The organism is Paraburkholderia sp. (genome assembly GCF_026225065.1).
Lineage (GTDB): Bacteria > Pseudomonadota > Gammaproteobacteria > Burkholderiales > Burkholderiaceae > Paraburkholderia.
In genome coordinates this window covers 1-41,171 of sequence record NZ_JAMFSB010000320.1, presented here as the reverse complement: position 1 = coordinate 41,171, position 41,171 = coordinate 1, and the positions used below count along the sequence as shown (strand labels likewise).

Below are 41,171 nucleotides of genomic sequence, written 5' to 3'. Positions count from 1 at the left end.
GTATAAGGAGTGGTAGTTCAGTCGGTTAGAATACCGGCCTGTCACGCCGGGGGTCGCGGGTTCGAGTCCCGTCCACTCCGCCAGTATCCTTGAAAGGCGAACTCCGGTTCGCCTTTTTTATTGCCCGCTGTTGTAATATCGGGCGTTCTGTTTTTGGCATCCTTAACGCATGCTCGATTTTTTCCGCAATCACAAACGCCTGATGATGTTCATGCTCATCCTCGTCATCGTGCCGGGGCTGGGTTTTGTGGGTATTCAAGGCTTCCGTGGCTTCTTTGACGAGAGCGCCAACGTCGCGAGCGTCAACGGGCACAAGATCACCCGTGCCGAGTATGACGACGCGATGCGTCAACAACTCGACCGCGCACGTCAGATGCTCGGCGCCAACTTCGACATGAAGGTGTTCGACACGCCCGAGCGTCGCAAGCAACTGCTCGACGGCTTGATCGAACAGCGCGTGCTGAACGATGAAACGCAACGTCTTCACCTGACGGCATCCGATGACGCAGTGCGTCGCGTGTTGCTGAACGATCCGGTGATTTCATCGCTCAAGAATCCTGACGGTTCGATCGACGTGAACCGCTACAAGGAACTGCTCGCCATGCAGGGCATGACGCCCGATCAGTATGACGAGCGCGTGCGCTATACGTTAGCCACCCAGCAGTTGCCGGCGAGCATCGAGGGTAGCGCCCTCACATCGAAGACGCTTGCGCAGAACCTCACGACGCTTGCCGAACAGCAACGTGAAGTGCAAGGTCTCGCGTTCAATCCGCACGACTATCTCGCCAAAATCCAGCCGACTGACGCGCAATTGCAGGCGTACTACGATGCGCATCGCAACGACTTTGCGACGGCCGCCACCGCCACCATCCAATACCTTGTGATGTCGCCGGACGCGCTGGCCGCAGGTCTGCAGCCCTCGGACGCGGATCTGAAGAAGTTCTACGACGACAACATCGCGCACTACCAGACTGCCGCGCAGATGCGCGCGAGCCTGATCCTGGTCTCCGTGGCGCCGAACGCGAGCGCCGACGACAAGGCCAAGGCGAAGCAGAAGGCCGATGCACTGCTGGCGCAGGTCAAGGCGCATCCGGACGACTTCGCGAAGATTGCCGAAGAGAGCTCGCAGGATCCGGCTTCGGCGTCGAAGGGCGGCGATCTTGGCTACTTCGGGCGCGGCATGATGGCCGGTGGTCAGGCATTCGACGACGCTGCATTCAAGCTGAAGAAGGACGAAATCAGCGATGTCGTGCCGACCGATGTGGGCCTGCTGATCCTGAAGGCGACGGATGTGAAGCCGTCGGTCACACAGCCTTTCGACACGGTCAAGGATTCGATTGCCAAGGACCTGAAGACGCAACTCGCGGCCAAGGCGTTCAGCGACGATTCGGACGGTTTTACGTCGGCGGTGTATGAGCAGGCCAAGAGCCTGCAGCCTGCAGCCGACAAGTACAAGCTGCAGATCCAGACCGCTACCGTGACGCCGCAGCCGAACCCTGCGTTGCCGCCCACGAGTCCGCTGAACAACGCGAAGTTTCTCGCGGCGGTCTTTGCGAACGACGCGGTCCAGGCGCATAACAACACGCAGGCCATCGACGCCGGCAACAACACGCTGATCGCTGCTCACGTCACCGCCTACAAGCCGGCAGCCGTGCCGCCGCTCGACACCGTCAAGGATGCAGTGCGTCAGAAGGTCATCGCCGCACAGGCCAATGAGATGGCACATAAGGACGGCATCGCCAAGCTCGCTGAATTGCAGAAGTCGAATGCGACTACTGGCTTTTCGGCGCCGCTGAAGGTCTCGCGCAACGATGCACAGGGCTTGCCGGTCGCTGCACTGAGCGCAATCTACAAGGCCGATTCGCAGAAATTGCCGGCCTACGTGGGCGTCGATCTGGGTGATGCGGGCTATGCGGTGTATCGCGTGAATGCGGTGTTGCCTGGTGCGCCGGTCGATCCGCGCCGTCTCGTCGCCGCGCAGCAGGAGATCGCGCAGTCGGAAGCGCAATCCGAAGTCGAGGCTTATGTCGAAGCACTGCGCGCGCGCTCGGAAATCAAGTTCTACGGCTCGCTGGATAGCGCTCAATCGGGCGGCGACTGATAGACCCGAAATCGACGCTTGGGGCGTGCAGCGAGTCGCACGCACCCATCAGGGAGTCACAAAAAAACCCCGCATTTTTTGCGGGGTTTTTTCTTATCTGGCGAGCTTCGCCAGAGGCGTTGTTGAGGGGAGCCTTAGAGGCAAGCGCTGATCGAACTGGTTGCGTCGCTACTCGCGCCGCCGCCACCGCTGCGGAAGCCAACCCACGAGCCCGTGCCATTGCCCGGACGCACCACAGCGGCCGCGCCGCCAGGCGGTTGCTGGCCCGGTACATACACGTCGACAGCCTGATCGTTTGCCAAGGTGGCTTGTGAGACGACCTGCTGTTGAGTACTGTCTGCCCACTTGTGGGCGATACATTGCGCGACGGCTGCAGGAGGTTGCTGGCTTTGTCCCACGGACTGGACGCCAACCGGCGGTTGAGCGGCGCAGGCAGAGATTGCCACGGTCAAAGCGATAAGCGGTAAGTATTTCACGTCATCTCCTCACAAAAGCGCTCAAAAACGAGCCGGATTTCGCGGTTAGCGAAAGTGTCTGATCTACCTTCCCCGTGCGCGTTCCTCGCTCGTTCGCAACAAGTTGTAAGAAGCTTGTCAGTGTGAGGAACCCGTGCGCAACAACGGCTTAACGGTCGGCCACACGTTGTCAAGTAGCACGGGCTGTGCCTGCTGGGTCGGATGCATCTGATCCGCCTGGAACATGTCGGGTTTGTCCGCGATGCCGGCAAGCAGAAACGGCACGAGGGAGACGTGCAGGTCCTTCGAGATCTGCTCGTAGACCCCGTGGAACTTTTGCGTGTAGTCGGGGCCGTAATTGGGTGGCACGTACATGCCGATCAGCACGACCTTTGCATGGGCTTGTTGTGCCTGTTCGACGATCGTGCGCAAGTTGTCCTCGGTGGTCGCCAAGGGGACGCCGCGCAGCGCATCGTTGGCGCCCAGTTCGACGATCACGATGCCCGGTTTGAGCCGTTGTATCAGTTCGGGCATGCGCGCGCGCCCACCGCTTGTCGTGTCGCCGCTGATGCTTGCATTTGCAACGCTATAATCGATCCGCTCATTGGCAAGACGCTGGCGCATCAACGCGACCCAGCCCGTATCGCGGGGCAAGCCATACTCGGCTGAAATGCTATCGCCGAGAACCATGATGACCGGTTTGGCCGTCTCGGCCGCATTGGGTGGATTGGCGGCACGGGCCGCAAGCGGTATTGCCGTCAAGGCCATCATGAAGAGGCCAGCGGCTATGTTCGAAGCGGCGGCGCGCGGCGCAGCCGGGCGCACTTTCAACCTACGCCTCACCATGCAAAAGAAAACTGATCCAGTCATCGAAGTGCGGGGATTGTGCAAGAGGGTTAAGGATGCGACGGGCGAACTGACGATTCTCGATCATATCGATCTTTCCATCGAGGGCGGCAGTAGCGTTGCGATTGTCGGCGCATCCGGGTCCGGCAAGTCTACGCTGCTCGGTCTGCTTGCAGGATTGGACAGTGCGACCTCGGGGTCGGTTCGGCTGCTCGGTCAAGAGATCGCCGAGTTGAGCGAGGACGAGCGCGCCGCATTGCGCAATGGCTCGGTCGGCTTCGTATTCCAGTCTTTCCAGTTGATGCCGCATCTGACGGCGCTCGAGAATGTGACTTTGCCGCTCGAGTTGCAAGGCGGTATCAGCTCACGCGATGCGGCGGCGAGGGCGCGCGGCTTGCTCGAACAGGTGGGGCTGGGGCAGCGTACGCGTCACTATCCCAAGCTGCTGTCGGGAGGTGAGCAGCAGCGCGTTGCGTTGGCGCGCGCGTTCGTGACGCATCCGGCTATTCTCTTTGCTGACGAACCGACCGGCAGCCTCGACGCAGCCACGGGCCACGCGGTGATCGATCTGATGTTCGAGATGAACAGGGCCAACGGCGCGACGCTGATCCTCGTCACGCACGATATCGAACTCGCGCGCCGTTGCGATACCACGGTGACGATCGAGGCAGGGCGCCTCGCCTGAGACGCTGCCTGCCCTGCCCCGACACCGACCCCGCGCGCGGTTCACATACTCAACGCTTCAAAGCTGCCCGAGCGCGTGCGATCAATCCCGAGGTCGACGAATCGTGCTTCGCCGGATCGACGCTCGCTGAGGTCAGATCGGCTTCCACCACCTTGCCGAGAATCTTGCCCAGCTCGACGCCCCATTGATCGAACGAGTTGATGTTCCATACCGTGCCCTGCACGAGTACCTTGTGCTCGTAAAGCGCGATCAGTGCGCCGAGCGAACGCGCGGTCAGCGCCTCCAGGATAATCGTGCTCGACGGACGGTTGCCCGGGAACATCAGATGCGGCGCCAGTTCCGGCTTGTCCGGACCCGCTACCTTCTTCGCTTCCTCGAGCGTACGGCCGAGCATCAACGCTTCGCTTTGTGCGAAGCAGTTTGCCAGCAGCTTCGGATGATGGCTCGCCAGCGGATGCTCGGGCGTGAGCACGGCGATGAAGTCGATCGGTACGATCGTCGGGCCCTGGTGCAGCATCTGAAAAAATGCGTGCTGGCCGTTCGTGCCCGGCTCGCCCCACGTGACGGCTGAAGTCGGATAGTCGACCATCGCGCCATCGAGACGTGCTGACTTGCCGTTGCTTTCCATCTCCAGTTGCTGAAGATACGACGGCAGGTAATGCATCGCCTCGGAATACGGCGCGACCAGGTAGCTTTGCGATCCGAAGAAGTTGCGATACCAGATGCCGATCATCCCAAGCAGCACCGGCAGGTTGCGCTCGAGCGGCGCCTCGCGGAAGTGCTTGTCCATGTCGTCCGCGCCGGCGAGCAGTTCGTCGAACTGCTTCGGTCCGATCGAGATCATGATCGAGAGGCCGACGGCCGACCACAGCGAATAGCGGCCGCCCACCCAGTCCCACATCTGGAAGACGTTCTCTTTGGCGATGCCGAACTTGACGACTTCAGCCGTGTTGGCCGACACGCCGACGAAGTGCTTCGCGAGCGCGTTTTCCGGGCAGCCTTTCTCGATGAACCAATCGCGCAGCGAGCGCGCGTTGGTCATGGTTTCGAGCGTGGTGAAGGTCTTCGAGACGATGATGGCGAGTGTCTCTTCCGGGTCGATCTCCTGCATGACGCGGTAGAGATCGGCACCGTCGACGTTCGACACGAAGTGGCTGGTGATCTCCGGCGAGGCGAGGTGATGCAGCGCATTCGTGACCATCTTGGGACCGAGATCCGAGCCGCCGATACCGATATTCACGACATAGCGAATCCGCTTACCGGTATAGCCCGTCCATTCGCCGCTGCGAATCTTGTCGGCAAACGCCGCCATCTTGGCGCGTTCGGCCGCGACTTCGGCATGGAACGGCGCCTTCGGATCGGAGGCTCGCAGCGCCGTGTGCAGCACGGCGCGGCCTTCCGTCGGGTTGACGATCTCGCCGGCAAACATGGCGTCGCGGCGTTTCTCGACGCCCGCTTCACGGGCCACCTGCACGAGCAGCTTGAGGGTTTCGTCCTTGATGCGGTGTTTCGAGAAATCGGCCGTGAGTCCGCCGCCTGCGTAGGCGAAGCGTTCGGCACGGGTGGGAGCGGGATCGTTCGCGGGGGCGAACCAGTCGCGCATATGCTCATTGCGGATCTTGTCGTAATGGGCTTGCAGCGAGGACCAGGCGGGGAGCGTGTTCAACGTCATGAGATCGTCCGTCTAACGAAGGGGCACGAAAGAAAGGCAGTGCGCGCTAGGCGCAGCCGGTGGGATGCTCTGGCGCGCTGTCGGAGCTGCGGGTTCGCAACGGTTCCCGGCCTGACAGCGCAGTACTTCAGTATAGCGGCCTTGACGGGAAGCGGGCAGGCAGTTGGACATCGGGTTCAGATAGCGGGATCGGGGCGGAACGAGCGTCGCCCACTGCCCGAGCCCATCAAGGTCAAATTCGATTTCCGCGTCAGGCTGTTCAGGCTGGATAGAACATCCGGTTCAGCAGTTTGCGTACCATCGGCGCCAGTTCGCCGGCCGTCAAACCGGCGGGGCCGTCGCCCTGGGCTGTCAGCGTGTCGGCGGCGAGGCCATGCAGATACACGCCTGCGAGTGCCGCCTCGTACGGCGGCAAGCGCTGGGCCAACATTGCGCCGATGATGCCGCCGAGCACGTCGCCGGTGCCGCCTGTCGCCAGCGCGGCGTTGCCGGTCGGATTAACCGCGAGCCGACCGTCCGGCGCGCCAACGACCGTGCCCGTACCTTTCAGCACGATGACGCAGGCGAAGCGCGCGGTCAGCGCGCGCGCGGCAGCCAGCCGGTCGCGCTGCACGGTGGGGACGTCGCAGCCGAGCAGCCGCGCCGCCTCGAGCGGGTGCGGCGTCAGCACGCAGGGATCGCCCTTTGCACCACGGGCGGCGACTTTTGCGGCAAGCGCAGGATCCTTTGAGACCAGGTTCAACGCGTCCGCGTCCAGCAGTTTAGGGGCGTCGAGCGGCAGCACATCGTGCAGTGCCTGGGTCGCGCGGTCCCGATGACCCATGCCGCAGCCGATCGCCAGCGCGTCCATCTTGTCGAGCGGCAGATCGTCGATGGCGTGCAGCATCAGCTCGGGATGCGGCGGATCGTAGGGCGGGGCGCCCGCGCCAAGCAGTGCCACGTGAATTTTCCCGGCGCCGCAGTGAAGCGCTGCGCGAGCCGCAAGAATCGGCGCGCCGCACATGCCGGTGTCGCCGCCTACCACGGCGAGGCTGCCGAACGAGCCCTTGTTGGTCGAGAAATCGCGCGACGGCAGGAACGGCGCGAATAGCGCCGGGGCATTGAGTTGCACGCCGCCGGTACGAGGGGCAGCGGCCGCCGTGTCGAGGCCGATCGGCGCGACGGTTACCGCGCCGGCCAGATCGCGCCCCGAAGCCATGAAGAGGCCCGGCTTGGCGCCGATGAACGTTACCGTGTGCGTGGCTCGCACGCCCGTGCCGGAGCCGACCACGTTGCCTGTTTCGCTATCGAGGCCGCTCGGCACATCGAGCGCCAGCACCCGGCCTTGCCGCTTCGCGCGCTGTGACAACTGCTGAGCGAGCGTGGCGAAGACGCCTTCGAGCGGCCTGGTCAGGCCGATCCCGAACATGCCGTCGACCAGCCAGCCGAAGCGCTCGAACGAGTCCGGCGCCGACGTGCCGATCGGCACGCCTGCCGCGCGCGCCTCGCCGAGCGCCCAGCGGGCGTCTTCCGGTTTGACTTCGACGGGCATGCAGACTTCGACCGCGACGCCCGCGATATGCAACTCGGTGGCGACCACCAACGCGTCCCCGCCGTTGTTGCCAGGACCCGCGACGATCCAGACCGTCGCGGCAGAACCGTTCGAGCGCGCCGACGCGATCTGCCCGGTCAGGAACAGCGCGGCGGCACGGCCGGCGCGTGCCATCAGTTCGTGGGGCGGCAGCGTAGCCGCGGCGCTGACTTCGAGCGCACGCAAATCGGCGACGCTCAGAAGCGCGAGCGGTCGGTCGTGCGTGTCAATCAGGCCGGACAGGTCGGAAGGATTGGTGGGACTGACAGATGCGGCTTCGTTCATGGCGGCGTCAAGCGGTGGCCCGGGCGGGCACGGAACCGTCATGGTAGTGCGAATGCACGTAGGGGGTGGAACTGTTCGGCCAGGTTTCGTTGCGCGATGGCGCCCGAGGACTCCTCAGGCTGCCTCAGCCTCAGTACCGAAACCGCTCCGGCCGTAACGCGGCAAGCGTATCCGCCGGCAGTTCGGGCGCGCTGCCGCCGATCAGATCCGCCACCAGTTTCGCGGCCCCGCAGGCGAGTCCCCAACCTGCTGGTCCGTGCCCCACGTTGACGAACAGACGCGGATGCAATGCATTGCCGACCATCGGCAGGCCATCCGGCGAGAGCAGCTTGAGGCCGTCCCACGACAGCGCCGCCGAGATCTTGGCCGCGCCCGGAATCCAGTCGTGCGTGGCTTGACCGAGCAGAGCCAAAGCGTCCTTGGTGACCGCTTCGGACAGCGGTTTGTCGGTCTGTCCTGCGCCTTGCAGCACCGCGCCGCCGGCGATGCGCAGCCGGTGGTTCATCCGCGTGACGGTGATGCGCTTCACTGCGTCGACGATCGCCACGTGCGGCACGCATTCTTCGTGAGCGATCGGCGCGGACAGCGTATGCAGCCGCAGCGGATGCAAGGGCACTCGCAGACCGAGCCGCTCGAGCAGCGGCACCGACCCGGTGCCGGCCGCGACCACGATAGCGTCGGCGTTGATCACGTCGACTTCACGCGACGAAGTGACTTCGCCAAGCCGCGGCGCCAGTTCGACCGCCGCCTGTGCCCCATCGAGCCGGATGGCATCGACCTCCCGGTTCAGCATGAACTGCACACCGCCCTCGGTATCGAGCGTCTGCTTGATGAGCTTGGTGAAGAGCGGGCAGTTCGCCGTGCGCTCCTGATCGAACAACACACCGCCTGCGAACTCGGGATCGGTCGGCACCGAATGCTCGTACGCCGCGCACTCGGCTGGCGTCATCACATGGTGCGGCACTTCATACTGGCGCAGCAATTCCAGCGCCGACTGGGTCAGATCCCACTCCTGCGCCGAGCGCGTGAGGTACAGCACGCCCTCGGTCTGTTCGAATTCGAGCCCGAAGCGCGCTTCCATATCGGCCATCGCCTCGCGCGATGCCTCGATCAGCGGACGCAGCAGCCCGTATTGCCGGCTGAAGGCCTGCGGTTCCTGCCACGCGGCCAGTTGCCGCTCGAACAGGCGGGCGCCGCCGTTGAAGCCGGTCTTGCGGATGACGCCGTTTTTGGCGGCCTGGCGGCTCTGCATGAAAGTCGGCCCGAACCAGACGTCGAGCGGCGTCGGCAGTACGGTGCCGCCATGGCCGTAGGTCGCGCCCTGCGCGACGGTCGCAAAGCGTTCGACTACGCAGACCCGGTGACCTGCGGCGCGCAACTGATAAGCGGTGGAGACGCCCACAATTCCGCCGCCAATGACGATGACATCCATGTTTGCTTCGATTTTCCGGTGGAACGCGGACTGGCTGGCGTTCCCCGTATGCGTGGCATGCGGCGCGTGCAAAGGACCGCTGCGCCGATCTGGTGAAACGCCGAATGATAGCAGTCAATCGCATCAGACGCGCAGGCGTCCGAGGATCGGGAATTCGACCGGCCGCGCGTCCCAACGCGTGCCAAAACCGCACGCACGCGCCGCCTGGACGCTTCCGGCAGGGGCGCTCGCGGGTCTTCCCGGGGTATAATCTCGGACTTCTCTTTCGCCTCACGTCGCCTGCATGCGCGACTCATCGACGCAACGTCAAGTCCATGGCCCACTTCTCGTGTTTCCCCGGCGCTTCGGCCCTCTCCGATTTCCGTCAAACCCGCCTGCTCGAGACGCTTACGCGCATCGACGCCAACATCACCGGCGTGCACGGCCAATATCTGCACTTCGTCAACGCGCAGGTACCGCTGACGGCTGAAGACAGCGCGAAGATCGAAGCGCTAATGCACTACGGCGATCCGTTCGTCGAGGCCAAAGAACGTGCCAACAGCGAGACCTTTCTCGTGGTGCCCCGTTTCGGCACGGTGTCGCCGTGGGCCAGCAAGGCAACGGACATTGCGCACCATTGCGGCTTGACGCAACTGCGTCGTATCGAGCGCGGCGTCGAATACACGGTGACGCTCAAGAGCGGCCTGCTGGGCAAGAAGACGCTGTCCGACGAAGCGCGCGAGGCTGTCGCCGCCGCGCTGCACGACCGCATGACTGAAAGCGTGGCGCCGTCGCGCGATCACGCCATGCATCTGTTCGACGAGCTGCCGGCCAAGCCGCTGCAAACCGTCGACGTGCTGGGTCATGGCCGCGGTGCACTGGAAACGGCCAACCGGGAACTGGGCCTCGCGCTCGCCGAAGACGAAATCGAGTATCTGGTCGACGCCTTCACGACGCTCGGCCGCAACCCGACCGACGTCGAACTGATGATGTTCGCGCAGGCCAACAGCGAGCACTGCCGCCACAAGATTTTCAATGCGGAGTGGACCATCGACGGCGAGAAGCAGGACATCTCGCTATTCAACATGATCCGCAATACCGAGAAGCTCAATCCGCATGGCACCATCGTCGCGTACTCGGACAACTCGGCGATCATGGCTGGCGGTCAGGCCGAGCGCTGGTTCCCGCGCAAGCCGGCGGCTGAAGGCGAGCTGGCTGAGCACTATGGGCGCCACGTCGAACTGACGCACACGCTGATGAAGGTGGAAACGCACAACCACCCGACCGCGATCTCGCCGTTCCCGGGTGCTGCGACCGGCGCGGGCGGCGAAATCCGCGACGAAGGCGCAACCGGCCGCGGCGCGCGTCCGAAGGCCGGCCTCGCGGGCTTCACCGTATCGAACCTCGACTTGCCGGATGCGCGCGAAGCATGGGAAAACGCTCGTGACGCCGTGCAGCCGGTCGGCTACCGCAATCCGGCCGACGAGCAACAAACCTATGGCCGCCCGGACCGCATCGCTTCGCCGCTGCAGATCATGATCGACGGTCCGCTCGGTGGCGCCGCGTTCAACAACGAATTTGGCCGGCCGAACCTGGGTGGCTACTTCCGCACTTACGAGCAGAACGTCGCGGGCACCGTGCGCGGCTATCACAAACCGATCATGATCGCGGGCGGCATCGGCAATATCTCCGATCAGCATACGCACAAGCACGACTTGCCGGAAGGCTCGCTGCTGATCCAGATCGGCGGCCCGGGTATGCGCATCGGCATGGGCGGCGGCGCCGCCAGCTCGATGGCAACCGGTACCAATACCGCTGAGCTCGACTTCGACTCCGTGCAGCGCGGCAACCCGGAAATCGAGCGGCGCGCTCAGGAAGTCATCAATGCCTGCTGGCAGCTTGGCGAAAAGAATCCGATTCTGAGCATTCACGACGTGGGTGCGGGTGGTCTGTCCAATGCCTTCCCGGAAGTGGTGGACGGCGCTAGCAAGGGCGCGATTTTCGAGCTGCGCAAGATCCAGCTCGAAGAGAGCGGTCTGTCGCCGCGCGAGATCTGGTCGAACGAAGCGCAAGAGCGCTATGTGCTGGCGATTGCTCCTGCCGATCTGCCGGAATTCGAGGCAATCTGCGAGCGCGAGCGCTGCCCGTTCGCGGTGATCGGCACAGCAACGAACGAACGTCAGTTGAAGCTGATCGACACCGAAGAGAAAAACGACAACGCGCATCAGCCGGTCGATATGCCGATGGAAGTGCTGCTCGGCAAGGCACCGCGTATGCATCGCGACGTCAAGCATGTCGAGACCACGCTGCTGCCGGTGGATGTCACCGGCATTAACCTGTCCGAAGTAGCGGTGAGCGTGCTGCGTCACCCGACGGTGGCGAGCAAGTCGTTCCTCATTACGATCGGCGACCGATCGGTGGGCGGGACGACCGCGCGCGACCAGATGGTTGGTCCGTGGCAGGTGCCGGTTGCCGACGTGGCGATCACCACGATGGACTACGCCGGCTACCGCGGCGAAGCCATGACGATGGCCGAGCGTACGCCGCTCGCCGTGATCAATCCGCCGGCGTCGGGCCGTATGGCAGTCGGCGAGGCCGTGACGAACATCGCGGCGGCGCCGATTGCGTCGCTCGACAAACTGAAACTGTCCGCAAACTGGATGGCTGCTTGCGGCGCCCCGGGCGAAGACGCGGCGCTGTACGACACGGTCAAGGCGATCGGCATGGAACTGTGCCCGGCGCTTGGCATTAGCATTCCGGTGGGCAAAGACTCGCTGTCAATGCGCACCAAATGGGACGACCGGGGCGTGGCGAAGGAAGTGGTCGCGCCGGTTTCGCTGATCATCTCTGCGTTCGCGCCGGTCGAAGACGTGCGCGGCCATCTGACGCCGCAACTGCGCCGTGTCGACGAAGCGGGCGACTCCGTGCTGATTGCGATCGACCTGGGCCGCGGCAAGAATCGCCTCGGCGGCAGTATCCTCGCGCAGGTGACGCAGCAGGTCGGAGACACGACGCCGGATGTCGACGACGCCGAAGACCTGAAGCGTTTCTTCGCCGCCATCCAGGCGCTGAATAGCGACGGCAAGCTGCTCGCTTACCACGACCGCTCGGACGGCGGTTTGTGGGCGACGGTTTGTGAAATGGCGTTTGCGGGTCACGTGGGTGTGTCGCTGAATGTCGACATGTTGACGCTCGATCCGAATCATGAATTTGACTACGGCGACGCTAAAGACTGGGCCAAGCAGACCAGCGGACGCCGCGAAGACCGCACGATTCGCGGGCTCTTCAACGAGGAGCTGGGCGCGGTGATTCAGGTGCGTGCGCAGGATCGCGATGCGGTGCTGGCGTCGCTGCGCGAACATGGCCTGTCGGCATGCTCGCACGTGATCGGCAAGCTCAACGAACGCGACACGATCGAAATCTATCGCGACGCGAAGAAGATCTACGAAGCGCCGCGCACGGAACTGCATCGTGCATGGAGCGAAGTGAGCTGGCGCATTTCGCGTCTGCGCGACAACCCGGCTTGTGCCGATGCCGAGTACGACGCGCTGCTCGATGCCGCTGATCCGGGCATCACGCCGCAACTGAGCTTCGACCCGGCGGAAGACGTAGCCGCGCCGTTCATCCCCCAAGGGGACCTCCTTCGGGGCGTTGGCAAAGGCGCTCGCCCGCGCGTGGCAATCCTGCGCGAGCAGGGCGTCAACTCGCACCTTGAAACCGCATATGCATTCGACCGCGCCGGTTTCGACGCCTACGACGTGCACATGAGCGATCTGCTGGCGGGCCGCGCAACACTCGCCGATTTCGCTGGCGCAGTGGCGTGCGGCGGCTTCTCGTACGGCGACGTGCTGGGTGCAGGCGAGGGCTGGGCGAAGACCATCCGCTTCAACGCACAACTGGCCGACATGTTCGCCGCCTTCTTTGCCCGCAAGGACACGTTTGCACTCGGCATCTGCAACGGTTGCCAGATGATGAGCAGCCTTGCGTCGATGATCCCGGGTGCCGAGGCATGGCCGAAGTTCACGCGCAACAAGTCGGAGAAATTCGAGGCGCGCTTCTCGCTGGTCGAAGTGCAGCAGTCGCCGTCACTGTTCTTCAGCGGCATGGAAGGCTCGCGCATTCCGGTGGCCGTCGCGCACGGCGAAGGTTTCGCGGACTTCTCGCAGCAAGGCGATGCGTCGAAGGCGGCGGTGGCGATGCGCTTTGTCGATCACCGCGGCCAGGCGACCGAGCAGTATCCGTTCAACCCGAACGGCTCGCCGGACGGCATTACCTCGGTGACGACGCCTGACGGCCGCTTCACAGTCCTGATGCCGCACACCGAGCGCGTGCATCGCACGGTGCAGATGAGCTGGCATCCGCAAGGCTGGAACGCCAACGACGCTAGTCCGTGGCTGCGCGTGTTCCAGAACGCGCGACGCTGGCTGGGCTGACGCGCACACGCTGAAGGGGCCGAGGAAAGTAAGCCGCGGCGGCGGCGGTGTAAATTTGCCATCGCGGCAAGCCAGGCCACCGTGCAAATGTTCAGGTTTGCAGAACCCCAAGTCGTCGCCGTCAAAAACAACAAAGCCGCCCAAGGGCGGCTTTGTTGTTTGCGGGCCTAGCCAAACGTATGGCTGGCCAGTGAGCAGTCAGTAGGTAGCGCCCCGGGGTGAGCCCCATCAGCGCTATCCCCGCTGCCTGTTACTGCACCTTCGCGTTCTTCCGCAGACTCTCTTCAAACGCCTGCAGCTTTTCCTGCTGGATCTGCTGAACGATCTGCTGACGCACCTGTTCGAGCGGCGGCGGCGCGGTGTCGCGCGTGTCGTCGAGACGAATGATGTGCCAGCCGAATTGCGTGTGCACCGGCGCGTCGGTCATCTGGCCTTTCTGCAGCTTCTCGGCCGCAGCCGCGAATTCAGGCACATACGCCTTCGGATCCGACCAGTCGAGGTCACCGCCGTTCTTGCCCGATCCCGGGTCCTTCGAATATTGCTTGGCGAGATCTTCGAAGCTCGCGCCTGCCTTGATCTTGGCGATCAGGTCTTTGGCCTGAGCCTCGTTATCCACGAGGATGTGGTGAAGGTGATATTCCTTGCCGCCAGCGTCCTTCGTGAGCGCGTCATAACGTGCTTTGATTTCTGCATCGCTCGGCTGGTTGTTCTTCACGAAGTCTTCGATCAACGCACGCAACACGACAGTTTGCTGGGCGACCGCGACCTGCGCCTTGACGTCGGGGCGGTTCGGGATGCCGCGGCGTGCCGCTTCCTGCATCAGGATTTCGCGGTTGATCAGTTCTTCGCGCACGGCTGTCTGCAACTGCGGCGAGTCCTGCTGACCCTGTTGAACGAGTTGAGCGACAAGCGCATCGACGCGTGCTTTGGGAATCGGCGTGCCGTTCACGACGGCGATGTTCTGTGCAAACACAGGCGCAGCCGCAAAAGCGGCCAGCAATACCCAGAGGCGGGTTTTCTTCAAGGTCATCGGAAGTTTCCTAACGGGACAGCAAATCGAATTCTTCGGGCGTGTAGGCCGTGATTGCGAGCGCGTGAATGCCTCGCTGCATGGCATCGGCCAGCGCATCATACACCAAGCGGTGCCGTGCTACGCGGGGCTTTCCGGCGAATGCAACTGCAACAATCGTGACACTAAAGTGACCGCCTGCCGAGGCGCCCGCGTGCCCCGCATGCTGCGCGCTGTCATCGCGCACGGTGATCGACGTAATCGGCGCGAGCGCTGCGGCGAGGCGCGTTTCGATCAGCGCGACGCGTTCGGTGGTCGTGGCGTGCAGGAAGATGTCGTTGCTCATTTCATTCTTCTTCTTTCATGTACTTCGACAGCCACAGGCTCTGGCCGACAATGAACACCACGAGGCACCCGGTCGCGCCGAACAGCTTGAAGTTGACCCAGGCGTTGGTCGAGAAGTGGAAGGCCACGAACAGGTTCAGGATGCCGAGCAGCACGAAAAACACCGCCCAGATCACACTCAACTGGCTCCAGGTGCGGTGCGGAAGCGTGATCTGCTTGCCCATCATCGCCTCGATCAGGTTCTTGTTGAACGCCAGTTGCGAGACGATCAGCGCCACCGAGAAGGCCCAATACAGCACGGTTGGCTTCCACTTGATGAAGGTATCGTTGTGCAATACAAGCGTTGCGCCACCGAACACCGTGACGACCCCGAGGCTCACCCACAGCATCGGATCAACCTTGCGGTGACGGAACGCCACCCAGGCGATCTGCAGCAGCGTCGCGACGATCGCCACCGCCGTTGCCGTGAAAATGCCCCACAGCTTGAATGCGACGAAAAACAGGATGATCGGGAACAGATCGAACAGGAATTTCATTATCTGGGCGGGGACGAGGATGAATGAGGAAATATGGGCGCGGAGTGAAGGGCGCCTCGCGCCCACATTATGCGTGCAGTGTGTACCCGTCGCGGCAGCCGGTTCGCAAGCTGGCTGAAGGGATGGTTGCCTCTGTCCCGGGGCTGGCGTTGCCTGCGTTGCGTTACTTGGGCTCGAATTGTAGCGCAGCCGAGTTGATGCAGTAGCGAAGGCCGGTCGGCGCCGGACCGTCCTCGAACACGTGGCCCAGGTGGGCGCCGCAATTCTTGCACTGCACCTCGATACGCAGCATGCCGTGCGCGCGGTCGGTTTTCTCAGCGATCACTTCGCCGTTGATCGGCTTGAAGTAGCTCGGCCAGCCACAGCCGGCGTCGAACTTGGTGTCCGATTCGAACAGCGGCGTGCCGCAGCACACGCAATCATAAATGCCGCGATCCCAATGATCGTTGTAACGGCCGGTAAACGGCCGCTCGGTGGCAGCGTGGCGCGTGACCTGATACTCGATGTCGGAGAGCTGTTTGCGCCATTCGGTGTCGTCTTTCTGCACCGGAGCGGAGGAGGTCTTGGTGTCGTCGGAGTTCATGGTCGGTTCCTGTCTCGGGTTAGTCACTGTCTGGGGCTGAGATTCTGGGTCTATCCGGGTCTGCTAAGGAGCGGGGCTCATCCGCGCTACGCGTGCTGCGAAGAAAAGGCTCAACGCGGCAACGCGCGAACACGGGCTTTACGACGAGCAACTGACTTCCAGCGAGCTGGCCCAGTCGGGTGGCAGCGCGGCGTAAGCTTCGTGTTCCGGTTGGTCGTCGAAGGGACGGCGCAGCACTTCCGCCAGTCGCTCGACTTCCGAAAAGTCCTTCTCCCTTGCACGGCGAATGGCCGTTTCGGCCAGATGGTTGCGGAGAATGAATTTGGGGTTCACGCGGTTCATTGCAATGGCGCGTTCGGCATCGTCGAGTGTTTCTTCGGACAGCCGCGCGCGGTAGTCGTTCACCCAGGAATCGAAGGCCGGGCGGTCGAGAAACAGGTCACGAACCGGCGCGTCGCCGCTCGCGTCATGCTTCGAAACACGGGCCAGATTGCGGAACGTGAGGGTGAAATCCGCGCGATTCGCCTGCATGACGTCGAACAGGCGGTTGGCGAGCACGTCGTCGCCGGGGCGCTCGGTTTGCAGGCCGAGCTTGGCGCGCATGCGGCGCTCCAGTGCAGGAGCAAAACGGTCCTTGAAGCCTTCGAGTATGCGCTGCGCGTCCTTGACCGCTTCCTCGCCTCGCACGCTTTCGTCGTGCTGCTGGCCCAGCAGCGGCAGCAGCCCTTGCGCCAGACAGAAGAGGTTCCAGTAAGCGATCTGCGGCTGCATCCGGTACGCGTAACGGCCCTGCGAATCGGAGTGATTGCAGATATAGCCGGCATCGAAACCGTCCAGAAAGCCGAACGGACCGTAGTCGATCGTGAGACCTAGGATCGACATGTTGTCCGTGTTCATCACGCCGTGACAGAAGCCGACAGCCTGCCATTGGGCGAGCAGATCAGCGGTGGACAACACCGCTTCGTTCAGCAGCGCCAGATACGGATCGTCCGCTTCCTTGCATTGCGGATAAAAGCGCTCGATGACGTGATCAGCGAGCGACTGCAATGCGTCGACCCGGTCGTTCGCATAGAAATGCTCGAAGTGGCCAAAGCGCACGAAGCTCGGCGCGACCCGCGTGACGACCGCTGCCGTTTCCATTTCCTCGCGGCGCACCGGTTGGTCGGAGCCGATCACGCACAGTGCGCGCGTGGTCGGAATGCCAAGGTGGTGCATCGCTTCCGAGCACAGATACTCGCGGATCGACGAACGCAACACCGCGCGGCCATCGCCCATGCGCGAGTAAGGCGTGCGTCCGGCGCCCTTGAGCTGCAACTCATAGCGCTTACCGTCGTGTTCGACTTCGCCGAGGCCAAGTGCACGGCCGTCGCCGAGTTGCCCGGCCCATACGCCAAACTGATGTCCCGAGTACACCGACGCATAAGGCATCGCCTCCGCTGGCCAGTCGCGCGTAGTGTTGCCGGAGAAAAACTCGGCGAAGGCGGGGTCGCGCACGATCTCAGGGTCGAGGCCGAGCAGCGCGGCGGTGTCGGCGGCAAAACCCACTACATAGGGGTCGCTGAGCGGCGCGGCCGGCAAGCGGGTCATAAAGACGCCGCCGAGTTGGGCAAATGCGCCTTCGCGCGAGGTGCCAAGGGCCTCGGCGAATGTTGCCATCGGCCCGGACAGGCCGGTAATGCTTGGGGAAAACGACATGTTGAGCGCCTCTGGATTAACCGATATTGTAAGTCGGCGCCCGCGGCGCTGCTGGCGGGCCGGTTGTTTGCTCCGCCGGGGGAGAGTCAGGCAATCGCCGCGAGCCAGCCGACCTGAGAGAGATGTCACAAATACCGCGAGGAGACCGCTGCTTATGACGACGCCGTTGCTGGGCCAGATGATGGACACCCCGCTCAACGTATCGTCGCTGCTGGCGCATGCCGCACGGCATTTCGGCAACACGGAAATCGTCTCGCGGCGGCTCGAAGGCGATATGCATCGCTACACCTACCGCGACTGCGAAAAGCGCGCTAAGCAACTGGCGCAAGCGCTGATTGCGCTCGGCGTGCAGCCGGGCGAGCGGATCGCTACATTGGCCTGGTGCGGCTACCGGCATCTGGAGGCGTACTACGGCACAACCGGCTTCGGCTCCGTGTGCCACACAATCAATCCGCGCCTCTTTCCCGAGCAGATCGCCTACATCGTCAATCATGCCGACGACAGCTACGTGCTGTTCGACATCAGCTTTGCCGAGCTGGTCGACACGTTAGCGCCGCAGTGCCCCAAGGTGCGCGGCTGGATCGCGTTGACGGACGACGCGCACCTGCCCGATATGCAGACGCCCGTTATGAGCTACGAGACCCTGCTCGCGGCACAGGGTGGCGTCTACGAATGGCCGCTGATCGACGAGCGTGCGGCCTCGTATCTTTGCTATACCTCGGGCACGACCGGCAATCCGAAGGGCGCGCTGTATTCGCATCGCACGACCGTGTTGCATGCATACGGCGCTTCGCTGCCGGATGCGATGAGCCTGTCCGCACGAGACTCGGTGCTGCCTGTGGTGCCGATGTTCCACGTGAACGCGTGGGGCATTCCGCACGCGGCGCCGCTGACGGGCGCGAAACTAGTGTTCCCCGGCAAGGACCTCGACGGCAAATCACTCTATGAATTGATGGAAGCGGAACGCGTCACATATTCCGCCGGCGTGCCGACCGTCTGGCTGGGCTTGCTCACGTATATGAAGCAGGCCGGCGTGCGTTTTTCGTCGCTCAACCGCACGGTGATCGGCGGTTCGGCCTGTCCGCCGGCGATGCTGCGCACCTTCCAGGACGACTACGGCGTCGAAGTGATTCACGCGTGGGGCATGACCGAGATGTCGCCGCTCGGCACCCTGGCGAAGCTCACGTGGGAACAGTCGCAGCGCTCGCCCGACGAGCAGCGCGAATTGCGCGAGAAACAAGGCCACGTGATCTACGGCGTCGATATGAAGATCGTCGACCCGGACGGCAATGAACTGCCGTGGGATGGCGTGGCGTTCGGCGATCTGCATGTGCGCGGACACTGGGTGATCAACCGGTATTTCCGCAACGAAGACTCGCCGCTCGTCGACGGCTGGTTTCCGACCGGCGATGTCGCCACTATCGATCCGGACAGCTTCCTGCATATCACCGACCGCAGCAAGGATGTGATCAAGTCGGGGGGCGAATGGATCAGTTCGATCGACATCGAGAACGTCGCGATCGCGCATCCGGCAGTGGCGGAGGCGGCGTGCATTGCATGCGCACATCCGAAGTGGACCGAGCGGCCTTTGCTGGTGGTGGTCAAGCGCAAGGGCATCGACGTGACCCGCGACGAGCTGATTGCCTTCTATCAGGGCAAGGTCGCGAAATGGTGGATCCCCGACGATGTGGTGTTCGTCGACGAACTGCCGCATACGGCCACCGGCAAGTTGCAGAAGCTGAAGCTGCGCGAGATCTTCCGCGATCACGTGCTGCCATCGGCGCTGGAAGGCGCGGCCTGACGCATTGCCGTCAATACCCAGGGGAAACCCTTCCGGCAATAAATTGAACGAGCGTGCTTTTTTGTGTATTCTGCTTGCTGACCCGGAATGTCGGACAATGAACCGGCACAGGCAGCGCGCAACGCGCCGCCTTACCGCATGGAGGCAGGCAGATGGCAGTGGACTATACGACTCATGACGGCGTTGCCGTCATTACGCTAAACAATCCCCCGGTCAACGGGCTCGGTCTGTCGACGCGAGCCGGCATCGTCGAAGGGCTCGAGCGCGCGCAGAACGATCCGGCCATCAAGGCCATCGTGCTGACGGGCGCCGGCAAGGCCTTCTCGGGCGGCGCGGACATCACCGAATTCAATACCCCTAAAGCCACCCAGGAACCGACGCTGCACACGGTCATCAAGGCCGTCGAAGGCAGCGCAAAGCCGGTGGTCGCCGCTATTCACAGCGTCGCGATGGGCGGTGGTCTGGAACTCGCGCTTGGCGCGCATTACCGGATCGCCGCGCATGGCGCGCAGATCGCGCTGCCGGAAGTGAAGCTCGGCATTCTGCCGGGCGCTGGCGGCACGCAGCATCTGCCGCGCGCGATCGGCCTCGAGGCCGCGCTCAACATGATGGTCTCGGGTGCGCCGGTGATGTCGGAGAAACTCGCCGGCTCGGGGTTGTTCGACGATGTGGTGGAAGGCAATCTGGCTGAAGCCGCGCTGGCTTTCGCACGCAAGGTTGGTGCGCAGACAGGGCCGCATCCGAAGGTACGTGATCGCAAGATCGAGCACGCGAACGCGGAAGGTTTCATTCAGTTCACGCGCAACACCGTCGGGGCGATGGCGAAGAATTTCCCGGCGCCGCTCAAGTGTATCGACGCAGTCGAAGCGGGCGTGAAGAACGGTTTCGACAAGGGCCTCGCGTTCGAACGCGAATGCTTTGTCGCGCTGGTGCAGACGCCGGAAAGTCATGCGCTGCGTCATGCGTTCTTCGGTGAGCGTGCAGCAAGCAAGATTCCCGATGTGCCGTCGGATACCCCGGTTCGCGAGATCAAGCAAGTGGCTGTGATCGGCGCCGGCACGATGGGCGGCGGCATCGCGATGAACTTCATCAACGCGGGTCTGCCGGTCACGCTGCTCGAAACGAAGCAGGAGGCGCTGGACCGCGGCCTGGCGACGATCCGCAAGAATTACGAAGCCACCGTCAAGAAGGGCAAGCTGAAGCCTGAAGCGCTGGAACAGCGCATGGCGTTGATCACGCCCACGCTCTCCTACGACGATCTCAAGCACGCCGACCTGATCGTGGAAGCGGTCTTCGAAGAACTGGGCGTCAAGGAACAGGTGTTCAAGCGCCTCGATGAAGTGGCGAAGCCCGGTGCGATCCTCGCGTCGAACACCTCCACGCTCGATGTCGACAAGATCGCTGCGTTCACGAAGCGTCCACAGGACGTGGTCGGCATGCACTTCTTCAGCCCGGCCAACGTGATGAAGCTGCTCGAAGTCGTGCGCGGCAAGGAAACGGCCAAAGACGTGCTTGCCACCGTCATGCAACTGGCGAAGAAGATCAAGAAGACGGCGGTGGTGTCGGGCGTGTGCGACGGCTTCATCGGCAACCGGATGATCGAGCAGTACATCCGTCAGGCGCTCTTCATGCTCGAAGAAGGCGCGCTGCCGGCGCAGGTCGACAAGGCGATCGAGAAGTTCGGCTTTGCGATGGGCCCGTTCCGCATGAGCGATCTCGCCGGCAACGATATCGGCTGGGCGATCCGCAAGCGTCGTTACCTGGAGCATCCGGACATGCATTACTCGAAGATCGCCGACCGTCTGTGCGAGACGGGCCGCTTCGGGCAGAAGACCGGCAGCGGCTGGTACGACTACAAGGCGGGCGACCGCACGGCGTATCCGTCGAAGCTGGTCGACGAGATGATCGTCGGGTACTCGCAGGAAACGGGAGCGCAGCGCCGCAAGATCAGCGACGCGGAAATCGTCGAGCGTCTGGTGTTCGCGTTGACTAACGAAGGCGCGAAGATTCTCGAAGAGGGCATCGCCTCGAAGGCGTCGGATATCGACATGGTCTACCTGACCGGCTACGGCTTCCCGCTCTATCGCGGTGGCCCGATGCTGTATGCGGACACCGTTGGCCTCTACAACGTCGAGCGGGCGATTCGCGGCTACGCGGCGCGTGCGAACGGCGATGCGTGGCAACTGGCGCCGAGCATTGCGGCGCTCGCCGAGAAGGGCCGCGGGTTCAACGGCTAGACGCATCCGTTCGAGCGGGGTTGCCGAACTGCTCAACGGTGAGCGGATTGAGTTAAGTGAGCAAGGTGAACGAGATGGCACGAGGTGCCGCGATGAAAGATGCCGAGGACGTACTGCTGGTCATCGACGTGCAGAACGATTTCATGCCGGACGGTGCGTTGGCCGTCGCGCACGGCGATGAAGTCGTGCCGGTCATCAACCGGCTGGCGCGCGGCTTCAGTCACGTGGTGCTGACGCAGGACTGGCATCCAGCTTCGCACGTCTCGTTTGCCGCCAACCACGCAGGCCGCACTCCGTTCGAGATGCTCACGCTGCCGTATGGCGAGCAGGTGCTTTGGCCCACCCACTGCGTGCAGGGCACGCCTGGGGCCGCCTTGCATCGCGATCTCGACGTTGCCCATGCGCGCGCCGTGATCCGCAAGGGGCACCATGCCGGCGTCGACAGTTACTCGGCCTTTCTCGAGGCCGATCGCACGACGCCCACGGGCCTCGCAGGTTATCTGCGTGAATTGGGCGTGAAACGCGTCTGGTGCTGTGGCCTTGCGACGGATTACTGCGTCGCCTGGTCCGCGCTCGATGCCCGGACAGCAGGATTTGAAGTTGCGCTGATCGAGGACGCTTCGCGCGCCATCGATCTCAACGGTTCGCTCGATGCCGCCTGGCGCGATCTGCACGCCGCAAGTGTCAGGCGCGTGCAGTCCGCGGAGCTGCTGGCTTAATGAAGGTCGGCGGGTTGGCAGGCTTGAAACATAGGGTAACGCGCGGTGCGCCGGTTGACCGGTCTGCCGGTTCATCGGTTCACGGCTGCGAGCGAACCATACTCAACATTGGAAGCAGGAGACATGCATGACTGACGCCGTAATCGTATCGACCGCCCGCACGGGCCTTGCCAAATCGTGGCGCGGCGCTTTCAACATGACGCACGGCGCGACGCTGGGCGGCCATGTGACGCAAGCCGCGGTTGAACGCGCGAAACTCGACCCGGCCCGCGTCGAAGACGTGATTATGGGTTGCGCGAATCCGGAAGGCGCGACAGGTGGCAACATCGCGCGGCAGATTGCCTTGCGCGCCGGTCTGCCGGTCAGCGTGCCGGGAATGACGGTCAACCGTTTCTGCTCGTCTGGCCTGCAGACGATTGCGCTCGCCGCACAGCGCGTGATCGCCGGCGAAGGCGACGTGTTCGTGGCAGGCGGGGTCGAGTCGATCTCGTGCGTACAGAACGAGATGAACCGCCACATGATGTTCGAAGGCTGGTTGAACCAGAACAAGCCCGAGATCTACTGGTCGATGCTGCAGACCGCCGAGAACGTCGCCAAACGCTATTCGATTTCGAAAGAGCGCCAGGACGAATACGGCGTGCGCTCGCAGCAGCGCGCGGCTGCCGCTCTGGAAGCCGGCAAGTTCAACGACGAGATCGTGCCGATCACGGTATTGGCAGGCGTCGCCGACAAGGCAAGCGGGCGTCTGTTCACCAAAGAAGTAACGATCGCCGCCGACGAAGGCATCCGCGCGGATACCACGCTCGAAGGCGTGTCGAAGATTCGCACGGCGATGCCGGGCGGCGTGATCACGGCAGGCAACGCTAGTCAGTTTTCCGACGGCGCGTCCGCCGCTGTGGTGATGAACGCGAAGGTCGCCGAGCGCGAAGGGCTGCAGCCGCTGGGCATTTTCCGCGGCTTTGCAGTGGCTGGCTGCGAGCCGGACGAGATGGGCATTGGTCCGGTGTTCGCCGTGCCGAAACTGCTCAAGCAGGCTGGCCTAAAAGTCGAGGATATCGACTTGTGGGAATTGAACGAAGCGTTCGCCGTGCAGGTGCTGTATTGCGCCGACAAGCTCGGCATCCCGCAGGACCGGCTCAACGTGAACGGTGGCGCGATTGCGGTCGGCCATCCGTACGGCGTATCGGGTGCGCGTCTGACCGGTCATGCCCTGATCGAAGGCAAGCGGCGCGGCGCGAAGCTGGTGGTCGTGACGATGTGTATCGGCGGCGGGCAGGGCGCAGCGGGTCTGTTCGAAGTGGTGTAAGCGGTGGTGCCTCGGGCTAGCCGCTGAGGCTAGCGCCGCTCAGATCCGCCGTCCGGTCAGGCGATGCTCCGCACTCGCCTGACGCTGCTTCACTGGCCGGCCATGCCTGGCCCGGACCTTGGTAGCGACAGCACGCCCTGATCGAGAAAGCGTGTCCCGCCTCCCGTCAGGCCGCCTGCGAGCCTGCCGTGCAAGATGTACGGGTACTCGCCGGGTGGCGTATCGCTGCCCGCGACCGAGTAGGCCTTGTTCACTACTGCAAAGGCCGGCGCGGTCACCGGTACGCTGACCACCGTCTCGCCGTAGCCCGGCACCGCGCCGGGCTGGTTGCTGACGCCGCTGGCAAAGTCGGTGCCGTTCAGTTGCAGATCGATGGAGACGCCACTGAAGCTAAGCGAGCCGCTGTTGGGGTTCTGGATGCGCAGCTTCACGTCGTAGCGCATCTCGGCCCCCTGACTGGCGAGCGGCTCGAGCCCAGCGATACTCACGTGCAGCGGATCGTTGTTGCCAAACCAACTGGCGCAGCCGCCGAGCGAGAATACCGCAAACAGCCCCGCCGTCAGCAGACGGGCAGAGCGGCCAGACAACAGCAGACGAAGAAAGCGCATAGCCGGAACCTCGAGTCGAACTGGATTGGGCGCTATTGTAGCGGGCAAACGTAGGATGTATCGCTGCGTGCATTCGAACTTGGCGTATCGATAACGGTCCCATCTGCAACCGCCTGACTTCGCTCCTGACGTTCGTCATCGGGCACACCCGTATGTCATTCCAATGAAACGCTTGCAGAGGGACGCAAAAGCGACTTCAATGCCGTACTAACGTGGTTTGCGCTGGCGGTCGATCAACTCTCTCTTCATAGGAAAGCCACGATGCACAGACGTCAATTCATTACCGGCACCGGTGTGCTCCTCGCGTCAAGCGGCCTGACACTGGCAGGTTGCACCACCACACCGCTCGGCTCGGGTGAGACCGCCGAGGACTACACGCAAAAACGCAACACTATCAACGCCGGTATTGACTCGACACTCGCGCGTCTGCAGAGCACGGTGCATGGGTCGCAGGAGATCATCGGCAAAGCGCGCGGGGTGCTGGTGTTTCCGTCTGTGTTTGCCGCGGGTTTCTGGTTCGGTGGGCAGTACGGGCAGGGCGGCTTACGCGTCGATGGCCAGACCACTGGCTACTACAGCACCGTGGCCGGTTCGTTTGGGTTGCAGATTGGCGCGCAATCCAAGGCGATCATCTTTGCCTTCCTGACGCAGGAGGCGCTCGACCGCTTCACGCAAAGCCAGGGCTGGGCAGCCGGTGCCGATGCAACCGTCGCGCTGGCGAAGATCGGTGCGAACGGCAATCTGGATACCTCGACGGCAATGAGCCCGGTGGTGGCCTTCGTGCTGACCAACGCGGGGTTGATGGCCGGCATTTCGCTGGAAGGGACCAAGGTTTCGCGGCTGGTGATCTAGGTTCGCCTGGCGATCTGGATTCGTAAGCCTCCCGGAGTTTCACTGTGCATAGAAGCGGCCGGCCGCCGCCCGCTCATTCCACCTCCACCACAATTTTTCCGCGCGCCGTGCCACTTGTGATGGCGTCGTAAGCGAGTTCAGCGGAAGCCAGATCGAAGCGGCGCGCATCGAGTCTCGGCTGGAGTTTGCCGGCTTCCGCGAGACGTGTGGCTTCGCGAAGCATGGCGCCGTGATGAGCGCGATGTTCACCGCTTAGAAGCGGATACAGGGTGAACACGCCCGAGTAGCTGGCTTCGCGAAACGAGAGTGGCGCGAGTGTATGCGTTCCCCATCCCAAGGCGCTCACCACGTGCCCGAAATGTTTGACGGCCGCGAACGAGGCATCCAGTGTCGCGCCGCCTACGGTGTCGACCACCAGGTCGAAGCCACGCCCGTCGGTGAATGCTGCTACATACTGCTCGACGCTTTGTGCGCGATGGTCGATTGGCGTCGCTCCGAGACTAGCAACGAAGTCGTGATCGCGAGCACTGGCCGTGGCGAACACCCGGGCGCCGAGCGCGACTGCGAGCTGCACCGCGACGTGCCCGACGCCGCCCGCACCGCCTTGGACCAGCACGGTTTGGCCGGCCTGCAGCCGCGCCCGGTCGACAATCCCTGCGTATGCCGTGATGAAGGCGAGCGGCAGGGCGGCGGCTTCGCGCATCGACAGATTCGCCGGCTTGAGCGCGAGCAGATTGGCGTCCACGGCTGCGTACTGCGCGAGCGAGCCCTGAATGCCGCCGACTCCGCCGGTCATGCCATACACCGCGTCCCCAGCCTTGAACCCATCGACGCCGGAGCCGACCGTTTCGACTACCCCTGCCATATCGATTCCCAGCACCAGCGGCAATGGATGCTTTGCATGCTCGCCGCTGCCGGCGCGGATTTTCGTATCGAGCGGATTCAGGCCGCTCGCTGCGATACGCACCAGCACCTGACCGTGCGCCGGATCTGGCCGTGCCAGTTCGGTCGGTTCGAGGGGGCCGTTGTAGCGGTTGAGAATGAGGGCGTGCATCGACATGATGATTTCCTTTCCGGTTGAGTCAGCGCTTCGATACCTTCATACTCTGTCATGCGAAATGGTATGTAAATCGACGTTTTTGAATGGTAGGCAAACAAAAATGACTGCTCGGGCGATGGAATGGAGTGACGTCCGTGTTTTCCTGGCGATTGCCCGCAACGGTACGCTCGGCGCGGCGGCGAGGCAAACGGGCCAGACCCAGCCCACCATGGGCCGGCGTCTGCGTGCATTGGAGGAAACCGTAGGCCACGCGCTGTTCCAGCGCACTCGCGACGGTTTCGTCCTGACCGACGAAGGCGCAGCGGTTCTCGCCCATGCCGAGCGCATGGAAGAAGAGGCGCTTGGCTTCACGCGGGCGTTGGCCGGCAAGGACGCGCATCTGACCGGCCTGTTGCGCGTATCGTCTTCGGACTGGTTTGGCGTCCATGTGCTAACGCCCGTGTTTGCGCGGTTCCTGGTCCAGCACCGGGGCGTCTCGCTCGAACTGGTGACGGATTCGCGCCGTTACAACCTGGCCCGCCGCGAGACCGATCTGGCGTTTCGCATCACGCCGTTCGAGGAAGCCGATGTCATCCAGCGCAAGCTGATGCATATGGAATACGCCTTGTACGGGCGCGTCGACCTCGTCGCGCCGCGGGCGGGCGACGGGGAGGGGCACATGCTCGTCAGCATGGATAGCGCGTTTGGCACGCTGCCGGATGTGGAATGGGTCAAGCGCATGCTACCGAACGCGAGAATCGCCTTTGGAAGCAACAACCGGGGGGCACAGGCGCGGATGTGCGCGGAAGGGGGCGGCTTTGCGGCGCTGCCGTGCCCACTGGGCGATACGACCCCCGGGTTGCGGCGGATCGACCTGGGCGAAGCGCCGCCGGGCCGGGACGTGTGGCTCGGGTACCATCGTGACTTGCGACGGGTGGCGCGCCTGCGGGCCTTGCTGGATGTAACGATAGAAGCGCTCGGTTAGAGACGATCGGCTAAGAAGCGCTCGCCGCCCCTGATCCCACCTCAGAGATATGTATAGAACGGTACCTTGCATAAAACAGTAGACCCTGCTACATTTCAGCCATGGTCACCGAGGCCAGCAGTCCGTCCGGTGACAGTGCATAGCACGGTACCTTGCACCACACACTACACCCGTGGAATTTGATGAAGACGCAGTTAAAAAAGGGAACGCTCGATATGTGCGTGTTGGCCGTCCTGGCCCGTGGGGACAGCTACGCGTACGAACTGGTGTCGACGCTCGCGGAAACAATGGAAATCAGCGAAGGGACGATTTATCCGTTGATGCGCCGCCTGCAAGCCGAAGCGTGGGTGTCGACCTACCTCGTCGAGTCGAATTCTGGGCCGCCACGCAAATACTACTCGCTGACGGGCACAGGTCGCCGCAGTCTGCTGGAGATGGAAGAGGAATGGCGCAGTTTCGTGGATGAAGTCAACGGCGTATTGTTGCAACCCGCTACAAAAACGAACACAGGGGATACCCCATGAAGCAGGACGTATTCATTGAAGCACTACGGCAGGAATTGAGCAGTCTGCCGAAGCCTGCGGTCGATGAAATCATTGCGGATTATCGCGAGTACATTGGCGACGCGCTGGCCGCTGGGCGCCGCGAGGAAGAAGTGATCGCAGCACTGGGCGACCCGGTCAAGCTCGCCCGCGAACTGAAGGCACAGGCGAGCTACAGGCAATGGCAGGACCGCCGTTCGTTCGGCAACCTGATTCGCGTGGTCATGTCGATCTCCACGCTGGGCCTGCTGAATGTCCTGCTGCTGATCCCGTTCATGGTGTACCTGGCTTTGCTGACGGCGGGCTACGCCGTGTCGGTGGGACTGACGATCGCTGGTCTTGTCGGCGTGATCGCGTTGAGCGGTCATCACTTCTTCGGCAAGAACGGTCACGATGTGCTGCCGTTCAGCTTTACCAGTAGCGGGCACGCCAAGGGGGCGCACGATTCTGGAGCGAGCGCTGCCCTTGCACTCGGCGCGTCCGACGTATCGGGCGCGCAGGAAGCGGACAAGGACGATAGCGATAGCGACACCCCGGGCAACCTGAAGAGCCTGAAAATCGTCGGCAATCGCTTCGTGATCGATCTGCAGGATGACAGCAAGCTTTCGCTCGTGACTCACGCCGGCGCGATCGAGATCAAGAAGGATGGCGACGACTTCAAGTTTGAGGCCACCTCCGACGCCGCCCGGCAGTTGCTGACGAAAGAGAAGGACGGCACATGGAGCATTGCCCGCGACGATGTAGTTGATCTTGATCTGAAAGATGACGACGAGCACGTGTCGCTCGCCCGCACCGGCAAGGATGCCAAGTCGATGGTGTGGGACATCTCCACCGACGACGGCGACCACGTCACGTTGCAGGAAGACCAGCAGGGCAAGCCGAGTCACGTGACGGCACAAAGCGGCTCGGATTCCGTAGATATCGGCGACGGCAAGGTCGCCATCGACGATGGCCATCACAAGTTCCGCGTGGCGGCATCGGAAAGCGAATACACCTATGCGATCGTGATGCTGCCCATCGGTCTCATCGGCCTTGCGTTGTGCATCTGGTTGACACGGATTACCTGGCGCGCCGTATCGCGCTACGTAAAACGACAGCTCGACGTCGTCTCGGCGAGTCTCGATCGCCAGCAGCCGTCCTGAAGAAAAAGTAGCTGAAATACCCGAACACCGAAGTACCGAATTGCCGAACCCTTAGTAGTACGTATAAAACTTTCGCTATAACTGAGGAAACTGTCATGAACATCGATTACCCGAGCGACGTTTCTAAGCAAACCCGTCTCCATCGTGCGCCGGCACTGCCTTTTTCCGGTGGAAGAGAAGTCAATCCCCTGCATATCGCCGACTGGCTGGTGAGCGGCGCGCGTGCCCTGAGCATGCAGCCGGTGCTGTGGCTGAGCGTTCTGTTGATCTGCGCCGATTTCGCGACGCTGCTGGGTTTTCTGCCGCTGCTGCGTCCGCTGGCGGTGCTGCTGGCGCCGCTCGCGGTCGGTGGCCTGATGTTCGTGCAGGACGGCGCCAGCAAGGGCGAGCCTGTATCGATGCGCGACATGTTTGCGGCGCTGGCGCGGCGCAGCAACGCGCTGTGCGTGATCGGGCTGTACGGCGCAGCGATTGTCGCCGTCGGCTATGTGATCCTGCTGGCAACGTTCCATGTCTCGCTGAACATGTCGGTCACGGCGGCTGGCGTGCACAACCTTTCGATGAGCTACGGGGGCGACCATGGCGTGCGCGGTGCGCTCGAATCGCTGCTCGGGGCGTCGATCTTCGCTGTCGCGATCGCCTCGGCCTGCTTCGCACCGGCTCTCGTGATGCTGCATGACATGACGCCGCATGAAGCAATGATCGCCAGCCTCAGCGGCGCCGCACGTAACTGGCCCGTCACGCTGATGTACTTCGCTGCAATGACCGTGGCCGTGCTGTTCGCACCGATGGTTCCGCTGGCTCTGCGTGCGCTGGTGCTGACGCCGGTGTTGACTGCCGTGCCGCTGCTGTCGATCTACGGTGCGTACCGCGACGTGTTTATCGGCCGGTAAGCTGGCCGTGGATGGGCGCGGCACGCATCTGCGATGATGTTGCACTGGCGTAGTGATCCTGATGTCGTGATGGAGCGAGCATGAGAGTGCTGATCATGGGGGGAACCCTGTTTCTCGGCCGCCATATTGTCGAGGCGGCCCTGGAGCGAGGGCACGAGGTGACGCTGTTCAATCGCGGTCTTCGGAACCCCGCGTTGTTCCCGGCAGCCGAAAAGCTGACCGGCGACCGGAATACGAATCTGGCGGCATTGGCAGGCCGCCGGTTCGACGCGGTCATCGACCCGTCGGCTTATGGTCCCGAGCAGATCGATTTGCTGCTGTCGACGCTTGGCGAACCGCCCGCACACTACACCTTCGTGTCGACCGTTTCCGTGTACGGCACGTTTGCGCCGAAGCGCCGTTACGATGAAAGCACGGACGTCGTTGCGGGTCACGAAGGGTATGGCGCACTGAAGGCGCGCGCCGAGGAGGCACTTCTGGCGGCCATGCCGGGCCGGGCCGCTGTGGTGCGGCCGGGGCTGATTGCCGGTCCTTACGACCCCAGCGGGCGTTTTACCTATTGGCCGTGCCGCGTCGCGGCGGGTGGGCAAGTCCTTGCGCCTGGGCGGCGCGAGCGGCCGGTTCAGTTTATCGATGCACGGGATCTTGCCGAGTGGTCGGTACGCCTCGCGGAGGATCGCGTCGCCGGCGTCTATCACGCGGTGGGTCCACAGACCACGCTGACGATGGGACAGTTCCTCGACGAGTGCGTGCGGATAGCCGGAAACGACACCGAACTCGCATGGATTCCCGACGACGAGGTTCACGCCGCGGGGATCGAAGGCTGGACCGAACTGCCGTTATGGATCGCTGAAGACGATGCCGAGGCAGGCGGGATCTTCGAGGCAGACAACTGGCGTGCGGTCGGGCAGGGGCTCACGTTTCGCCCGGTGGCGCAGACGATTGGGGACACACTTCAATGGTGCTGGCAATCCGGCGCCGCAGCGGATTCGCCGCTGCGTGTCCAGACCTTGACTGCGGAGAAAGAGCGGGCAGCGCTCGCTCGTCTATTGGTGCGCTGAAGCCCGCGCGGCTGTCGGCCGCGCGCGCAGTTACACCGTCGTCTTCGGGGACAAATCTTTTTCCATAAAGACGCTCAACGGATCGGGGCGGTAATCCGCAAACGGCTCGCGAGTGACAAAACCCGCGCGACGGTAGAGGCCGATGGCCGAGTGACTGTCGACGCCGGTTTCAAGGCGCAGCCAGCGCACCCCCTGCGCACGGGCTTTGAGTTCGAGTGTCGAGAGTATGGTCTTTGAGAGTCCCTGGCCACGCGCTTGCGGCTCGACCCACATGCGTTTGATTTCCGCCCAGTCGCCTTTCAGGACCACCGCGCCGGTAGCCAGCGCCGTGCCGGCTGCGTCGCGCGCCACGTGAAAAAATACGCTGGGTTCGCGCAATGCGTCGATTGGCAACAGATGGTTGCTCTCTGCCGGGTACAAGCTCGCGGCTTCGGCGTCGCCATGTTCGAGCAGGGCAATGATGTCGGGTTGGGCGGGGTCTTCGATGGCGATGTTCATTGAGGAGAAAGTCTTTCGTATGCGGATTTGATCGTTGCAATGATAGCGGTCAGCGAAGTCTTGCTGCGTAAGCATCCGAAATCCAATCCGGGCCGATACCACGCGGAAGATTATCTTTAGCGTTGTTCTGGCACTACGATAATCTGCCGATCGCGCCCGGATTAGCAATGCAAACGAGAAGCGGCCAGGTTCTGACGAGACGCTCATCGTGTCCAGTCACAACCTAGCCGCTTCGCGGCGGGTAAATTAAAGATTTACCCGCAAATGACGCCTTGTAATGCGATACTACCAGTCTCTCAGGTTCTGGCCCGGCCCTCGAAATAGGCCAGAATCTTTCCACCGACCCTTATGGGTCGGTTTTTTTTGCCTGCTTTCGATAACTACACTACCGAAGTAGGGTATATGCCCTACCAGCGTAGTGTAATGGTCTTTACCGCCTTTTACTAGGAGCTTATCTCGTTTTTCAGAGGACTATACCTAGGGGCAGTGGCGGGGGCGCGCGCCGTTATCGAGCCCGCAGATGCGGGCGATCAGTCGAGCCAGGTTTGCTGTCGGGAATCAATGTTGGAGCAGGCGCGCCATAACGAAATGGGCGCTCATGGCGAAGGCCTTGGGAACGCCACGGCCGCCTATGTCTTGTCGGTCCGGTTTCCCGACGCTCGCGCCGAACTTCTCCGCTTGACACCCGTTGCGGGTGCAATGGTTTTGTTTTTCTGTTTGGGTAACCGAACGGTTTTGGCTGCCAGGAGCGCCTGCATCAAATCGCTGTTGAGCGCTTTCTCGAAGGCCCGCGGGCCCATCGAGTTAATCAGGATGCGGCCCATGACGTCGGCCTTGACGTACTCAATGGCAAGAAGGCTGATGACCTGATTCGTCGTGAGTACCGCTTCCTCATTGGCGGACGGCCCGAATTCCGCAGTGATCGCGTCCTGCTCATCCGCCACGGCAACGGCCAATCTGCGCCCCTCGAGCCTGGCCCGGGCGCTCGCGCCGCATTCGCGCAGGTCGTAAAACCGGGGGCCGTTGAGCGTCGCGGTGCCGTAGATCGCCACATGGACATCGACGCCACGCGCCGAAGCGGCCTCGATCGCGTCGCGCAGCGGTTCCATTTCCTCGTCCCAGATCGCCGCGAACAGGGTTTGCCGCGCACTGTCTATCGTGGTCTGGAATGCTCTGATGATTGCGTTTCTGTCGCGCAGAGACCAGACGAGCCCCAGTTCACGCGCTGCAGGGAGCGACGATAGTCCTTCATTGACAAGTTCGATATCGCCCTCGAAGCGCTCCCGCAGTCGGGCCAGCACCTCGGCATACGGAACCGCCGCGTACCGGACCGGTTCCGACCGATGCATAAGAACCGCACCCTTGGTGTCCAGACGTTGAAGCGTCTCGTAGATTTTCGACGGCGGCACGCTGGAGAGCTTGCCGACCTCGTGGCCATTCATCGGCGAACGTTGCAGAAGGGCGCAATAGGCTTGCGCTTCGTATTGGGAAAAGCCGAGGCGAATCAGCGCGGATATTAGCTCAGCAGGAATCTGTGTAGTCATATCGCGTGAGACTAGCACATGTCATATTGGCCTTGTACACTACTTAGGTAGTGTAGCCATTTACTCGAGGTGCAATACAAGGAGCGCAGCATGAAAAAACGGTATTCGTCGGGTTCGAGCTGGGAAGCGTCCATCGGATATTCCCGCGCCATCCAGTCAGGCAACACGCTCTACGTGTCGGCCACGGCGGCGAGCGGACCGGACGGTTCAATCGTCGGCGACGACCTGTACACGCAGACCAAAACCATTCTCGACAAGCTCGGCACCGTGTTGACCGATGCCGGCTTCGGGTACCAGGACGTCGTGCAAAGCCGCGTGTACGTCACTGACATCACTCATTGGCAGGACGCAGGGCGCGCACACGGCGAGGTGTTCGGCGATGTTCGTCCGGCATTGACGCTGCTGCATGTGCTGCCGTTCGTCGATCCGAAGATTCTTGTCGAGATCGAAATCACGGCAGTCAAAAGCGATTCAGCCTGGTAAGCGGCCATGAATCGCGTCCCGCCCGGAAGCGACAGGGGCGCACGGGAGACACCGCGTCGGTGGTTGACCGCGTTCATCTCGATGGCCGCGGGCGTGGCGATCGCGAACAATTACGCGCTCCAGCCGGCTCTTCCCGCTGTCGCACAAAGTTTCCATCTCCCGCTCACGGCTATGGGCATCGTAGCCGGCAGCATGCAGGCGGGCTACATGGCAGGCATCGTCCTGCTGATTCCGCTTGGCGACAAGGTCTCTCCCGCGCGGATCGTTTCCTGGCAATTTGCCGTGCTGGCCATGGCGTTGATAGCGGCGGGGTACGCGCCGACATTGCCTGCGCTGGCCGTCGCGGGTTGCGTGACCGGTGCGATGGCAACCAACGCGGTTCACCTCGCAACAGTCGCGTTTCGCGCATCGCCGCCGGAGTCGCGTGGCCGCGCGGTGGGGACGGTCGGAACGGGGATTTCCGCAGGCATCCTGCTGAGCCGTTTCGTCGGTGGCCTGCTATCGCAGGCAACAAGCTGGCGCACGATGCTGATGCTGTTCGGTGTCGTGTCGTTTCTTCTCGCGTGCCTCACCTATCGCCTGCTGTCCAACGACGTGCAGCGCAGCCAACATGGTTACCTCGGTTTGCTCAGGTCGCTACCGTCGGTGCTATTCCGGTATCGGCTATTGCAGGAAGGCGTGATCGTTGGAGCGTGCTGGTTTTTCGTTTTCAGCATGCTGTGGGTCACCCTGGTATTGGCCGTAGCAGGCGCGCCGCTCAATCTGAATACCGCTCAGGCGGGTATGTTCAGCTTTGCCGGCGTGCTGGGATTGTTTGCCACACGCGCCGCGGGGCGCGCGGCGGACCGGTTTGGATACCGGCCAGTCATAGCGTGTGGCTTCGCGTTGGTGCTCGCGGGCGTGGCGATATTGCTCGTCGCTCGTTCATCAATCGCAGGAACGGCAATTGGCCTGGTGCTCTTCGATGTCGGCTGCTTTTCAGCACAGGTGGCCAACCAGACCCGCTTGCTGGCGATCGATGTCAACGCGCGCAGTCGCATCTATAGCGTGTACATGTTTTTCTATTACGCCGCTGGCGCGCTGGGCTCCGTGCTCGGGCCGCTGCTCTTCGCCCGCTATGGATGGGACCTGGTGTGCACGGTCGGTATCGCCATGTCAGCGCTGGGTCTCATGATCACCTGTGCCCATCACCTTGGCGGGCGGCGACGCGGTGAACCGGCGCTCGAATAGCACGCTGCCGGCGTGGCAGGGGCGAATTCGAAGCGCAGTTCACGTGGCCGCGCTACGCTCTGACTCGACGGGCGTCAAAGCCGCCCTCCAATGATTTCATAAGCAGGTAAATCAGGCCAATTTCGGGGAAGGGTGTGTCACGACTTGCGTTGCTCCGCTCACCGGGTGTGTGTTGGTGTGGAGGCCCGGCAATGGGGCGAAGCTATGCCGGATTTCAAGCCTTGCGTACGTGAGGAAAGGGAATCTCCAGGGCTGAAGTCGGCATCCTTCTGATCTGCGCATGGCTAATCACGCTCAATTCAAGGCATGGGAACGGTCCAGCTATCGATGCTGACCGGACAAACTATTTGCATGCGCGCTGACCAGGCATTTCCTGCGCAAAAACATTTCATCGTTTTACTGCGCTTCCTCCCTCTGTAAGCCCGACCCGCCCCGGTTGCCGCGCTCTCTCCGGATTTCATGTTTTCGGAGAGGATTCCCATGCGTAAGTGGTACGAGGAACAGCTACAACGGGTCGCCGACCACGATATTTCCGACGAAGAACTGGACAGAGAAATTACCGATAGCGCCAAGGCGCTCAGTTTCGACTTCTGGATGTTCGGAGTTCGCTTGCCGATTCCCGTGTCGCGCCCGGCCATCGAGGTTCGCGGTAACTATCCGCCGTCTTGGCAATCGCGATACCGCACGCCTGGCTATGTCGAGATAGATCCCATACTCCGCCATTGCAAGGTGTCGTCGGTTCCGCTGATATGGACAGCTGAAGCGCCTTCCTCCGAGCGGCAGTACTGGGACGAGGCCAAGGCGCACGGTATCCGCTACGGATGGTCGATGTCGCTGCGCGGTCAGTTCGGCGCTATCAACTGGTTCACGCTGGCCCGGGACACCCATCCGATCTATCCGGACGAACTGGCCGTCACGGAGTGTCCGATGATCTGGCTCGCGCACTTCGTCCACGCGAGCCTGGGCGCACGGTTGTTGCCGGCCATGTTCCCGGGCGGCATGCCACACCTTTCGTCCCGTGAGCGTGAGGTCATGACCTGGACTGCTGAGGGAAAAACCGCATCAGAAATCGGTGCGATTCTGGGCATCGCGGAGTCCACCTGCATCTTTCACATCACCAATGCGACACGCAAGCTGGGCGCGGTCAGCAAGACGCACGCGGCGGTAAGAGCCGCTGTTCTCGGGCTCATCGGCTAGGCGCGGAGCACCGGACTGCACGGCGTTGCACTGCACCCCTCCCATTTCCTGGAGCTGCCGGGGGACGCGCGTTCGCGCTACTTTCTGCCTCGGGCTTCACTCGTCTCCGACACCAAAATCGCAATGTACTTTCTCCAGCTCGCAATCATCATTCTGGCGTGTCATGCGTGCGGCTATCTGGCTGAGCGCGTCGGTCAATGCCGGGTGGTTGGCGAAATCACCGCGGGGTTGCTGCTGGGACCTTCTGTTCTTGGGGCGCTCGACCCGGGTGTCCACGATCTCATCTTCCCGGTGAGTTCGGCATCGAGCATGTCGCAGCTAGGCGAAGTGGGCATTGTTCTGCTCATGTTTGAGATCGGCATGCACCTCCATCCGCCGGACAGGCGCGGCGCCGCCCGGTTGGGTGCGGGATTGCGCCTGCCCGGATTGATCGCCGCTCTTGGACTCGTGATGCCGTTTGTTCTCGGCGTGGCAGTGGCGCTCTGGTCGAACGACGTCCTGGCGCCAGGCTTTCCGACTGTCCCGTATGTCCTGTTTTGCGGCGTTGCCCTAGGGGTGTCCGCCGTGCCGGTGATGGTGCGTATCGTTGTCGATCTCGGGCTCAATACGAACCCGCTGGCGAAGACCGCGCTGTCGGCCGCCATGCTGACCGACGTAGCGGGCTGGATGCTGCTGGCCGTGGTTGCGTCGATCGCGCATGTGCACAACGGCGCGGGCGAGCTGACGCTTGCCCTCGGTGGCATTGCGCTGTACTCGGTCGGGTGTGTGGTCATCACGCGTTACGTGGTTCAACCCATGCTGGTACGGGCGGCACAGCGCAACGATATGCAGGCCGTGTTCACCATCGTCACGTGCTTTGTCATGGTATCGGCCGGCATCACGGCCAGTCTGGGCTTTCACAGCGCCTTCGGCGCGCTGCTTCCGGGGATGCTCCTGCGCGACGTCCCAGCCGTGCGTGAACAATGGGACAGATGGTTCGGCGGGTTCATTCGCACCATCCTGATGCCGGTCTTTTTCTCGTACGCGGGACTGCACACATCCATCTCACTGATCGAAGGGGGCAACGCCTGGTTCTGGCTCTGCGTGTTCCTGGGCGCGGGGTTTGCCGGGAAGTTCGGCGGCTCTTATCTTGCCGCGCGGATATGTGGTCTCGCGCCGGGCGACGCCGCATTCATCGGCTCGCTCATGAATGCGAGAGGCCTGATGGAACTGATCGTGCTCTCGATTGGACTGCAGTTGGGAATTCTTCCGCCCAAGGTCTACACGATGCTTGTCCTGTTTGCTCTAGTCACTACTGCTATGACCACGCCCCTTGTGCGCCATCGCATGCGGGCGGGAAATCAACCGTTGGCGGATCCGCAACTGTAGGTGGCGGTGTGATCTTCAATCCAGTCTTCCTTTCCTGAAGGTAACCATGAACGTAAGCAGGCAAGAGATTGTCGAGCGTCTTCGCAACATCGTCGCAACACGTCTTGACGTGGATATTTCGCCGGATCGAATCGGCCTGACCGATGGCTTCCTGTCCGTAGTCGGAATCGACTCCGTTGGCTTTATCGAACTTCGCTACCAGTGTGAGGAGGAGTTCGGAATCAGGATCGACGAGAACGATTTCGTGCCGGACAACTTCCTGAACTGTGACGTGCTGTCCGGATTTCTGGTGACGAAGCTGAGCGCACTGTAGCCTCAGCCTGGACTTCACGTTTAAAAATTTGGATAACTATGCATATAACGGACTTCGATCATCTGATTATCGAAACATCGAGTGTCGCGTTGCCGGAAAGCGATAGGGCAGCACCCAGCCAGCTGGTTGCCGGATTGCGGGCACGTGCGCTACCGGAAGGGGCGGTGGTGCTGATTTGCATGCCTAACGGCCGGAACCTGCTGCAACTCTTCTTCTCGCTGGTAGCAGCGGGCTATGTGCCCGCGATGCTGCCGCCGGCCACCCCCGTTCTGCGTCTGCGCCAGATGGCGGAAGACTTTAGCGCCGTTGCTGTCGTCAGGCCCCGCTTGGGTGAGGAGTTGCGAAAGGAACTAGGTATCGAAGCGATCAACCGGCAGGCGGGTTGGGAAGTCGGCTTCTTTCGCACGCTTGCGAAACCAGTCACCGAGCCCGGCGAAGTGATCCTGACCACTTCGGGTACCGCGTCGCACTTCAGCAGCGGTTGCGTGCACTCGATCGGTTCGCTCAGAGCCAATGCACGCAAACACGCGGCGGAGATCAACCTGAGTGCGTCGGACACAATGCTGATCAATCTGCCGCTCTATTACTCGTTCGCGCTTGTCGCGCAGGCAATCGCGGGCATCGAGTGCGGCGCGAGGCTGGTTATCAGCGGGCCACCGTTCATCGGCTCGCAGTACGTCGCAGATCTGGCGCGCCATCGGGTCACGGTCAGTTCTGTGACGCCGGTCCTGATGCGGACCTTGCTCGCGCATTCCGCCGCTGTGCTGCCGGAGACCGTCCGTGCGCTCACCGTGGGGGGCGACTTCCTTGCGCCCGAGCAGGCGGCTGCCTTCGTCCAGCGTTATCCGGGCAAAGAACTGTACCTGACCTACGGCGTCACCGAAGCCGGACCTCGCGTCTCGACCGGCCGGGCCCACGAGGCGAACGCAAAGCGGTTCGCTTCCGTTGGACGTCCAATGCCCGGCACCCTTGTGCGCCTGCTCGACGCGGACGGACCGGCGCGGGAAGGCGAACTCCTCGTTCATTCGGATACGCTGCTCAGGCGCAAGCTTGGCCGCAACGCCCAGAGTCCGCTGATCGAACTGGATGGACAGACGTGGCTGAAAACCGGAGATATCTTCGAAATCGACGAGGCCGGTCATCTTTTCTTCAAGCACCGGAAATCGGACTTCATCGTGCTGAACGATGAGAAGGTGAATCTGGCTGCGATCAAGCAGTTCTGCCGCGCGCTGCCTGGTGTGTTGACCTGCAAGACCCGGTCGATCCGGCGTGCCGATACCGTCGACGGATATTTTCTTGAGATCACGGTGGACGATCTGCTGGTTGGGCCGGCCGAGGCCGATGCGATGAAGGCGCAGATCATGAAGGGGTTAAAGCATATCGAACGCCCGAGCAGCCTGACGCTGACACCGGTGAACCGGCAGCAGTACGAATTTTACAAATGAGGACGTGTACCGTGAATCGGAACATTGACGAGCTGACTCGCGCAATCATCGCGAGGTATGAGTTGAAAATCATCGAGGACGTGCTGCGGATTATTCCCTTGCACATGTGTCATATCACCCAGGAGCCGGAGGTTTTCAAAACCTGGCCGGCCAATCTTGTACGCCTGACCTATCCTCGCGTGGAATGGCCCGAGCACGAAGCGGTCTACGCGCGCTATCGGGACGAGGTGATTCCTTCGCTGTCGCTTGGCGACTATCTAGGCGCATTTGTCGAACCGGTCCGTCCGCGCCTGCCGTGCTTCTGCACCGAGATGAGCGATGTGGCCGGCACGCTCGTGAGCGCATTGCTCGCACAGCCGGTCTATGCGATCCGCAAGATCTACGTCAATTACCTGTATCTGCCGCAACCCTGGCACTCCTTAAATGCGCTCGTGACAGACGGACGGATCCGCTACTTCGACTCCTCCGCATACCGGCAGGTCTTTGACAAGTCGCGCCGTAAATTCGTCCGCCCGGACCAACTTCCAGGTTTCAACAAAGCGGACGTCGAACCGCGCTTTCTGGTTAGCGATAACTGGCTGCAAAGCGAACCCTTCGCGCGGACGATTTCGCTGAGGGGGGAGGCGTTAAAAGACAGTTTCTATCCGAACCCGCTCGATAGCGGCAATCCCGACGAGTATCTACGCATCTACGGTCAGGAGAGACGCCCAGAGCCCGAACTGCGTAATGACGCGAGCCTTACCCGCATGACGGCGCAAGGAAATGCGCCATGACCGAACTCGCGATCACCGGCATGGCCTGGCATACCGCGTTGGGCCGCACACTATCCGGCGTATGGCAGCGGCTGCTCGACGGTGAGACAGGCATTGCACCGGCTCCATCGCTGCATGAACTGAAGAACGACCGGGTGGCGAAGATTTCCCTGGCGGACCCCGCCGATGCACGCGACACCCTCGAGCACCTTACCCGGCAAACCGTTGCTGCCGCTGCGGAGCATGCACAACTGGACTTACCTCGTCAGGCGGCGCGCACGTGGCTGATTGTCGGGACGAGCTTCGGCGCGCGGCTTGACGACCCGCTTGCTGCCGCCGAGCCGCTCGAGCGCTGGGTGCAGGAGATCGCCGACGGATTCGGACTCGAAGCGGTTGCGTTGTCCACTGCCTGCTCGTCCGGATCGGACGCTCTTCTGCTTGGCGCTGAGCTGATCCGCGCTGGACTTGCCGACCGCTGCATTTGCGGCGGCGCAGACGTGCTGGGAGACTCCAAGCGCCTCGCGCACTCGGCGTTGGGCACCATGTCGTCGACCACGTTGCGCAGCTTCGATCACCGTCACGACGGCACGATCCTCGGCGAGGGCGTGGGCTTTCTGGTCCTCGAACGGCGCGGTGATCGTCCGGTGCAGCCGCTCGCGATCCTGCGCGGCGCAGGCTCATCCAATGACGCAGCGGGTTTGACCGCGCCCGACAAAGACGGCAACGGCATCAGGCTCGCCATCGAGCGGTCGCTGAAAAACGCCGGGCTGGGTTACGAGGATATCGGCGTGGTGAACGCGCATGGTTCTGGAACGCTGACCAATGACCGGATCGAGAGCGCCGCGTATCTCGCGTTGTTTGGTGCGTCGCGGCCCACGATCTTTGCGACGAAAGGGGCGTTCGGTCATTCGCTCGGGGCAACCGGCGCGCTCGAGGCGATTGCGTTAATTCTTGCCCTGCAGCAGCAGGTGGTACCGCCCATACACGGGCTGGAAGAACCCATCGCGGGTTTCTCGCTGCCCATGCCGATGGGTCGTCCTGGGTCGATCAGCACGGCCTATGGACTCAGTCTCACGATCGGCTTTGGCGGCTTCAACACCAGCCTGGTTTTCGAGGGGGCAGGGGCATGACGGGCGAGCCCTTGGCATGCGAGTGCGGTTACGCCATCGTCGACACTTGCGAACGCCGGAGCATGGCTTACGAGCAACTGGATCCTGAAATCGGGAGCGGTCTCAGGAACGCCGATCCGACGGTATGGCCCGTGCTCGACTCGGTCGCAGCGTTGTATCGCGCGAACCGTGCCCGGCTTGAGCCGCATCGGGACCACGTCGGCATGATCCACTACGGCAGCGCCTATCCGAAAGCTACTGCGCAGCGCGTGATGGCGGACATGAGCCGCAACGGCCGGGTATCGCCCGCGGCGTTCATCAACGCGAATGCCGGCGCTGCGCTCTCTATCTGTTGTACCCGCTTCGGTTTTCGTGGACCCACCATGAACCTCACGATGCCGGCCGCCAGCGCACGGACGCT

The 41,171-nt window shown here is 62.5% G+C and carries 35 protein-coding genes, 1 tRNA gene and 1 pseudogene; 23 read left to right on the top strand and 14 right to left on the bottom strand.

Annotated elements, in window-relative coordinates; genetic code table 11:
- Nucleotides 1-6 precede the first annotated feature (6 nt).
- Nucleotides 7-83: transfer RNA gene (locus M0954_RS22730), tRNA-Asp, on the top strand.
- Between the two features lie 86 nt (nucleotides 84-169).
- Nucleotides 170-2,101, top strand: coding sequence for a SurA N-terminal domain-containing protein (locus tag M0954_RS22725; RefSeq protein ID WP_297355615.1), 1,932 nt, complete (start codon nucleotides 170-172; stop codon nucleotides 2,099-2,101).
- A gap of 134 nt (nucleotides 2,102-2,235) precedes the next feature.
- Here M0954_RS22725 and M0954_RS22720 read toward each other — a convergent pair whose 3' ends face one another.
- Both M0954_RS22720 and M0954_RS22715 read right to left on the bottom strand, forming a co-directional pair.
- Nucleotides 2,236-2,577, bottom strand: coding sequence for a hypothetical protein (locus M0954_RS22720; protein ID WP_122154650.1), 342 nt, complete (start codon nucleotides 2,575-2,577; stop codon nucleotides 2,236-2,238).
- A gap of 117 nt (nucleotides 2,578-2,694) precedes the next feature.
- A complete protein-coding gene (locus tag M0954_RS22715; RefSeq protein ID WP_122154651.1) occupies nucleotides 2,695-3,402 on the bottom strand; it encodes an arylesterase in 708 nt (235 codons plus the stop codon).
- Between M0954_RS22715 and M0954_RS22710 the strand changes: the two genes are divergently transcribed.
- Nucleotides 3,401-4,087, top strand: a complete 687-nt coding sequence (locus M0954_RS22710; RefSeq protein ID WP_123384111.1) for an ABC transporter ATP-binding protein — start codon at nucleotides 3,401-3,403, stop codon at nucleotides 4,085-4,087. The genes M0954_RS22715 and M0954_RS22710 overlap by 2 nt on opposite strands.
- A gap of 49 nt (nucleotides 4,088-4,136) precedes the next feature.
- Here M0954_RS22710 and pgi read toward each other — a convergent pair whose 3' ends face one another.
- The 3 genes from pgi to M0954_RS22695 all read right to left on the bottom strand — a co-directional run bounded on the left by pgi (nucleotide 4,137) and on the right by M0954_RS22695 (nucleotide 9,046).
- Nucleotides 4,137-5,759 (bottom strand): glucose-6-phosphate isomerase, encoded by a 1,623-nt coding sequence (pgi, locus tag M0954_RS22705; RefSeq protein ID WP_133891564.1) that lies wholly within the window; start codon nucleotides 5,757-5,759, stop codon nucleotides 4,137-4,139.
- A gap of 259 nt (nucleotides 5,760-6,018) precedes the next feature.
- Nucleotides 6,019-7,614 carry an NAD(P)H-hydrate dehydratase gene (locus M0954_RS22700; protein WP_297355613.1) on the bottom strand — a complete coding sequence of 532 codons (1,596 nt, stop codon included), beginning with the start codon at nucleotides 7,612-7,614 and terminating at the stop codon, nucleotides 6,019-6,021.
- A gap of 130 nt (nucleotides 7,615-7,744) precedes the next feature.
- Nucleotides 7,745-9,046 (bottom strand): FAD-dependent oxidoreductase, encoded by a 1,302-nt coding sequence (locus M0954_RS22695; RefSeq protein ID WP_297355611.1) that lies wholly within the window; start codon nucleotides 9,044-9,046, stop codon nucleotides 7,745-7,747.
- 314 nt (nucleotides 9,047-9,360) lie between these two features.
- Between M0954_RS22695 and purL the strand changes: the two genes are divergently transcribed.
- Nucleotides 9,361-13,458, top strand: coding sequence for a phosphoribosylformylglycinamidine synthase (purL, locus tag M0954_RS22690; RefSeq protein ID WP_297355610.1), 4,098 nt, complete (start codon nucleotides 9,361-9,363; stop codon nucleotides 13,456-13,458).
- A gap of 250 nt (nucleotides 13,459-13,708) precedes the next feature.
- Here purL and M0954_RS22685 read toward each other — a convergent pair whose 3' ends face one another.
- The 5 genes from M0954_RS22685 to M0954_RS22665 all read right to left on the bottom strand — a co-directional run bounded on the left by M0954_RS22685 (nucleotide 13,709) and on the right by M0954_RS22665 (nucleotide 17,626).
- Complete coding sequence (locus M0954_RS22685; protein WP_297355608.1) at nucleotides 13,709-14,488, bottom strand: peptidylprolyl isomerase; 780 nt, start codon at nucleotides 14,486-14,488, stop codon at nucleotides 13,709-13,711.
- A gap of 10 nt (nucleotides 14,489-14,498) precedes the next feature.
- Complete coding sequence (locus M0954_RS22680; RefSeq protein WP_122154657.1) at nucleotides 14,499-14,813, bottom strand: BolA family transcriptional regulator; 315 nt, start codon at nucleotides 14,811-14,813, stop codon at nucleotides 14,499-14,501.
- A gap of 1 nt (nucleotide 14,814) precedes the next feature.
- The gene (locus M0954_RS22675; RefSeq protein WP_122154658.1) at nucleotides 14,815-15,348 is read right to left on the bottom strand and encodes a septation protein A; all 534 of its coding nucleotides are present in this window, start codon (nucleotides 15,346-15,348) and stop codon (nucleotides 14,815-14,817) included.
- Nucleotides 15,349-15,511: 163 nt separating this feature from the next.
- Nucleotides 15,512-15,931 (bottom strand): peptide-methionine (R)-S-oxide reductase MsrB, encoded by a 420-nt coding sequence (gene msrB, locus M0954_RS22670; protein WP_122154659.1) that lies wholly within the window; start codon nucleotides 15,929-15,931, stop codon nucleotides 15,512-15,514.
- A 138-nt stretch (nucleotides 15,932-16,069) separates the two neighbouring features.
- Entirely contained in the window at nucleotides 16,070-17,626 is a 1,557-nt protein-coding gene (locus tag M0954_RS22665; RefSeq protein ID WP_123384105.1) for a YdiU family protein, read from the bottom strand.
- Between the two features lie 154 nt (nucleotides 17,627-17,780).
- Between M0954_RS22665 and M0954_RS22660 the strand changes: the two genes are divergently transcribed.
- The 4 genes from M0954_RS22660 to M0954_RS22645 all read left to right on the top strand — a co-directional run bounded on the left by M0954_RS22660 (nucleotide 17,781) and on the right by M0954_RS22645 (nucleotide 23,689).
- The gene (locus tag M0954_RS22660; RefSeq protein ID WP_297355606.1) at nucleotides 17,781-19,427 is read left to right on the top strand and encodes a 3-(methylthio)propionyl-CoA ligase; all 1,647 of its coding nucleotides are present in this window, start codon (nucleotides 17,781-17,783) and stop codon (nucleotides 19,425-19,427) included.
- Nucleotides 19,428-19,579: 152 nt separating this feature from the next.
- The gene (locus M0954_RS22655) at nucleotides 19,580-21,664 is read left to right on the top strand and encodes a 3-hydroxyacyl-CoA dehydrogenase NAD-binding domain-containing protein (RefSeq protein ID WP_297355604.1); all 2,085 of its coding nucleotides are present in this window, start codon (nucleotides 19,580-19,582) and stop codon (nucleotides 21,662-21,664) included.
- Nucleotides 21,665-21,756: 92 nt separating this feature from the next.
- Nucleotides 21,757-22,383, top strand: coding sequence for a bifunctional nicotinamidase/pyrazinamidase (pncA, locus tag M0954_RS22650; protein ID WP_297355617.1), 627 nt, complete (start codon nucleotides 21,757-21,759; stop codon nucleotides 22,381-22,383).
- Between the two features lie 127 nt (nucleotides 22,384-22,510).
- Nucleotides 22,511-23,689, top strand: coding sequence for an acetyl-CoA C-acyltransferase (locus M0954_RS22645; protein WP_122154663.1), 1,179 nt, complete (start codon nucleotides 22,511-22,513; stop codon nucleotides 23,687-23,689).
- Nucleotides 23,690-23,778: 89 nt separating this feature from the next.
- On the opposite strand, the gene M0954_RS22640 is transcribed toward M0954_RS22645, so the two are convergent.
- A complete protein-coding gene (locus M0954_RS22640; RefSeq protein ID WP_297355602.1) occupies nucleotides 23,779-24,297 on the bottom strand; it encodes an LEA type 2 family protein in 519 nt (172 codons plus the stop codon).
- Nucleotides 24,298-24,558: 261 nt separating this feature from the next.
- Here M0954_RS22640 and M0954_RS22635 point away from each other — a divergent pair, with 261 nt between their 5' ends.
- Nucleotides 24,559-25,149 (top strand): YSC84-related protein, encoded by a 591-nt coding sequence (locus tag M0954_RS22635; RefSeq protein ID WP_122154665.1) that lies wholly within the window; start codon nucleotides 24,559-24,561, stop codon nucleotides 25,147-25,149.
- A gap of 73 nt (nucleotides 25,150-25,222) precedes the next feature.
- Here the strand turns inward: M0954_RS22635 and M0954_RS22630 are convergent, their stop codons facing one another.
- Nucleotides 25,223-26,209, bottom strand: a complete 987-nt coding sequence (locus M0954_RS22630) for a zinc-dependent alcohol dehydrogenase family protein (protein ID WP_297355600.1) — start codon at nucleotides 26,207-26,209, stop codon at nucleotides 25,223-25,225.
- 100 nt (nucleotides 26,210-26,309) lie between these two features.
- Here M0954_RS22630 and M0954_RS22625 point away from each other — a divergent pair, with 100 nt between their 5' ends.
- From M0954_RS22625 to M0954_RS22605, 5 genes are all read left to right on the top strand, one after another.
- Nucleotides 26,310-27,173 (top strand): LysR family transcriptional regulator, encoded by an 864-nt coding sequence (locus M0954_RS22625; protein WP_123384100.1) that lies wholly within the window; start codon nucleotides 26,310-26,312, stop codon nucleotides 27,171-27,173.
- 182 nt (nucleotides 27,174-27,355) lie between these two features.
- The gene (locus M0954_RS22620) at nucleotides 27,356-27,697 is read left to right on the top strand and encodes a PadR family transcriptional regulator (RefSeq protein ID WP_122154667.1); all 342 of its coding nucleotides are present in this window, start codon (nucleotides 27,356-27,358) and stop codon (nucleotides 27,695-27,697) included.
- Nucleotides 27,694-28,857, top strand: a complete 1,164-nt coding sequence (locus M0954_RS22615) for a DUF1700 domain-containing protein (protein ID WP_122154668.1) — start codon at nucleotides 27,694-27,696, stop codon at nucleotides 28,855-28,857. Before M0954_RS22620 ends, M0954_RS22615 begins: the two co-directional genes overlap by 4 nt.
- 95 nt (nucleotides 28,858-28,952) lie before the next feature.
- Nucleotides 28,953-29,750, top strand: coding sequence for a BPSS1780 family membrane protein (locus M0954_RS22610; protein WP_123384099.1), 798 nt, complete (start codon nucleotides 28,953-28,955; stop codon nucleotides 29,748-29,750).
- Between the two features lie 80 nt (nucleotides 29,751-29,830).
- Nucleotides 29,831-30,811, top strand: a complete 981-nt coding sequence (locus M0954_RS22605; RefSeq protein WP_297355598.1) for an NAD-dependent epimerase/dehydratase family protein — start codon at nucleotides 29,831-29,833, stop codon at nucleotides 30,809-30,811.
- Nucleotides 30,812-30,841: 30 nt separating this feature from the next.
- On the opposite strand, the gene M0954_RS22600 is transcribed toward M0954_RS22605, so the two are convergent.
- Nucleotides 30,842-31,309, bottom strand: coding sequence for an N-acetyltransferase (locus tag M0954_RS22600; protein ID WP_297355596.1), 468 nt, complete (start codon nucleotides 31,307-31,309; stop codon nucleotides 30,842-30,844).
- Between the two features lie 629 nt (nucleotides 31,310-31,938).
- Complete coding sequence (locus M0954_RS22595) at nucleotides 31,939-32,853, bottom strand: TrmB family transcriptional regulator (RefSeq protein WP_122154671.1); 915 nt, start codon at nucleotides 32,851-32,853, stop codon at nucleotides 31,939-31,941.
- A gap of 90 nt (nucleotides 32,854-32,943) precedes the next feature.
- On the opposite strand from M0954_RS22595, the gene M0954_RS22590 reads away from it, so the two are divergent.
- The 9 genes and pseudogenes from M0954_RS22590 to M0954_RS22550 form a co-directional block, all read left to right on the top strand.
- Complete coding sequence (locus M0954_RS22590; RefSeq protein ID WP_122154672.1) at nucleotides 32,944-33,336, top strand: RidA family protein; 393 nt, start codon at nucleotides 32,944-32,946, stop codon at nucleotides 33,334-33,336.
- A 63-nt stretch (nucleotides 33,337-33,399) separates the two neighbouring features.
- Entirely contained in the window at nucleotides 33,400-34,566 is a 1,167-nt protein-coding gene (locus M0954_RS22585; protein WP_297355594.1) for an MFS transporter, read from the top strand.
- A gap of 480 nt (nucleotides 34,567-35,046) precedes the next feature.
- Nucleotides 35,047-35,763 (top strand): autoinducer binding domain-containing protein, encoded by a 717-nt coding sequence (locus M0954_RS22580; protein WP_297355592.1) that lies wholly within the window; start codon nucleotides 35,047-35,049, stop codon nucleotides 35,761-35,763.
- 123 nt (nucleotides 35,764-35,886) lie between these two features.
- Nucleotides 35,887-37,131: a cation:proton antiporter gene (locus M0954_RS22575; protein ID WP_297355590.1), complete on the top strand. Its 1,245-nt coding sequence runs from the start codon at nucleotides 35,887-35,889 to the stop codon at nucleotides 37,129-37,131.
- A 46-nt stretch (nucleotides 37,132-37,177) separates the two neighbouring features.
- The gene (locus M0954_RS22570) at nucleotides 37,178-37,444 is read left to right on the top strand and encodes an acyl carrier protein (RefSeq protein WP_122154676.1); all 267 of its coding nucleotides are present in this window, start codon (nucleotides 37,178-37,180) and stop codon (nucleotides 37,442-37,444) included.
- 38 nt (nucleotides 37,445-37,482) lie between these two features.
- Entirely contained in the window at nucleotides 37,483-38,889 is a 1,407-nt protein-coding gene (locus M0954_RS22565) for a class I adenylate-forming enzyme family protein (RefSeq protein WP_297355588.1), read from the top strand.
- 11 nt (nucleotides 38,890-38,900) lie between these two features.
- Nucleotides 38,901-39,662 (top strand): hypothetical protein, encoded by a 762-nt coding sequence (locus M0954_RS22560; RefSeq protein ID WP_297355586.1) that lies wholly within the window; start codon nucleotides 38,901-38,903, stop codon nucleotides 39,660-39,662.
- Nucleotides 39,659-40,771 carry a beta-ketoacyl synthase N-terminal-like domain-containing protein gene (locus tag M0954_RS22555; protein ID WP_297355584.1) on the top strand — a complete coding sequence of 371 codons (1,113 nt, stop codon included), beginning with the start codon at nucleotides 39,659-39,661 and terminating at the stop codon, nucleotides 40,769-40,771. Before M0954_RS22560 ends, M0954_RS22555 begins: the two co-directional genes overlap by 4 nt.
- 62 nt (nucleotides 40,772-40,833) lie before the next feature.
- A pseudogene (locus tag M0954_RS22550) lies at nucleotides 40,834-41,171 on the top strand (hypothetical protein); the annotation flags it as partial.

What these genes read in the sequence shown, in the direction of transcription:
- M0954_RS22725 (WP_297355615.1), top strand. Translation starts at nt 170, where the DNA reads ATGCTCGATTTTTTCCGCAATCACAAACGCCTGATGATGTTCATGCTC.
- M0954_RS22710 (WP_123384111.1), top strand. Translation starts at nt 3,401, where the DNA reads ATGCAAAAGAAAACTGATCCAGTCATCGAAGTGCGGGGATTGTGCAAG.
- M0954_RS22715 (WP_122154651.1), bottom strand. Translation starts at nt 3,402, where the DNA reads ATGGTGAGGCGTAGGTTGAAAGTGCGCCCGGCTGCGCCGCGCGCCGCC.
- pgi (WP_133891564.1), bottom strand. Translation starts at nt 5,759, where the DNA reads ATGACGTTGAACACGCTCCCCGCCTGGTCCTCGCTGCAAGCCCATTAC.
- M0954_RS22700 (WP_297355613.1), bottom strand. Translation starts at nt 7,614, where the DNA reads ATGAACGAAGCCGCATCTGTCAGTCCCACCAATCCTTCCGACCTGTCC.
- M0954_RS22695 (WP_297355611.1), bottom strand. Translation starts at nt 9,046, where the DNA reads ATGGATGTCATCGTCATTGGCGGCGGAATTGTGGGCGTCTCCACCGCT.
- purL (WP_297355610.1), top strand. Translation starts at nt 9,361, where the DNA reads ATGGCCCACTTCTCGTGTTTCCCCGGCGCTTCGGCCCTCTCCGATTTC.
- M0954_RS22685 (WP_297355608.1), bottom strand. Translation starts at nt 14,488, where the DNA reads ATGACCTTGAAGAAAACCCGCCTCTGGGTATTGCTGGCCGCTTTTGCG.
- M0954_RS22680 (WP_122154657.1), bottom strand. Translation starts at nt 14,813, where the DNA reads ATGAGCAACGACATCTTCCTGCACGCCACGACCACCGAACGCGTCGCG.
- M0954_RS22675 (WP_122154658.1), bottom strand. Translation starts at nt 15,348, where the DNA reads ATGAAATTCCTGTTCGATCTGTTCCCGATCATCCTGTTTTTCGTCGCA.
- msrB (WP_122154659.1), bottom strand. Translation starts at nt 15,931, where the DNA reads ATGAACTCCGACGACACCAAGACCTCCTCCGCTCCGGTGCAGAAAGAC.
- M0954_RS22665 (WP_123384105.1), bottom strand. Translation starts at nt 17,626, where the DNA reads ATGTCGTTTTCCCCAAGCATTACCGGCCTGTCCGGGCCGATGGCAACA.
- M0954_RS22660 (WP_297355606.1), top strand. Translation starts at nt 17,781, where the DNA reads ATGACGACGCCGTTGCTGGGCCAGATGATGGACACCCCGCTCAACGTA.
- M0954_RS22655 (WP_297355604.1), top strand. Translation starts at nt 19,580, where the DNA reads ATGGCAGTGGACTATACGACTCATGACGGCGTTGCCGTCATTACGCTA.
- pncA (WP_297355617.1), top strand. Translation starts at nt 21,757, where the DNA reads ATGAAAGATGCCGAGGACGTACTGCTGGTCATCGACGTGCAGAACGAT.
- M0954_RS22645 (WP_122154663.1), top strand. Translation starts at nt 22,511, where the DNA reads ATGACTGACGCCGTAATCGTATCGACCGCCCGCACGGGCCTTGCCAAA.
- M0954_RS22640 (WP_297355602.1), bottom strand. Translation starts at nt 24,297, where the DNA reads ATGCGCTTTCTTCGTCTGCTGTTGTCTGGCCGCTCTGCCCGTCTGCTG.
- M0954_RS22635 (WP_122154665.1), top strand. Translation starts at nt 24,559, where the DNA reads ATGCACAGACGTCAATTCATTACCGGCACCGGTGTGCTCCTCGCGTCA.
- M0954_RS22630 (WP_297355600.1), bottom strand. Translation starts at nt 26,209, where the DNA reads ATGTCGATGCACGCCCTCATTCTCAACCGCTACAACGGCCCCCTCGAA.
- M0954_RS22625 (WP_123384100.1), top strand. Translation starts at nt 26,310, where the DNA reads ATGACTGCTCGGGCGATGGAATGGAGTGACGTCCGTGTTTTCCTGGCG.
- M0954_RS22620 (WP_122154667.1), top strand. Translation starts at nt 27,356, where the DNA reads ATGAAGACGCAGTTAAAAAAGGGAACGCTCGATATGTGCGTGTTGGCC.
- M0954_RS22615 (WP_122154668.1), top strand. Translation starts at nt 27,694, where the DNA reads ATGAAGCAGGACGTATTCATTGAAGCACTACGGCAGGAATTGAGCAGT.
- M0954_RS22610 (WP_123384099.1), top strand. Translation starts at nt 28,953, where the DNA reads ATGAACATCGATTACCCGAGCGACGTTTCTAAGCAAACCCGTCTCCAT.
- M0954_RS22605 (WP_297355598.1), top strand. Translation starts at nt 29,831, where the DNA reads ATGAGAGTGCTGATCATGGGGGGAACCCTGTTTCTCGGCCGCCATATT.
- M0954_RS22600 (WP_297355596.1), bottom strand. Translation starts at nt 31,309, where the DNA reads ATGAACATCGCCATCGAAGACCCCGCCCAACCCGACATCATTGCCCTG.
- M0954_RS22595 (WP_122154671.1), bottom strand. Translation starts at nt 32,853, where the DNA reads ATGACTACACAGATTCCTGCTGAGCTAATATCCGCGCTGATTCGCCTC.
- M0954_RS22590 (WP_122154672.1), top strand. Translation starts at nt 32,944, where the DNA reads ATGAAAAAACGGTATTCGTCGGGTTCGAGCTGGGAAGCGTCCATCGGA.
- M0954_RS22580 (WP_297355592.1), top strand. Translation starts at nt 35,047, where the DNA reads ATGCGTAAGTGGTACGAGGAACAGCTACAACGGGTCGCCGACCACGAT.
- M0954_RS22575 (WP_297355590.1), top strand. Translation starts at nt 35,887, where the DNA reads ATGTACTTTCTCCAGCTCGCAATCATCATTCTGGCGTGTCATGCGTGC.
- M0954_RS22570 (WP_122154676.1), top strand. Translation starts at nt 37,178, where the DNA reads ATGAACGTAAGCAGGCAAGAGATTGTCGAGCGTCTTCGCAACATCGTC.
- M0954_RS22565 (WP_297355588.1), top strand. Translation starts at nt 37,483, where the DNA reads ATGCATATAACGGACTTCGATCATCTGATTATCGAAACATCGAGTGTC.
- M0954_RS22555 (WP_297355584.1), top strand. Translation starts at nt 39,659, where the DNA reads ATGACCGAACTCGCGATCACCGGCATGGCCTGGCATACCGCGTTGGGC.